44 protein-coding genes and 2 pseudogenes (1 of these 46 only partly in view) are annotated in these 57,671 nt (G+C 51.3%); 21 read left to right on the top strand and 25 right to left on the bottom strand.

What is annotated here, in order from left to right; translation table 11 throughout:
- Window positions 1–19: 19 nt before the first annotated feature.
- The 5 genes and pseudogenes from kdpF (at window position 20) to WH37_RS14125 (ending at window position 6,877) form a co-directional block, all read left to right on the top strand.
- Entirely contained in the window at window positions 20–97 is a 78-nt protein-coding gene (gene kdpF / locus WH37_RS37390) for a K(+)-transporting ATPase subunit F (protein WP_074904924.1), read from the top strand.
- Between the two features lie 40 nt (window positions 98–137).
- Window positions 138–1,720, top strand: a pseudogene (locus WH37_RS14140) (potassium-transporting ATPase subunit KdpA).
- A gap of 22 nt (window positions 1,721–1,742) precedes the next feature.
- Window positions 1,743–3,776 carry a potassium-transporting ATPase subunit KdpB gene (kdpB, locus tag WH37_RS14135; protein ID WP_046231242.1) on the top strand — a complete coding sequence of 678 codons (2,034 nt, stop codon included), beginning with the start codon at window positions 1,743–1,745 and terminating at the stop codon, window positions 3,774–3,776.
- A gap of 64 nt (window positions 3,777–3,840) precedes the next feature.
- Window positions 3,841–4,491 carry a potassium-transporting ATPase subunit KdpC gene (gene kdpC, locus WH37_RS14130; RefSeq protein ID WP_082110802.1) on the top strand — a complete coding sequence of 217 codons (651 nt, stop codon included), beginning with the start codon at window positions 3,841–3,843 and terminating at the stop codon, window positions 4,489–4,491.
- Window positions 4,492–4,510: 19 nt separating this feature from the next.
- Window positions 4,511–6,877, top strand: coding sequence for a histidine kinase (locus WH37_RS14125; RefSeq protein WP_046231241.1), 2,367 nt, complete (start codon window positions 4,511–4,513; stop codon window positions 6,875–6,877).
- Between the two features lie 94 nt (window positions 6,878–6,971).
- On the opposite strand, the gene WH37_RS14120 is transcribed toward WH37_RS14125, so the two are convergent.
- Window positions 6,972–7,643 (bottom strand): pectate lyase, encoded by a 672-nt coding sequence (locus WH37_RS14120; RefSeq protein ID WP_046231240.1) that lies wholly within the window; start codon window positions 7,641–7,643, stop codon window positions 6,972–6,974.
- Window positions 7,644–7,926: 283 nt separating this feature from the next.
- On the opposite strand from WH37_RS14120, the gene WH37_RS14115 reads away from it, so the two are divergent.
- Window positions 7,927–8,736: a formate/nitrite transporter family protein gene (locus WH37_RS14115; RefSeq protein WP_046231239.1), complete on the top strand. Its 810-nt coding sequence runs from the start codon at window positions 7,927–7,929 to the stop codon at window positions 8,734–8,736.
- A gap of 53 nt (window positions 8,737–8,789) precedes the next feature.
- On the top strand, window positions 8,790–9,713 hold the full coding sequence (locus WH37_RS14110; RefSeq protein ID WP_046231238.1) for an L-lactate dehydrogenase: 924 nt from the start codon (window positions 8,790–8,792) through the stop codon (window positions 9,711–9,713).
- Window positions 9,714–9,758: 45 nt separating this feature from the next.
- Here the strand turns inward: WH37_RS14110 and WH37_RS34655 are convergent.
- A pseudogene (locus WH37_RS34655) lies at window positions 9,759–10,629 on the bottom strand (DDE-type integrase/transposase/recombinase).
- A gap of 239 nt (window positions 10,630–10,868) precedes the next feature.
- On the opposite strand from WH37_RS34655, the gene WH37_RS14100 reads away from it, so the two are divergent.
- The gene (locus WH37_RS14100) at window positions 10,869–11,363 is read left to right on the top strand and encodes a hypothetical protein (RefSeq protein WP_046231236.1); all 495 of its coding nucleotides are present in this window, start codon (window positions 10,869–10,871) and stop codon (window positions 11,361–11,363) included.
- A gap of 95 nt (window positions 11,364–11,458) precedes the next feature.
- Window positions 11,459–12,127, top strand: a complete 669-nt coding sequence (locus WH37_RS14095; RefSeq protein ID WP_046231235.1) for a hypothetical protein — start codon at window positions 11,459–11,461, stop codon at window positions 12,125–12,127.
- Window positions 12,128–12,200: 73 nt separating this feature from the next.
- Here the strand turns inward: WH37_RS14095 and WH37_RS14090 are convergent, their stop codons facing one another.
- From WH37_RS14090 to ggt, 3 genes are all read right to left on the bottom strand, one after another.
- Window positions 12,201–13,079, bottom strand: coding sequence for a fumarylacetoacetate hydrolase family protein (locus WH37_RS14090; RefSeq protein WP_046231234.1), 879 nt, complete (start codon window positions 13,077–13,079; stop codon window positions 12,201–12,203).
- Window positions 13,080–14,426 (bottom strand): amidase family protein, encoded by a 1,347-nt coding sequence (locus WH37_RS14085; RefSeq protein ID WP_046231233.1) that lies wholly within the window; start codon window positions 14,424–14,426, stop codon window positions 13,080–13,082.
- 167 nt (window positions 14,427–14,593) lie between these two features.
- On the bottom strand, window positions 14,594–16,174 hold the full coding sequence (gene ggt / locus WH37_RS14080) for a gamma-glutamyltransferase (RefSeq protein WP_046231232.1): 1,581 nt from the start codon (window positions 16,172–16,174) through the stop codon (window positions 14,594–14,596).
- A gap of 227 nt (window positions 16,175–16,401) precedes the next feature.
- Here ggt and WH37_RS14075 point away from each other — a divergent pair, with 227 nt between their 5' ends.
- From WH37_RS14075 to WH37_RS14065, 3 genes are read left to right on the top strand one after another with little or no spacing between them, the layout of a single operon-like run.
- The gene (locus WH37_RS14075) at window positions 16,402–16,884 is read left to right on the top strand and encodes a chromate efflux transcriptional regulator ChrS (RefSeq protein ID WP_046231231.1); all 483 of its coding nucleotides are present in this window, start codon (window positions 16,402–16,404) and stop codon (window positions 16,882–16,884) included.
- Between the two features lie 2 nt (window positions 16,885–16,886).
- Complete coding sequence (locus WH37_RS14070) at window positions 16,887–17,507, top strand: chromate efflux transporter ChrB (RefSeq protein ID WP_046231230.1); 621 nt, start codon at window positions 16,887–16,889, stop codon at window positions 17,505–17,507.
- A 12-nt stretch (window positions 17,508–17,519) separates the two neighbouring features.
- Window positions 17,520–18,062, top strand: a complete 543-nt coding sequence (locus tag WH37_RS14065; RefSeq protein WP_046231229.1) for a chromate efflux transporter ChrA — start codon at window positions 17,520–17,522, stop codon at window positions 18,060–18,062.
- Window positions 18,063–18,167: 105 nt separating this feature from the next.
- Here WH37_RS14065 and WH37_RS14060 read toward each other — a convergent pair whose 3' ends face one another.
- The 9 genes from WH37_RS14060 to WH37_RS14020 form a co-directional block, all read right to left on the bottom strand.
- Entirely contained in the window at window positions 18,168–18,695 is a 528-nt protein-coding gene (locus WH37_RS14060) for a phage tail protein (protein ID WP_046231228.1), read from the bottom strand.
- 25 nt (window positions 18,696–18,720) lie between these two features.
- Window positions 18,721–19,224, bottom strand: a complete 504-nt coding sequence (locus tag WH37_RS14055) for a phage tail protein (RefSeq protein WP_046231227.1) — start codon at window positions 19,222–19,224, stop codon at window positions 18,721–18,723.
- 40 nt (window positions 19,225–19,264) lie between these two features.
- Complete coding sequence (locus WH37_RS14050) at window positions 19,265–19,789, bottom strand: phage tail protein (RefSeq protein WP_046231226.1); 525 nt, start codon at window positions 19,787–19,789, stop codon at window positions 19,265–19,267.
- Between the two features lie 49 nt (window positions 19,790–19,838).
- Window positions 19,839–24,965 carry an Ig-like domain-containing protein gene (locus tag WH37_RS33595; protein WP_052736978.1) on the bottom strand — a complete coding sequence of 1,709 codons (5,127 nt, stop codon included), beginning with the start codon at window positions 24,963–24,965 and terminating at the stop codon, window positions 19,839–19,841.
- A gap of 232 nt (window positions 24,966–25,197) precedes the next feature.
- The gene (locus WH37_RS14040) at window positions 25,198–28,374 is read right to left on the bottom strand and encodes an MMPL family transporter (RefSeq protein WP_046231225.1); all 3,177 of its coding nucleotides are present in this window, start codon (window positions 28,372–28,374) and stop codon (window positions 25,198–25,200) included.
- The gene (locus tag WH37_RS14035) at window positions 28,371–28,844 is read right to left on the bottom strand and encodes a MarR family winged helix-turn-helix transcriptional regulator (protein ID WP_046231224.1); all 474 of its coding nucleotides are present in this window, start codon (window positions 28,842–28,844) and stop codon (window positions 28,371–28,373) included. Before WH37_RS14035 ends, WH37_RS14040 begins: the two co-directional genes overlap by 4 nt.
- A 244-nt stretch (window positions 28,845–29,088) precedes the next feature.
- On the bottom strand, window positions 29,089–29,970 hold the full coding sequence (locus WH37_RS33590) for a hypothetical protein (protein WP_052736977.1): 882 nt from the start codon (window positions 29,968–29,970) through the stop codon (window positions 29,089–29,091).
- Between the two features lie 208 nt (window positions 29,971–30,178).
- Window positions 30,179–32,200: an ABC transporter ATP-binding protein gene (locus tag WH37_RS14025; RefSeq protein ID WP_046231223.1), complete on the bottom strand. Its 2,022-nt coding sequence runs from the start codon at window positions 32,198–32,200 to the stop codon at window positions 30,179–30,181.
- A gap of 45 nt (window positions 32,201–32,245) precedes the next feature.
- The gene (locus WH37_RS14020) at window positions 32,246–33,994 is read right to left on the bottom strand and encodes an ABC transporter ATP-binding protein (protein ID WP_046231391.1); all 1,749 of its coding nucleotides are present in this window, start codon (window positions 33,992–33,994) and stop codon (window positions 32,246–32,248) included.
- A 549-nt stretch (window positions 33,995–34,543) separates the two neighbouring features.
- Here WH37_RS14020 and WH37_RS33585 point away from each other — a divergent pair.
- Window positions 34,544–35,647 (top strand): GGDEF domain-containing protein, encoded by a 1,104-nt coding sequence (locus WH37_RS33585; protein WP_052736976.1) that lies wholly within the window; start codon window positions 34,544–34,546, stop codon window positions 35,645–35,647.
- Window positions 35,648–35,799: 152 nt separating this feature from the next.
- Here WH37_RS33585 and WH37_RS14010 read toward each other — a convergent pair whose 3' ends face one another.
- The 4 genes from WH37_RS14010 to yidC form a co-directional block, all read right to left on the bottom strand.
- A complete protein-coding gene (locus WH37_RS14010; protein ID WP_331458050.1) occupies window positions 35,800–36,036 on the bottom strand; it encodes a cold-shock protein in 237 nt (78 codons plus the stop codon).
- Window positions 36,037–36,374: 338 nt separating this feature from the next.
- Window positions 36,375–36,707 carry a hypothetical protein gene (locus WH37_RS14005; RefSeq protein WP_046231222.1) on the bottom strand — a complete coding sequence of 111 codons (333 nt, stop codon included), beginning with the start codon at window positions 36,705–36,707 and terminating at the stop codon, window positions 36,375–36,377.
- Window positions 36,708–36,740: 33 nt separating this feature from the next.
- The gene (locus tag WH37_RS14000) at window positions 36,741–37,439 is read right to left on the bottom strand and encodes a pirin family protein (protein WP_046231221.1); all 699 of its coding nucleotides are present in this window, start codon (window positions 37,437–37,439) and stop codon (window positions 36,741–36,743) included.
- A gap of 192 nt (window positions 37,440–37,631) precedes the next feature.
- Window positions 37,632–38,492, bottom strand: a complete 861-nt coding sequence (gene yidC, locus WH37_RS13995; protein ID WP_046231220.1) for a membrane protein insertase YidC — start codon at window positions 38,490–38,492, stop codon at window positions 37,632–37,634.
- Window positions 38,493–38,950: 458 nt separating this feature from the next.
- On the opposite strand from yidC, the gene WH37_RS13990 reads away from it, so the two are divergent.
- Window positions 38,951–39,697, top strand: coding sequence for a hypothetical protein (locus tag WH37_RS13990; protein ID WP_046231219.1), 747 nt, complete (start codon window positions 38,951–38,953; stop codon window positions 39,695–39,697).
- A gap of 148 nt (window positions 39,698–39,845) precedes the next feature.
- On the opposite strand, the gene WH37_RS13985 is transcribed toward WH37_RS13990, so the two are convergent.
- Both WH37_RS13985 and WH37_RS13980 read right to left on the bottom strand, forming a co-directional pair.
- Window positions 39,846–40,262 (bottom strand): glycosyltransferase, encoded by a 417-nt coding sequence (locus WH37_RS13985; RefSeq protein WP_046231218.1) that lies wholly within the window; start codon window positions 40,260–40,262, stop codon window positions 39,846–39,848.
- 133 nt (window positions 40,263–40,395) lie between these two features.
- Entirely contained in the window at window positions 40,396–41,043 is a 648-nt protein-coding gene (locus WH37_RS13980; RefSeq protein WP_046231217.1) for a hypothetical protein, read from the bottom strand.
- Window positions 41,044–41,257: 214 nt separating this feature from the next.
- On the opposite strand from WH37_RS13980, the gene WH37_RS13975 reads away from it, so the two are divergent.
- Window positions 41,258–42,232: an aldo/keto reductase gene (locus tag WH37_RS13975; RefSeq protein ID WP_046231216.1), complete on the top strand. Its 975-nt coding sequence runs from the start codon at window positions 41,258–41,260 to the stop codon at window positions 42,230–42,232.
- 141 nt (window positions 42,233–42,373) lie between these two features.
- Here the strand turns inward: WH37_RS13975 and WH37_RS13970 are convergent, their stop codons facing one another.
- Window positions 42,374–43,276 (bottom strand): LysR family transcriptional regulator, encoded by a 903-nt coding sequence (locus WH37_RS13970; protein ID WP_046231215.1) that lies wholly within the window; start codon window positions 43,274–43,276, stop codon window positions 42,374–42,376.
- 198 nt (window positions 43,277–43,474) lie between these two features.
- On the opposite strand from WH37_RS13970, the gene WH37_RS13965 reads away from it, so the two are divergent.
- Entirely contained in the window at window positions 43,475–44,575 is a 1,101-nt protein-coding gene (locus WH37_RS13965) for a YeiH family protein (RefSeq protein WP_052736975.1), read from the top strand.
- A gap of 605 nt (window positions 44,576–45,180) precedes the next feature.
- On the opposite strand, the gene WH37_RS13960 is transcribed toward WH37_RS13965, so the two are convergent.
- Window positions 45,181–47,157, bottom strand: coding sequence for a GTP-binding protein (locus WH37_RS13960; RefSeq protein WP_046231214.1), 1,977 nt, complete (start codon window positions 47,155–47,157; stop codon window positions 45,181–45,183).
- Between the two features lie 320 nt (window positions 47,158–47,477).
- On the opposite strand from WH37_RS13960, the gene WH37_RS13955 reads away from it, so the two are divergent.
- A complete protein-coding gene (locus WH37_RS13955) occupies window positions 47,478–48,920 on the top strand; it encodes an RICIN domain-containing protein (RefSeq protein ID WP_046231213.1) in 1,443 nt (480 codons plus the stop codon).
- 592 nt (window positions 48,921–49,512) lie between these two features.
- Here the strand turns inward: WH37_RS13955 and WH37_RS13950 are convergent.
- A complete protein-coding gene (locus WH37_RS13950; RefSeq protein ID WP_082110813.1) occupies window positions 49,513–51,696 on the bottom strand; it encodes a bifunctional 2',3'-cyclic-nucleotide 2'-phosphodiesterase/3'-nucleotidase in 2,184 nt (727 codons plus the stop codon).
- A 333-nt stretch (window positions 51,697–52,029) separates the two neighbouring features.
- A complete protein-coding gene (gene map / locus WH37_RS13945; protein ID WP_046231211.1) occupies window positions 52,030–52,776 on the bottom strand; it encodes a type I methionyl aminopeptidase in 747 nt (248 codons plus the stop codon).
- Window positions 52,777–53,103: 327 nt separating this feature from the next.
- Here map and WH37_RS13935 point away from each other — a divergent pair, with 327 nt between their 5' ends.
- From WH37_RS13935 to WH37_RS13925, 3 genes are all read left to right on the top strand, one after another.
- The gene (locus WH37_RS13935) at window positions 53,104–53,607 is read left to right on the top strand and encodes a hypothetical protein (protein WP_046231209.1); all 504 of its coding nucleotides are present in this window, start codon (window positions 53,104–53,106) and stop codon (window positions 53,605–53,607) included.
- 46 nt (window positions 53,608–53,653) lie between these two features.
- A complete protein-coding gene (locus WH37_RS13930; RefSeq protein ID WP_046231208.1) occupies window positions 53,654–53,833 on the top strand; it encodes a hypothetical protein in 180 nt (59 codons plus the stop codon).
- A gap of 123 nt (window positions 53,834–53,956) precedes the next feature.
- Window positions 53,957–56,242 (top strand): ATP-binding protein, encoded by a 2,286-nt coding sequence (locus WH37_RS13925; RefSeq protein WP_046231207.1) that lies wholly within the window; start codon window positions 53,957–53,959, stop codon window positions 56,240–56,242.
- A gap of 137 nt (window positions 56,243–56,379) precedes the next feature.
- Here the strand turns inward: WH37_RS13925 and WH37_RS13920 are convergent, their stop codons facing one another.
- On the bottom strand, window positions 56,380–56,943 hold the full coding sequence (locus WH37_RS13920; RefSeq protein WP_046231206.1) for a CatB-related O-acetyltransferase: 564 nt from the start codon (window positions 56,941–56,943) through the stop codon (window positions 56,380–56,382).
- A gap of 376 nt (window positions 56,944–57,319) precedes the next feature.
- Between WH37_RS13920 and WH37_RS13915 the strand changes: the two genes are divergently transcribed.
- Window positions 57,320–57,671, top strand: partial view of a lipoate--protein ligase family protein gene (locus WH37_RS13915; protein ID WP_046231205.1) — the 5' portion only. Its footprint extends 506 nt past the window's final position; 352 of the gene's 858 nt are visible here — the first part of the coding sequence; the start codon lies at window positions 57,320–57,322; the stop codon falls past the right edge of the window.

The following is a 57,671-nucleotide window of genomic DNA, read 5'->3' as shown; positions in this document are numbered from 1 at the left end:
GCGAAACGGAGGAACGGGGATGATTGTCATATTGCTCGTTACAGGAGTTTTGCTGGTGTATCTCGTCTACGCCTTGCTCCATCCGGAGAAATTTTAGCAAATAACGTTTCATCATTTATAGCAAGGGAGGAACAGCTGTGGACGTCCTGCAAATGGTGGTAGTCATCGGCATTATCATGCTGATTGCAAAACCGCTTGGGCATTATTTATATTTGGTGTTTTCCAACGAACCGAATCGTACCGACAAGCTGTTCGGACGAATCGAAACGGTCATTTATTCCTTAATCGGGCTCAAAAATCGGCAAGGCATGAGCTGGAAAAGATACGCGCTCAGCTTTATTACACTCAATTTCATACTCGTAGCTATCAGCTACGTGCTGCTGCGGCTGCAAAGCGGCCTGCCGCTTAACCCGAACGGAATCGGCGGCATGGAGCCAACGCTCGTCCTAAATACGGTCATCAGCTTTATGACCAATACGAATCTCCAGCATTACAGCGGCGAAACAGGGCTGACGTATTTTGCGCAAATGGCGGTCATTACGATGATGATGTTTACGTCCGCCGCCACCGGCTTTTCCGTTGCCGTCGCTTTCGTTCGCGGCATTACGAGCAAAGGCGGAGCGCTCGGCAACTTCTTCGAGGATTTCGTCAAAGCGCATACGCGGATTTTCTTCCCGCTGGCTATCGTCATTACACTGCTGCTTGTAGCACTGCAGGTGCCGCAAACGCTTAGTCCCACCTTGACCGTCACGACGCTTACGGGCGCGGTCCAACATATCGCCATCGGGCCAGTCGCGTCGCTGGAGTCGATTAAGCATCTCGGGACGAATGGCGGCGGGTTTTTCGGAGCCAACTCCGCCCATCCTTTCGAAAATCCCGGCCCGCTAACGAATGTCATTGAGATTTTGTCCATGTGGGCGCTGCCTGCCGCGCTGCCCTTCATGTACGGCCGGTTTGCAAAAAGCAGCAAGCAGGGCTGGGTTATTTTTTCGGCGATGATGGCGCTGTTTCTGATCTTTCTTACGATTTCCTATACGGCTGAAAAAAGCGGAAATCCGCTGATCGCCACGCTCGGCATCGACGCTTCGCAAGGCAGCATGGAGGGCAAGGAGGTTCGCTTCGGCATCGCCCAATCCGCGCTGTTCACGACGGTGACGACGGCGGCAAAGGCGTCGGCCTCGTCAATATGCTGATGTATGCGATGCTGACGGTATTCATCTGTGGGCTAATGGTCGGACGGACACCTGAGTTTCTCGGGCGAAAAATAGAGCCGCGCGAAATGAAGCTGATTGCCATCGCCATTCTCGTTCATCCGTTTATTATTCTCGCGCCAACGGCGGCGGCTTTTCTGACCGAGCTGGGGCAAGGCGCGATATCCAATTCGGGCTTTCATGGCATTACGCAGGTGCTGTATGAATATACGTCCTCGGCTGCCAACAACGGCTCCGGGTTTGAGGGCCTTGCCGATAATACGCCGTTCTGGAATATAACAACCGGACTCGTGATGTTTTTCGGCAGATATATGTCGATGATTGCGCTGCTTGCTGTAGCAGGATCACTCAGCCGCAAGCAGTGGGTACCAGAAACGATTGGAACGTTCCGAACGGACAATTCGCTGTTTGCGGTTATGCTAATGGGCGTCGTCATTTTGATCGGTGCGCTCACTTTTCTGCCTGTCATTGTCACAGGGCCAATTGCCGAGTTTTTAACGATCCGTTAGAGGGAAATGAGGGGTAAGCGTTATGAATGACCAACGTACTAAAAAATTATTCACCGGACCGCTCGTGACCGAGGCGTTAAAGATGAGCCTCCTCAAGCTGAATCCGGTCCATATGATAAAAAATCCGGTCATGTTCGTCGTTGAGATTGGAACGCTAATCGTTCTGCTTATGACCGTGTTTCCGGGTTACTTTGACTCGCAGGATCGCACCGGCTTTAACTTGGCCGTCTTTATTATTTTGCTGTTTACGGTGCTGTTCGCCAATTTTGCCGAAGCTTTAGCTGAGGGCCGCGGCAAAGCGCAGGCCGGCTCGCTGAAAAAAACAAAGCAGGAAATTATGGCGAATAAGCTGCTGGGCGACAGTATTCAAATCGTCCCTTCCACGGAGCTGCGCAAAGGGGATATCGTCATCGTCTCGCAAGGGGAAATGATTCCCGGCGACGGCGAGGTGATCGAAGGCCTCGCTTCCGTGGATGAATCGGCTATTACCGGCGAATCAGCCCCCGTCATCAAGGAGGCGGGCGGCGATTTCAACTCTGTGACGGGCGGAACGCGGGTGATCAGCGACCGCATCAAAATGCGGATCACGAGCGAGCCCGGCGAAACCTTCATCGACCGGATGATTGCTCTCGTCGAAGGAGCGAAGCGGCAAAAAACGCCGAATGAAATCGCCTTGAACACGCTGCTGATCAGTCTGACGATTATTTTCCTCATCGTCGTCGTCACGCTTGGCCCGATTGCCGCATATGTGGGCGTCAATTTGGAAATTCCCGTTCTCATCGCGCTGCTCGTCTGTCTCATTCCGACGACGATCGGCGGTCTGCTGTCCGCTATCGGCATTGCGGGCATGGACCGGGTCACCCAGTTCAATGTGCTGGCGATGTCAGGGAAGGCGGTCGAAGCAGCCGGCGACATCAATACGATGATTTTGGATAAAACCGGGACGATCACCTTCGGCAATCGGATGGCTAGCGAAATCAATCCGGTGGGCACTGCTGGAGCAGATGAGGCAGCGGCATGGGCCGCCATTTCTTCCATACATGATGAAACGCCAGAAGGCCGTTCGGTGCTGGAGTGGATGAAAAAGCATGATAAAGCCTATGATGCCTCGCTTGGCGAGGGCGGGCAATTCGTTCCCTTTCAAGCCGAGACGCGTATGAGCGGCATCGATTTGGCCGATGGACGGCTCGTGCGCAAAGGGGCTGTCGAAGCGATTCGCGGGTGGGTGCTCGCACAAGGAGGAGACATCCCCGCCGATCTGGCCCAGGAGACCGAGCGGATTGCCAAGGAAGGCGGCACACCGCTTGCCATCGCCGTCGATCAGCACATATTCGGTTTGATTTATTTGAAGGATACGGTCAAGCCGGGCATGAAGGAACGCTTCGACCAGCTTCGAGCGATGGGCATCAAAACGATTATGTGTACGGGCGACAATCCGTTTACGGCGGCAACCATCGCCAGAGAAGCGGGGGTCGACGATTTTATTGCCGAAAGCAAGCCGGAGGATAAAATCGCCGTCATCCGCCGCGAGCAGGCAGAAGGCAAGCTGGTCGCCATGACGGGGGACGGAACGAATGACGCGCCCGCACTCGCGCAGGCAGATGTCGGTCTAGCGATGAACAGCGGCACGACGGCTGCCAAGGAAGCAGCCAATATGGTCGATCTGGATTCCGACCCTTCCAAAATTATAGAGGTCGTATCGATCGGCAAGCAGCTGCTTATGACGCGCGGTGCGCTCACGACATTCAGCATTGCCAATGACGTAGCCAAATATTTCGCCATCATTCCAGCGATGTTTATGCTGGCGATTCCGCAAATGCAGGCGCTGAATGTGATGCAGCTTGGCTCGCCGCTGTCGGCGATTTTGTCCGCGCTCATCTTTAATGCGATCATTATTCCGCTGCTCATTCCGTTAGCGATGAAAGGCGTCACTTATCGTCCGCTCAGCGCAGCCCGCCTGCTCAGCCGCAATCTGCTTATTTACGGGCTCGGCGGCATGATTGCTCCGTTCATTGGCATCAAGCTTATCGACATGATGGTTCATATTTGGATTTAACGCCGTCCAAACTGGCTGCGGCATTTAATGAAACGAACTTCCACTGAAAGAAGGGAATTGTGCTATGTATGCTATTTTAAAAAGAAAACGTCCATCGCCATCTATACCGTCCACTCCATCTTCATCAGCGGCCCCCTCCTCATCTTCTGTAATCGGGGTGTCGCTGCGTGCCAGCCTGCTGTTCCTGCTCCTTTGCGGTGTCGTGTATCCGCTTGTGAGCACGGGCGCCGCGCAGCTGCTGTTCCCGGCTCAGGCGAATGGCAGCCTGCTCAAGGATAGCGCAGGCAACGTCGTTGGTTCGTCGCTGATCGGTCAGCCTTTCACCGATCAGCGCTATTTTCAGGGGCGGGTGTCGAGCATTGATTATAAAGCGGAAGCTTCCGGCTCTAATAACTATGCCCCTTCGAACCCGGAGCTGCTGGCCCGTATGAAAGCATCCATTGCCCAGTGGCAGCAGGATAACCCGGGCGTTCCGCTGGAGCAGCTGCCCGTAGCGTTAATAAGCAACTCCGGCTCCGGGCTTGACCCGGATATTACGCCGCAGTCGGCGCTCGTGCAGGTGCCAAGAATCAGCAAGCTGACGGGCCTGCCCACTGCCGAGCTGGAAGCGCTCGTTAAGAAGCATACGAAAGGTCGCGAGCTCGGCCTCTTCGGTGATAAACGCGTCAATGTGCTGGAGCTGAATCTGGCTTTATCCACACGAATCGCCAAATAAAAGAGAAGGCGGGAGCAGGATGCCACCGTATCAACGCAAGACGCCGGAGGAGATATTGGCTTCTATCTCCCGGCTGCATAAGGGACGCCTAAAAATCATCATCGGCTCGGTCGCAGGCTCCGGAAAAACGTATCATTTGCTGCAGGAAGGCCAGCTGCTGAAGCAGCAGGGCATTGATGTCGTCATTTGCGCATTAACGTCGGCAACGCGTACAGATAGGAATCTACCGGAGCTAGTGTCTGAGCTGGAGCATGTCCCCAGCATTCGGTGGCAGCGCGATGACAAGGAGCAGCAGGATTTGCCGCTGGAGACGCTGCTCGCCCGCAATCCGGAAGTCGTGCTCGTGGACGGCCTTGCCCATCGCAACCGTATGTGCGCCCGCTTCAAGACGCGGCTGGAGGACATTCAATATTTGCTGGAGCATGGCATCAGCATCATTACGACGATTAACGTCTACGAGCTTGAGGGCGAGGACGGGGTTATTTTCAAAATGACGGGCATTCGCGCGGAGGAAACGGTCCCGGCGGATACGCTGGAATGGGCCGATGAGGTTCGCCTCATTGATGTATCTCCTGAGACGATGCTAAGCCGGATGGAAGAGGGACTGCTCGGCAGTTCTCTCCATCCGGCTATGCGGCTGCGCGGCAATTTGGCTGTCCTGCGCGAAGTCGCTCTCTGCCTAATGGCGGAGGGTGTTCATGAAACGCTGGAAAAGCACCGCGAAGCGCTGGGCTTAAGCGGCCCGTCAGGAGCAGCCGAACGAATTGTCGTTTCCACGCAATATCACTTCAATGGCTCCCTATATGTGCGCCGAGGCCAGCAAATTGCCAAGAGGCTGCATGGCGAGCTCGCTGTCGTCACCTTTCTGCTGCCGGGCCGCAGCCTGCCCCAGGAGCAGCAAACGATTAAACGCTCGATGCAAAAGCTGGTGGCGAAAGTCGGCGGCGAATTTGAGGAGCTCTCGCTAGCGCATGCGCGCAAGCTGCCTGCCGCACTTGTCGAATATGCAACGCGGCATCATGCGACGCGGATCGTGATGGGCCATTCCAAGAAAAAAGCATGGCAGGAGCGCTGGCAAGGCTCCATCGTTAACCAAGTGCTCCGCAAAATACGGAACATCGACGTTTTTGTGATGACGGATCGGGCGGAGCATGAGGGAGAGCGCATTTTGCCTGTTAAAAGCCGTCTGGGCGGTCAGGAGGCTCTTTTTCATCGGCTTAACTCCCGTGAAATGGAGGAACAGGCGCAGCGCATGCGCCGGGGCACGTTCAAAATTTATATCGGAGCCGCTCCCGGCGTCGGAAAAACGTACAAAATGCTCCAGGAAGGCAACATTCTTCAGCGTAAAGGTGTAGATGTCGTCATTGGCTGGCTGGAAACGCATGGACGCAAGGAAACGGCGGAGCAGGTCGGCGACTTGACGATTGTGCCCCGAGCAGCTATTCCCTATGGGGCTGTACAGCTTGAGGAAATGGACACAGCGGCTCTTATTGCGCGCCGCCCCGAGGTCGTGCTGGTCGATGAGCTTGCCCATACGAATGTGCCGGGCAGCTCGCTCAAGAAAAGGTACGAGGATATTTTGCTGCTGCTGGAAAACGGAATTTCCGTCATTTCCACCGTAAACGTACAGCATGTGGAAAGCTTGAATGATGCGGTTGAGCAGCTGACAGGTGTACGGGTGAGAGAAACGGTGCCGGACGCGATTTTACAAATGGCGAGTGGAATTGAGCTCATTGACGTTACGCCCCAGATGCTGGCGCAGCGCATGCGCGACGGTAAAATATATAAGCTGGAAAAGGTAGAGCAGGCGCTGGGCTCTTTTTTCAAAATCGGCAATTTGATTGCCTTGCGGGAGCTGGCACTGCGCGAAATTGCGGATGATGTCGATGAACGGCTGGAGTCGTGGAAACGCGGGCCCTCCCTTCGGGGACCTTGGCGCAAGCGCGAGGTGATTTTTGTATGCGTCGATTTGGGTGATCAGGCGGAGCGGCTTATTCGCCGCGGCTTTCGCATCGCTCACCGCTTGAAGGCAGAATGGCATGTCCATTATGTGCATAGCAGTAAAACCCAGCAAACCGAGGCGCAGCAAAAACGGCTCCATGCGCTGCGGCAGCTATGCGAGCGGCTTGGCGGTCAGCTGGCGGTTAGTGTTGCGGACAAACGCAAAGAGATTAGCGGGATTTTGCTGCAAAAGATGAATGCCCTGCAAGCTACCCAGCTCATTATTGGACAATCGCGCAGGCCGCCGTGGCAAATGCTCGTCCGCAAAACCATTGTGCATGATTTGCTGCGCTCCGCCAGGCATTTGGATATGCTAATCGTCGCAAAATGGGAAACAGAACCCGTACCGCCTATTCTCGGCACGAGCCCTGTTGAAGATGTATAAACAGGCTTACTTACGGGGGGCGGTTATCCTTTCAAACGGCAGACATGGCGACTCAAGCGTAAACGCATCGCCATGCCTCGTTTAGAAGAATTTCCTAATAAGCCGTGTTTCCAGATTGGCTGGTTTTGCCGGAAGCAAAACCTTTGAACAGCGTTGGCACATTGGAATAGCGCGTATTGGTGATTTTCGCTGTAGACGAGGAAGCATCCGTACGCAAGATAGAATCTTTTACTTTGGAAATATCGCTGCCAGTAACGGTCATATGAACGGTAAACGTGGAGCCTCCCAATTGGCGAACCAACTTCCCGATATCATTAGCTTTGAAGTTTTTAATATTGATTGTGCCGGCGGCATTCATTTGGAACACTTTATCATAAGCTTTGTATGCGCCACCGCCAGTAATATTAACCGTACCGGAGCTTTTCAATGTAAGAGCATCCTCGCCTACATCCTGCCAAGTCACATTCTCAATGTTGCAGTTGCCATAGCAGTGTACGCCGTCGGCAGCGGGAGCGCCGATAATGACATTTTTCAGCGTCGCGCCTGCTTCCAGACGGAATAAGGGCTTTTGTCCCTCCTCCTGGCTGCCGTCACCGAGCGTATTCGGGTTCGCTACAAAAACTTTGCCTTTACCGTCGTAGGTTGTATTTTTCGGAACAGGAATGGTGGCGTTTACAACTTCCGCCGCAAATACAGGGGCCGGCTGCACACCAGCAATTGCAATAATAAGAGCCAAAGATAATAGAGCACCAATCCATTTTTTCATCGAATAAACCCTCCTTTGATTCCATTTTATTTGGCAAGGTGAAGCCTCATCCTTAAATGCCTCTACTTTTATGCAAATAGATGTGCACCTCCGTTTGCATCTACAAGAAGACTACCTAATTTTTGCCATTACAGGAATAATCATTAGCTCAGTAGTTGTCCAACCCGCTCAAAATCCCTTATTCTGTAACAATTTACCCCTTTCCCTGTGAGGAATGTCACAATCGACCGTGCACCTCCTGTGTTATTCTAACCTCAGTAAGCAGCAAGAGGAGTGAATGCTCATGGAAACAGAAGCGCTACGCAAAGTCGAGCAGCTCGCACACAAGAAGCATATGATTTTTCAACAAAGCCGCATCCGTTATATTGCCAGGTCCATGCTCGCCAGCATGTTCATCGGCTTTGGCGTTATTGTCGCCTTCAAGACGGGCAACTTTTTTTACGCCGAGCATTCTCCACTCGCTTATCCGATGGCCGCCCTCACGTTCGGAGCTGCTATTATTCTCATCGCATACGGCGGCGGCGACTTGTTTACCGGCAATACGTTTTATTATTCGTTTACCGCACTCCGGCGCAAGCTCAAATGGACCGACGCTATCAAAATGTGGCTGACCAGCTACGCTGGCAACCTGCTCGGCGCAGCCGTGTTCGCACTGCTCATTATGACAACCGGACTATTCGACAGCGAGAAGGTCAATACGTTCTTGCTCAGCGTCGTCGAAGCGAAAATGCATACGTCGTCGATGGAGCTGTTTTTCCGGGCGATTTTATGTAACTGGCTTGTCTGTCTCGCCTTTTTCATTCCGATGGGCATGAAGCATGACGGGGCAAAAATGTTTTCGATGATGCTGTTCGTCTTCTGCTTCTTTATTTCGGGCTACGAGCATAGCATTGCCAACATGTGCACCTTCGCTATCGCGCTAGTCGTCGACCATCCAGACACGATTACTTACGGCGGCGTCATTCACAATCTTGTGCCTGTCACACTCGGCAATCTGATTGGCGGCGGCGTATTAATGGCATATATGTATTATTTCGTGAACAAGCCTTATTTCGACAAAGGGGATCACACGCAAGAGCAAGTACAGGAGTAAATGCAGGAGCAAAACCGAAAGCAACTACATCACTAGACAGGGAGAGATCGGATATGAAAAAATCAAGAATTGTTGTCATTGGCGCTGGGGCAGTAGGCTCGACAACCGCTTATACGCTTCTGCTTCGCAATCGCATGGATGAGCTGGTGCTCATTGATGCCAATGAGAAAAAAGCGATCGGCGATGCGCTCGACATGAACCACGGCATGCCGTTCCTTGGCGGCACGAAGGTATGGGCAGGCACTTACGAGGACTGCAAAGGCGCGGACATTATTATTATTACTGCCGGTGTAGCACAGCGTCCGGGCGAAGAGCGCATTCAGCTGCTGAAGCGCAACGTGGCGATTTTTGACCAAATCATTGATGAAGTCTTGAAATATAATGACGACGGCATTCTGCTGATTGCCTCGAACCCGGTGGACGTCATGAGCTACTTCTCCCTGCGAAAATCGCGCTGGCCCGTTAACCGCGTCATCGGTTCAGGCACGCTGCTCGACAGTGCACGCTTCCGCTATCTGATTGGCGAAGAGCTGAACATTGATCCGCGCAGCGTCCACGCCCCGATTATCGGGGAGCATGGCGATTCCGAGCTGCCGGTATGGAGCCTGTCGAACGTCGCGGGTACGGAGCTCGGGCTGAACGACGAGCAGAAGGAACGGATTTTCACCGGCACACGCGACGCCGCCTACCAAATCATCGAGGCAAAAGGCGCGACGTATTACGCCATCGCTTTGGCGCTCGACCGCATCTGCACCGCCATTCTGCAGGATGAAGGCGCCGTGCTGAACGTGTCGACACTGCTCGACAACTACCTCGGAGTGTCCGATGTGTACATCGGCGTACCATGCGTCGTTGACCGCGGCGGCATCCGCAACGTTCTGGAGCTGACGCTGTCCGATGAGGAAACGGCGCTGTTCCAGAAGTCGGCGAACAAGCTGAAAGGCTTGATCGAGTCGATTCGGGATGAGATGGAATAAGTTTTGACATGGGTCGCAAATATGGAAAAGAGATAAAACACCTAACTAAGCAGCCAGTTGCCGATACTGAATCGGTAACTGGCTTTTCGTTTCGTTTGAATGCGGGTATGGTTAGAATAGTGGATGTAATCCAAGACTGTCTGCATCACGATTGCCGTCGTGGTACGGGTTAAACGGTCGAGATAGAACGTTTCGCACTTGAGAGAGGCGTGAAACGATTCAATGGGGGCATTATCAGCGGGCGTACCTTTACGGGACATGCTCTTAGTAATGCCTTTGCTTTTGACGGTCTGTTGGTACATCTCAGACGTATAAACCGAACCTTGATCACTATACTATGCAGCACACAATCCTGCTCAACCACTGGGAGCTGGCTCAGCGTGTCGAGCACACAAGCCGTATCCTGTGTATCACCTAAGGTAAAAGCAATAATTTCCCCTTTAAATAAATCCTGAATGCTTGAAAGATACAACATTTTGGGTACAATCGGCAAGTAAGTAATATCGGTTACCCCTTTTTCCTACGACAATAGGTGGCCCTGGAGATCTGGAATAGCGAGCACATCGTTTGAATGCTCATTTGTTGCTCGGATGATTACATATAGGCTACAACGACTTCTTGAATCACTTCTTTTCCTGTTCGGTGTACTTTTTTAAAAGAACAAGCTGTTGCTTCCCGCTTATAATCGAGCTAATTCTATTCGGTATTCTGGACCTTTTTTATAGGTATATTGCTTTCCTACGGGTTGTTCCAGCCGCTTTAATTTCCCCTTGCGATACTACTTCATCCATGTGTTCACCTGTGTTCGGTTGCGAATGTTCGGCTCGCCCATGATCTCTTTTACAGGAACGCCTGCTAACCTCATTTCAATGGCTTTCATCTTCACATCTACGGCATAACTCACTCGTACCCCCATGCAAAAACACCTCCAAGTTGTACGATTATTTTACAATAGTCGCATTTTCAACTTAAAGGTGTTTTATTTTGTCTCACGTTTTGGGGTCAGTTCCGAACCCGTTGATTCAAAGACTAACATTTTAGTTCTAAAGTCCATTTCCATTCAAAACATTTTATGTTAAATTTTATATGTAATAGGACTTGAATAAAAATTATTAGGAGGCGATACCAATTAAGAATTTAATCCTCAAGTTCTCTATGTTTTTTTTTATTGCACTGGTATTAATGCCGTCCGCCACTTTTGCTGATTCAAATAAAAATTCGGAAGATCAGGATCATTGGGTATCTGAGGTAGTGAGAATACCAATCACACTTAATCCTGTGGCTAAAGATGGCCAATTTATTACGGCTGCTGCTGCCCAATCTATAAGTGGATACGCTGATTTTTGGATTGAAAAAGAAGGTCGTTTTGTTTTCTCTAATTGGGTAGTTACAATGGACTCACCTGGGACATATATTACATCTGTTAACTTAAGTGTATATTACAGTGGAAATGCATTTAATAATGGGGATCACTGGGAAGCTTTTGTTTATCCCCTTGGAGGACCCAGAGTATCTGCGGCAAATCAAGGGTTAAATATTTATTCTCAACCTGGAACTTACTCGGCAACTTTATCAGGTTCTGTATGGACTACAAAGGGGCAAGCTTTTGTCATTAGCCCAAATAAAACAATTCACTTTAGTTTATTGTAGATTTTCATAATAAAATCTGCTCTATTCAGTATAAAATCCTATATTTATATAGGATTTTATACGTTTTATACATGAAATTAATGAGGAGGTATAAAATGGAATTGTTTGATGAGATACACTCAGCCTCTGTTCATTTTTCTTCTGGCAAACCTTTATTGCGACCAAAAATGGAGAGAATCTCAAACAAAATTCGAGCCACGGATGTATCTTTATTAGGTCTGTTTATTATTTCCCCATCCGTAATGAAAGATAGGAAAACGGTCGTTTCAATCCCACTACAATATGATTCAGAGTACGAAGAAATATTAAACTATGAGATTATTCCACATTTTGAAAACACTCTTTTAGCAAAATATCCCGATTTTCAAGAATACGTTTTAATGAATCTTAGAGAGAGTTCTGGAATCCTGTTTAGGAAAATGGCAGGAAATCATGAAATAATCACATCAGTAGGAACCCTATATGAAACTGACTCTAAACAAACGGCTATTGAAAATCACCACGCGTTTAATGTCAAAGAGTATCTTGTAAAACTCGACTTCATTCATCCTATTTTCTCCGATGAGTTCAATAAAATATGGACTTTCCTATCAAAAACTTACCTTTTATATCAAGAAGCCTACGTTTTACTTCCTGATAATTGGGCCTTTAACGAACTATTCAAGGAACGTTTGCTGATTAAGCAGCTTGCATCAGTATGTAAAGAAATGAGAGTCACAGTTAATACAGATAACAACCAGATTGCCTCCATCTCTGTTTGTTAATCCATCATTGCGTTCTGTGTTATAAAAAAACATGTAAAAACACTCTCATTATCTCCACCTTATCCCATTTTCATCAAGCCAAGTGCGCAGCCGCCTGAACCGGATGCAGCAGCGGCTCAAAACCGGGAATTCGCGCTTCAATGACATCGCCATCGCGAATGACGACTGCGCCAGGCGTCCCCGTCAAAATCACATCGCCGGGAAGCAGCGTCATCACCTGCGAATGGAAGGCGACGAGGTACGCCGGCTGATAAATCATATTAGCCAGCACATTGCGATGGGCAAGCTCGCCATTATGCCATGTTTCCACGGCCAGCTGGGACAAATCCTCGATTTCATCACGCGTAATCAGCTCCGAGCCGAAGCCAAAAAAGGTATCAAAGCTTTTGGCCCGCGTCAGAAAACGCTGATGCTTGGCATGAATATCCGCAGCCGTTACGTCGACTGATACGGCAAAACCCGCTACGCAGCCCAGCGCCTCGGCTTCGGTTATATTTTTGCACGTACGCCCGATAATGATTGCCAGCTCAGCTTCCGCCGTCACATGCTCCGTCTGCTGGGCAGGCAGCTCAATCGCCGTATTCGGGCCGATAAGCGACGTATCTGGCTTCATAAAACTGACCGGATCAGCTTCAGCGAATAACGCCTCCCGCTCCTCCGCTTGCTTCACATAATTCATGCCAATACCCCAAATTTTGCGGGGATGGCGGTATAATGGCGCGGCTGCTATTGCTTCGCTCGGCACTGACTCCAGCTGCGCAAGCTTATCGCTGCCTCCTTCGTTATACCATGCCGTCAACGTTTCCAGCTGCCCTTCTTGCAGCAGATCAAACACGTTGATGGGCCAGTGCGTATGCTCCAACTGATTAATCGTATGGAGCCGTACATAGCGATCGTCAATTTTGATGCACGCTTGCTCGTCACCCTCGTAATGGATCATTACCAGCTTCATCTATCCAGCAGCCTCCCCTTCTTTTCCGCAGCCTGGCTGCCAGCTTCGTTCCCATAACTTCGCATGCTGCTCTATCCATCGCAGCAGCTTCAAATCCTGCCCTGCCCCTGCAATAATGGATAAACCGATTGGCGCGCCATCCACCTCACCAACTGGAAGCGTTACCTGCGGCAAACCCGATAAGCCCGCTATACAGCAAAGCTGCATCGTTAGGGCACGCTGCTTGTCTGCCGCTTCTCCGCTAATGTCGCGGTCAGGTGCCGTTCCGGGAATGGTTGGGATGACGAGCAGGCCATCCGTTCCGAGCAGCCTGCGCAGCTTGGCACGAATGCTGTGCCGTTCCTCGGCCTTTTCCTCGCCGTCTTCCTTGCGCAAGGTGCTCGACCAGTGAAACCGTTCTGCTATCCCCGGGCCAAAAGCAGGCTGCTCGCGCTTTATCCACTCGCCATGCGTCTGCCAAATTTCCAGCCCTTGAATGGTGCGAAACGCTTCAAGCCACTGTTCCAGCCCTTCAGGGGCAAGCGTCAGCTGCTCGATATTTGCCATAGTTGGCTCCAGTTCAGCAACGAGCTGTCTCAGTTGGAGTTCGCTAGCAGATTCTGCCTTGCTCCATGCATCTTCTGCGATGAGCAAGCGGCTGAACGGCGTTACGTCCGCCGCCGTCCCTGCGTTCTCGTTCTCGCTCTCGCTCGTCGCTCCAAATGCCCGTACACTTGCCCCTACGGCATCCGGCTCGGCAGCAATTGCATTGCCTTCCACTCCGGCTGCCGCCCCAGCAGCAAGCAGCAGCTCGCCAACCTTCAGCAGCAGCGCGCTGTCCCGCGCCATCCAGCCTACCGTATCAAAGCTCGGAGCCAGGGGAATGACGCCATCCATCGCAACTGCGCCATGCGTCGGCCTAAAGCCATATACGCCGCAGTAAGCAGCGGGCACGCGAACCGAACCGCCCGTATCCGTCCCGAGCGCAAAATCCACCGCTCCCGCTGCAACGGCTACGGCGGAACCGCTGGACGAGCCGCCTGGTATGCGGTCTGGCGCGAGCGGATTAATCGGCGTGCCATAATGGGCGTTTTGCCCATTGATGCTGTACATCAGCTCATCGGTATGCGCTGCTCCGGTCAATGACGCTCCAGCTGCAAGCAGCCTTTCAATCGATGAGGCGGTATGCTCCGCCGCTTCGTGCGTATGCAGCCAGTCGGGATTGCCCGCGCTGCTGGCATGCCCTTTTATCGCGAACACATCCTTAACCGCAAAGCGGAGACTGTCTAGCTTGCCCGTATTCGTTGCTGGAAGCGTAAGCTCCGGCTTTATAAAAGCATGGAACGTATCGTTTATTTTATCCTGCATGATAGCTGCCTCTCCTGTCCCGCCGTTGTTCTAGCGATACGGCCAATTTCTGTATCATTAACTACAACCAACTCCGTAATCGTGGCTGCAAAGCGGGCAGCCCCTTACAGCCCGATCTGCTTCACGCTTTGCCGCACATTTTGCCGCATGCTTCCGAGTCGTTCCGACTACCAGCCGATTGCCGCTCCATCGCTTCGCGGATCAGCTCCGCCGCTAATGACGCCATCCAGACTAATCATAATCGCATGGGCATGGCCCATAATGCCGTCAAACGCCTTCATGCGGCGAACATCATGTCCGGCTTGCTCAAGCTGCTCCATAACCTCGCCCGCTATGCGGCTCTCTACTTTCAGCTCCTGCGTTTGCGCACCCCACGTGCGTCCCCAAACCCAGCGCGGCTCATTCACCGCCTGCTGCGGATTCATGCCAAAATCAATCATTCGCGTAAGGATTGCCACTTGTGTCTGCGGTTGACCTTCCCCGCCCTGTGTGCCGAACAGATGGCTTGGCTTGCCATTCAGGCACGCCATAGCAGGCATCAGCGTATGGAAAGTCCGCTTGCGCGGCTCCAAACGATTCACGTGCTGAGGCTCAAGCGAGAAAAAGGACCCCCTGTTTTGCAGCAAAATGCCCGTATCCCCGGCTACAACGCCCGAGCCAAACTCAAAATACAAGCTCTGAATGAAGGAAACTGCGTTGCCCTCCTCATCCACGACCGCCGCATAGGCCGTATCATTGCCAACAGGCTTCGTATCTATGGAGCAGGCCCCATCCAGTTTAATAGAAGCTGCAAGCTCCGCCGCATAGGCAGGACTCAGCAGGCGCTCAAGCGGAATTTCCGCAAAAGCAGGGTCCGTCAAATATAAATTGCGGTCACGGAAGCCCAGCTTGAGCGCCTCAATCATGAGGTGATAATACGTGTACGAGCCATGCCCGTAACTTTTCAAATCATAGTTCTCCAACATTTGCAGCGCCATCAGCGCTACAAAGCCTTGCGAGTTCGGCGGCACCTGATACACCTCATGCCCCCGATAGGAGCCTTTAAGCGGCGCAACCCATTCGCCCGAATGCTCGGAAAAATCCTCCTTGGTCAGCAGCCCGCCGCTGCCTTCCAAATAACGGACGATTCGCTCCGCAATATCGCCTTTATAAAAAGCATCGCGCCCCTGCTCCGCGATAGCGCGAAGACTCGCTGCGAGGTCGCGCTGCACAAAGCGCTCCCCCGCCTTAACTGCGCGCCCATGCGGCAAGTATACCGCCGCTGTTGCTGAAATCTGTGCCAGCATGTCCGCATGCTGCACCGTATTTTCATATTGATCCGGCGACATTGGAAAGCCGTCTTCCGCATATCCGATGGCAATGTCCAGCACCTGTGCAAAAGGCAGACGCCCATATTGGCTGTGCACGGCATGCCAACCGTCAACCATGCCCGGAACCGTAATGGCGCTACGGGGCCCGCGTACCGGAATCGCAGCTTCGCCAGCATAAGCTTCACGCGTTGCAAGGCTGCCTGATCGCCCGCTAGCATTATAGGCTCTCACCTGCTGCTCCTTATGCGCGTAAGTCAGCCAAAACGAGTCTCCGCCCAGTCCTGTCATATGCGGATAGACGACAGCTAGACAAGCGCTGACCGCAATCGCTGCATCAAAGGCATTGCCGCCCTGTTCTAGTATTCGTGCCCCTGCTGCCGAAGCAAGATGATGCGGGCTTACAACCATGGCCTTCGTGCCGGTTATCGGCTTGTTCATGCTATCTCATCCTTTTTGAGTCAAGTTATCTGACATACTCTATTGAGTATTAAAGTAACATGGCGGCTCGGCTAGTGGCAACTAGAAAATTCTTTTCGCCCAAGATTAGCAAATTTTATATTGATAAGGAACGAAATTGGTTATATATTTATTCATATCGTAATCGAATCAAACTTATCACATACGTTTTGACATTTCCGCTCAATAGAGCAAAAGGAGCTTTTCACATGCAATCCAAAATGCCGCCCGCCCAAGCGGAGCATGCCATTGACGATATTGACCGTAAAATTATCGCCGCCCTGCATATTAACGGGAGAATATCTTACACCGACTTAGCCAAGGATATCGGCCTATCCCGCGTAGCGGTGCAAGCAAGAATTAACGCCCTGCTGGAGCATGGCGTTATTGAACGCTTCACAGCCGTCATCAATCCGGAGAAGATTGGCGTAACGGTATCGGCTTTTTTCAATGTCGAGGTGGAGCCTAAATTTCTGCACGAGGTTGCGGATCGGTTGTCCGAGGAGCCTGTTGTCACCAGCCTGTATCACATGACAGGTCCTAGTAAGCTGCATATGCACGGCTTATTCACCAGCAATCAGGAGATGGAGCTATTTTTGAAAGAAAAGCTGTATCCTCTGCCCGGTATCATGAGCGTCGATTGCCAGGTTTTAATCAATCGTTACAAAAGTCGAATGGGAATGAGGCTGTAAAAATGGAGACGACAACAAGCACCAAGGCATATGGACAACTAACCTGGGCGATGTTTAAAACCGGCATTTTTGGTTTCGGCGGCGGCCCTTCCGTCATCCCTCTCATTCGACATGAGGCTGTGACCCGCTATGATTGGATTAATGATGAGGAATTTGGCGAAATTTTGGCGCTGGCCAATGCTTTGCCAGGACCGATTGCAACCAAAATGGCCGCTTATCTCGGCTATCGGCTGCAAGGCTGGCTGGGTGCGCTAGCCGCTGTATTGGCTCATATTTTGCCGTCGGCTATCGCGATGATTGCCTTGCTTTCCGCCGTACAAATTCTTAGCGGCTCCGCTGTTGTGCAGGGCATGATCGCCGCGGTCATTCCCGTTATTGCGGTCATGCTTGGGGTTATGGCGTATGAGTTCGGCAACCGCGCGGTGAAGGGGCTTGGCTGGGTAGCTGGTCTCATCAGCTGTGCGCTCGCTTTTCTGCTGCTGCAGATCGTGGATATTCAGGATGCGGTCGTTATTGCCGCCTTCCTTCTCTATGGGGCGATGCATTTCAAGGCTGCCGCATGGGTGAAGAAGTGGAGAAACAATCGGCGCGATAAAGGCAACAATACGAGCGCGAGCGCATAAGGAGCAGACAATATGGATTGGTTGGATTTAATTATTGGATTTTTTCTCGCAAATATTTTAGGCTATGGCGGCGGCCCTGCCTCCATTCCGCTGATGTATCATGAGATCGTGGACCGTTACCACTGGTCAACCGATGCTGAATTTTCAAACATACTCGCGCTTGGCAATGCCCTTCCCGGGCCGATTGCTACCAAAATTGCCGCATTCGTCGGATATGACGTATACGGCATTCCGGGCTTGGCGATCGCGCTTGCAGCAACGATTGTCCCTTCTGCTGTTGCACTGATTTTTCTGCTTAAGCTGCTGCAAAAGCATCGCCAGTCTCCCATCGTCAAAGGCATGACGCTGCTCGTGCAGCCAGTCGTCGCCATTATGATGCTGCTGCTCACTTGGCAAATGGCAAGCACGGCTGTGCATTCCGCTGGCCTCTGGCAGACACTCGCTATCGCTGCCGTTGCCTACTGGGCGATGGAGCGCAAGAAGATCCATCCGGCGATCGTCATCTGCGTCGCCTTCGCTTACGGCGGCATTGTGCTGTCGCAGACGATGGCATAAGGGAAGCAGCTTGCGTCCTTGTGCCATTTATCATAAAAAGAAGCGGTCTGCACATTCGCCAACGCGTCTGTGCAGACCGCTTCTTTTCCATCCTATTCTCCTTTACTACTGGGTTTTAACCGGATACACGCCATCGTCTAGGCAGATAATATAATTGATCGCCAAGTATGGCTGCATATTATTGTGTGCTTGAGACCCTCCGCTTGCAGTTATAGCATTCGCATGCATACTCGCATTCGGTTGTTCTTCATTATACACACTAACTGTAGTACCGCGCGGTGTAGTGGCCCAAATATTATTGAACGTATCAGTCGTATTTCCCGTTGTCTGAGCGTTCAGCTGATGTGTATGATTCGGCATTTTAAAGGTGGTAATCGTTTCTGTAATGCTGCCGCCCTTTTCATAGCACTGCCTCGGAGTCAGACCTACTCCGCTGCCTTGATGTATCGGCACAAGGCCCCGCAAATCAGGCAATGTAAAATACGTTCTATAGTCCGTGCCAAAAGTTTTTCCTATTATCGAGTATAATGCCTGATTGTTCGGAATAGAAACCTGCTGTCCATGACAAAAGGCCCAGCCCCGCGGAGCGTAGTTTCCTGTAAATAAACGAATTTCTCCAATAAAAGCGTCCATGTCAAGCCTCGCTTTCTGATTCTAATTAATTTTTCTGTGGATAAGCCCCTGTCATTGCAATGCAAAAATTTGCGACGGCGTAGGGCTGCATATTGGAATGGGCCTGTCCCGAGCCCGTTATCCCGATTGCCTGAGGCGACATGTACCCGTTCGCCGTGTTGCTGTAGGCCTTTGCGCTGCTTTCACTCCATACATTGGAGGCAGCCACGCCTTTTGTACCTGTGGCTGAGCTGGCAGACAGCGAATGCGTGTGCTGGGGAATTTCATTTATCGTCAAGGCATGCGTTTCCGTCCCGCCGTTCGAATATACAGGGAATACTCCGTCTGTTGTTGGATTTATGGCAGCCCTTCCCTGCAGATTTGGCAGTTGGAAGGTGGTTTGGCCATCCCCACCGAATTTATTGCCAATAATCGAGAATAAAGCTTGGTTCTCACTCACTTTAAGTATTTGTCCATTGCATTGGGCCCAGCCTACGGGAGCGTAGTCGATTGCAAACAAACGTATTTCGCCAAGAAACCATTCTTCCATAAACGCCTTCCTCCTCTTGATTAGCTATTGTCTTATATGCTTAATACTGCCTCATCGGATAGGTGCCTCGCGTACAAATAATATAAGTTAGTGCCATGGAAGGCATCATATTGTTATGTGCCTGATTGCCGCCTTCCGTGGACAAAGCAGCTTGGTTCATCGCGGCGTTAGGCGCTGTTGTTCCTTCAAAATATTGCTTGACCGTGCTCGCCGCCCAAAAATGGCCTGTCGGCGACGCCTCATCGCCCGCGGACTGCTGGGCTGCCGCCAGATGCGTATGGGCCGGCAGCTGTGCCTGCGTCAACTGAACCGTCTCCATACCGCCTTTATCTTTCAGGGAAAATTTGCTGCCCGTTGAGCTGGTACCCATATGAATGGGAACGCGGCCCCGATAATCCGGTAGGGCGAACGTCGTTCGCCCGTCCCCTCCGTAGGTTGCCCCGAGAAGGCTGTACAGCGCCTCATTATTCGCAACCGGCAGCACTTGCCCGTTGCATAGTTCCCAGCCCTCCGGCGCGTACGTGCCGACAAACAGCCTGATTTCGCCCAAATATGAATCTGCCATTTCAATCTCCTCCTTTGATTTTTTATTCTGTCTCCTATTGCTTTACAGCCTACCCGTTGATTAAATCAGCCTGCAGCAGCAGCCTGCGAATGAGTGCAGCAGCCTCCGCTCGTGTAATGTCGTCCTGCGGATGCAGCTGTCCGGAATTCCCCGTCACAATTTGAAGCTCAACCGCAGCGGCCATAGCGTCTTTCGCCCAACTGCTGATTTCATTCTGGTCCGCGAAAGCAGACAGCTTATCCAAAGATCCCGAAGCGCTCAGCTTCGTGTAAGCTACAGCTCTTGCGATAATCGCAATTGCTTCCTCGCGGGTAATTGTCTTTAGGGCGCCAAATGTGCCGTCAGCATAACCGGTAATAAGACCATAAGCCGCTGCGGTTTCCACATAACCGGCATACCAGCTTCCGGCCTGTACATCTGAAAACTTACTTTGCCCTTGTAGAGCCGCTGGACGCAAGCCTAAACCACGTACGATAATTGCCGCAAACTCAGCGCGGGTAATTGATGCGTCTGGAGAAAAGGCCGTCTCGCTTGTCCCTTGTACAACCATGCGGGAAGCCAGATCGTTCACCTCATTGCGGCTCCAATGCTGCTCTAGATCCTGCATCTCTCGCGGGTGCCAAATGATGGAGTACGTACTGTTCGTCAGGCTATTAATCACTGCGTAATACTTCCCGTTCAGCGTCGTAATGTTTGTAGGCACATGATATAGCTGTCCATCGGAATGCAGCACGACCCCTGTCGTAATACGATTCGCATTGGCGCCTTCCGGCATTGGAATCGTCATTTGCACATAACCGTTGAAGAAAGAGACAGCCGTCTGCTTACCGCCGTACGAAGCTGTAATATGGAATTCCAGCGGCGAAGCGGCAATTTCCATCCCCTGTCCGGATGCCGCAGCGTATACCTGATCGGATTCCGCTTTTGCCGATTTTGCTATCGTGATGCTGAAAATAATATCTTTCAAGCTGTTCTGCGCTCCTAGCTCCTTGGCAATCGCATCAACAGGGATAAGCGATGCCGGGAATGCATAGGAGGCCGAGGCCGTTTGAATTTCAAGGGTCGCCGTTTTATCTGTCATCACCTTGAGCAGTTGACCATTCAGCAAGCTGTTTACGCTATCCGCCGCTTCTGTATACGGAATCGTCACTTCACGATTGGATTCGGACTCCAGCTTTTGAATGATTTTGTCGTTCTCAAGCGTCACCGTCGCATAACGCAGCTGTTTGCTGGTGAACGTCTGCACCGTAGCCGTCTGCTCCTGCTTCACTCCGTCTACATATACTGAAATTCCGGTTCCCGCTGCCACTGTCCCCGTTTGAACGGAAGTGCCTGTTGAAGGCGTTGAACCTGAGCTTTGCTGGGCGCGGGTCACCTTCACCAGATAAGTACGGCTCGGCTTTGTTGAGTCAGCCGCCGTAACCGTGACCGGAATCTCATTCAGTCCGACGTTTAACTCCACCGTAACCGGACTATCGGCCGATTGGCCGTTTATCGTCACCGTCGCAAGCGGATCAAAGGCTTCAGCTGTAATCGTCGTTGCCTCAACTGCGTTAGCTACATTTTGCTCGTAGCTCAGTGTATCTTTATGGAAAGCAGGGGACAAACTGCCTGTGCTCGTCGAAAGCGCCCCTAATTCGCTAATTCCATAAGGTGTAATATTTACTGTAATAACGGCTGGATCGGAATCCTCCTGTCCATCCGAGGCTACATATGTGAAGCTGTCTGTCCCTAGCTGGCCTGGACTCGGCACATAAATAAACTCATCGCCGTTTATGATCGTCACGCTGGAGGACTTCATACCGGTTGTGAGCAGCCGGAATGTCAATGAATCTCCGTCCACGTCAGTTGCATGCAGCTTTTGGGTCAAGGATGTAAGACTTTCTACATCGTAGCTCGCATTCTCAGCTACCGGCCGGTCATTAACCGGCGTCACCGTCACTTGTACCGTAACCGGATCAGACTCATCCACTCCGTCAAAAGCTCTTATAGTGAAACTATCGTTCCCGTTAAAATCCTGATTCGGCGTGTAGGTTAGCTGATTACCATTGGTAATCACCGCTTGAGCGTGCTCCGCCTGAGCATCGACCAGGAAGGTCAGCGCATCCTGATCCTCATCTGTACCCGACAGCGTCAAGCTCAACACATCATCCTCATCGATTTGCTGAGGAGCAATTGCCGTTGCAACAGGCTTGGTGTTCCCTACGGCCACCGTAAAGCTCGTTGTGCCTTCCGCCAGACTGCTGTCCAATACCTTAACTGTAATGGTAGCTGAGCCTTGCATTCCCTGAGCCGGCTCCACGGTAACCGTGCGCTGCGTGCCGTTGCCCGCCAGTGTAATTCCGCTGAGCGGAACAAGAGCGGTATTGCTCGATTCAGCAGTTACTGTAAAATCGCTCGGCTCTGCATCAGGATCCGTAATGGTAAAGCTTAACGCCTGGGTGGCCGAATTTCTGCTTATGCTTTGATTGGAAATAGCACTTACCGTCGGGGTGTCGTTCACCGATGTCACAACCAAGGACGTCTGACTGTCCACAACAGGTACAGCTATCCCATCATCCACCGTCACCGTTAATACAACGGTCTCCGTCGTTCCCGGAGCAACCCGGTTCGCCTTCGGCGCAAATACCAATTGGCGAATCGCGGTCGTCAGATCATCGGCCGTTCCGCTTGCCTCGTATTGACTGCCAACCAGACTGAAGCCGGATGCCTGAAGGGAGGCAGTGGTAAATTCGCCTTTTGCCGCAGTAGCCAGTGAGATTCCGACCGTCAGCGTCTGACCAGGATCCGCATCCTCTATCGATACGCCAGTAAAGGGCTGCACCGTCTCCGTATCCAATAACTCAAATGGAGTCGCGGTAATGCCCGTTAATTCAGGAGCGTCATTTACCGGGGTGATCGTAACCGATATCGTACTAACCACCGTGCCTCCGTTGCCGTCGCTTACTTCAATTTTGAATACATCCTGACCACAATAATTGGCGTCTGGAGCATACTCCCACGCTCCGGTCAATGAATTAACCGTTGCTATTCCATGGGCAGCCTGCTGCGAAATGGAATAAGTCAGCGTATCGCCATCCACATCATTTGCCGTCACTTGACCGGTAATCGACGTATCCTCGGCAGTCGTTACGGAATCATCCGCAGCTGTCGGTGGATCATTCACCGGCCTTACGGTTACGGTAATCGTGCTGGTCGCCGTTCCTCCATTGCCGTCGCTAACCTCGATTTTGAATACGTCTTGGCCGTGATAATTCGCATTTGGAGCATACTCCCATGCCCCGGTCGACGCATTAACCGTTGCCGTTCCGTTCGCTGCCTGCTGCGACACCGAATACGTCAGCGTGTCGCCATCCGCATCCGTTGCCGCTACCTGGCCGGTCGTACTTGTGTCCTCGTCGGTCGTTGCCGTATCGTCCGATGTTGTCGGAGCTACATTTATGTTCACAACCGTTACACTTATCGTACTCGTTGCTGTGCCTCCGTTGCCGTCGCTAACCTCGATTTCGAATACGTCCTGACCATAATAACCATCCATCGGGTTATATTCCCATGCTCCGGTCGCCGGATCGACCGCTGCCGAACCATGAGCTGCTTGCTGCGAAATGGAATACGTCAGCGTATCACCCTCCACATCGCTTGCCGTGACCTGACCCGTCGTCTTCTCATTTTTATTGGTCGTCGCGGTGTTATCGCTCGTAACAGGCGGATCATTCACCGGCGTCACGGTTACAGTAATAGTGCTGGTCGCCGTGCCTCCATTGCCGTCACTAACCTCGATCTTGAATACGTCTTGACCGTGGTAATTCGCATTCGGAGCATACTCCCATTCCCCCGTTGACGCATTGACCGTTGCCGTTCCGTTCGTTGCCTGCTGCGACACCGAATACGTCAAAGTGTCGCCATCCATATCCGTTGCCGTTACCTGACCGATCGTACTTGTATCCTCGCCGGTCGTTGCCGTATCGTCCGATGTTGTCGGAGCTACATTAACGTTCACAATCGTTACACTTATTGTGCTCGTTGCTATGCCGCCGTTGCCATCACTAACCTCAATCTCAAATACGTCCTGACCGTAATAGCCATCCATCGGGCTATATTCCCATGCTCCGGTCACCGGATCGACCGCTGCCCCACCATAATTCCCCTGCTGCGAAATGGAATAGGTTAGCGTATCACCGTCTACATCGCTTGCTGTCACCTGACCCGTCGTCTTCTCATTTTTATTCGTTGTCGCGGTGTCGTCGCTCGTAACAGGCGGATCATTCACCGGGTTGACGGTAATCGTAACCGTACTGGTCGCCGTCCCCCCATTGCCGTCGCTAACCAAGACCTTAAATACGTCTTGACCGTGATAATTGGCATTCGGGCTATACTCCCATGCCCCCGTTGACGCATCGACCGTTGCCGTCCCATTCGCTGCCTGCTGCGACACCGAATAGGTCAGCATGTCGCCATCGTTATCGGAGCCAGCAATGTTGCCAGTCACGAATTCGTCCTCATCTACCGATTCTGTATAGTCTGGCACGGTCGGAGCCTGATTCACAACGGTTTGTTCATATTCAATATAAGGCTCCGTATCGAACCGATACCGTTGAACGTTGCTTCCATCCAGACTTTCTGTACCTGTGAGAAAGAATGTTAGCATTCCGTTCGAAGCGTTATTGAAATAAGTCGTAACATCGAAGGAAAGCAGCTTTCCGGCCACAATTCCACTCGTCACACTATCCAATAGTTCGTACTTGCTGGGTGTATTAAGCACATCACTCATGCTAGGCCAGCCTGTATGCGCGTTTTCCACACTGGTTGGAAGGGGCATCGTCTTGTATGCCCATACTTTGGCGATAGGCGTTCCACGAACAGCCAGTTCTTCCGGTCCTCCACCATAGTCATTGCCTACCTTAATTCGCAAGTAAACCTTGTAACCGGCAGGAGCGCTCGCCGTTTTGTTGAATCGTACAAAAGCGTGATACTCCCTCGTGACTTGATCCTGATATCCAATGTAATAAGGAGCCCCGGTATATGCACCATATGTAAAATCGTGTCCGGTTATTTGGGCAAGTGCCGGACCCGGCAAGGTGGCTGCATGCACCGTTCCAGCTCCGATGAAGCCGCCGAATATAAAATGAATCGCGATTATGCCCGCTAATAAGCCTATGAATCCCTTCTTTCTCACGCTTTCCTCTCCTTTGCTCATCCATCTGTAATTCTATTCACCCTGATTATACCAATTTTCTCTGAACGCATTCTGAACCCGACCGCACTCCAATACTCTGCACAACCAAGAAAAGCCCTCTTATCGAATGGATAAGAGGGCTTTTTCACAGCAATTTTATTATTCTGTAAATCGCTTTGCAGTTGCTTTAATGAGAGCTGCCTGCCTTCATTAAGAGACGGCTAGCTGCCTATCAGGAGTGATGAGAAATATCCTTAGTTGGTGAATAGCGAACCTCTTGCTCGCTCTCATTCATAAACGGCCAGTAGTTCGCTTTGCCGAACATGCGCACCATGACTGGAATGAACAGCGGCAGCATAATGAGCGCGTACATGAACAATCCGCACAATACGAGCGTCGCGATTTGCAGCAAAGACATAACGCCTGAAGGCAGCATTGCCGCAAAGGTACCGCCAAGAATAATGGCAGCCGACATAATGACGCCGCCCATGCTCTTCATCGCTTTCAAAATTGCCTGTGTCGGCGAAAGATCACGATATTCCCGGAAACGATCCATTAAGAAGATGCTATAATCGATGCCCAGCGCGACCAGCATAACAAAACCGAAGAACGGAACCGCCCAGCTGATGCCCGAATTGCCGAGCAAGCGAACGAAAATCACTTCTGTTATCGCCATTGACGTGTAGAAGGTCAACAGGAGCGATGCCATCAAATAAAGCGGCATAACGATGGAGCGGAACAAGATGATAAGAATAATCGTAATGCCGATCAGCATCAGCATCATCGTACGAGAGTAGTCCTCGTTCGAAATATTGTTCAAATCATGGTTGGAACTGGTCACTCCACCCACTGCATAATCGGCCTGCGCATAAGCTGTGCCTTGAAGCGCACGGCCAACTGCGGCTTTCAAATCTTCGATTTTCGCCATTGTCGCCATATCATACGGGTTGCCGCTGAAAATGACATCGAATTTAGCGCTCATCCGATCTTCGGACATATAAACATCAAGAGCCTGCTGGAATTCTGGTTTCTCAATCGCTTCCTCTGGAATAAACCAGCCCGTCATTTGTTTGTTTGGCGAGGAACCAAGCTCGCTCAAATAATTTTTCGCTGACCCAAGCCCGTCGCTAACCTGCGTGATGCCATCCACGCTTTGGTCAAGTCCATCCGTCAGCTCACTAAGCTGGCCGTTCAAATCGGCGAAGCCTGCTTGCAAATCGGATTGCCCGCTTGCCAACTGGTCAGCACCCTTCGTTATGTCAGGAACCTTCGTCACAATTTGGCCTTGACCGGCCGCGGCCTGCGCGATGCCCTGCTGAAGCTGGGAAATGCCTTGTGCCAGCTTCTCCAAACCTTTCGCAAGCTCGCCTTGGCCAGCTGAAGCTTGGGAAAGTCCCGCATTCGCCTGCTTCAGCCCATCAGTAATGCCGCCCAGCTGTCCATTAATTTGCGTCAACTGCTCACTGAGCACTGTCGCTGACTGCTCCATTTGGGAGGCTGCGCCTAATACCTGTGCATAGTCAGCATCGCCTGCCAGCTCAGGGTACTTCTCGCCTAAGCCGCTGATGCCTTTGTGAAGATCTGCGAGTCCGCCTGCCAACTGCTGCTGCCCAGCCGCAATGCCGCCGTAGGCTTGTGATAGCTGACCGACGCCCGCTTCCAGCTTTTCATAGTTAGTCAAAAGCTCTTTGCTGGCCGCTGCCAATTGATCGGCGCTCGTTTTCGCCTGCTTCAGCCCTTCGGCAAGCTCACCTGCTCCAGCGGAGCCATCATTCAGCCCTTGCTGAATGCGTTTCAAGCCATCTCCAAGCTGAACAATGCCGCTTTTCAAATCCTTCGTTCCCGCAGCGAGCTTGCCTGCGCCTTCCGCTGCTTCATTAAGTTTTGGCTCGTTTTCGCTCAGCTTGGTGCTGGCTTCAGAAAGGCCGCTGCTTATTTTCCCAAGGCCATCCTCGCCTTTATCGAGGCCATCCTTCAGTGTGCCCACTTGATCAGATACCATTAAATCGTCAAGCTCTTCGCCTGTTGGCCGGGTCGCACTGCGAACGAGCGCTACACCTTCAACCTTCGAAAGCTCACGGGTAATTTGCTCAATGGTCGCCAGTCCATCCGTTGTATCCATCGGTACAGCTGTTTTCACAACAACTGTCGAAGGCAGCGATTCACCAGGCCCGAAGCTTTCCGAAATGAGGTTAAAAGCTTTCACCGAATCGTATTTGTCGCCAATTTCATCAAGCGAATTAAAGGAAACATTGCCTTTGTACGCCACCAGAAAAGGAACGGTCAGCACCATTACGACAACCAGCGCCCAAAGCGGCTTGCGCAGCGAGAAGCTGCCAACAGCTCCCCAGAGCCCGCTTTCCTTATGCTCAAGCGAGCCTTTCGAAGGCCAGAACAGCTTGGCGCCAAGCACCGACATAAAAAACGGAACGATCGTAAACAAGGCAAGCAGCAAAATCGCGATGCCAATCGCTACCGCAACCGCCGAGCGATACAGCACGAAGGTCGAAAAACCGATAGAGGCAAAACCAACAAATACCGCAAGACCAGAAAACAATACCGTTTTGCCCGCCGTCTTATAGGTTGCCAAAATCGATTCCTGAATATCTCCGCCCCGATGCGCCAGCTCTTCCTTAAAGCGGCTGATCAGCAAAATGCAATAATCCGTACCGATCCCGAATAAGACAGCGACTAGGAAAATTTGCGTAAAGTTCGAAAGTGGAAAATCAAAATATTCCACAAGAAATGCGACGATGGATTGAGACAGCAAATAAGTAAAGCCCACCGTCAGCAAAGGCACAATCGGCGCCACGGCCGAACGGAACACCAGGAATAATATAATCAAAATAAAGCCAACGGTAATAAACTCCGTCTTCTTCAAGCCCTCTTGTGCGCTCGACGCGACATCGTCACCGATAATCCAGCCGCCCGTGTAGTAGTGCGTTACTGGAACATCCGTAACGGCGCTGTACAGTCCGTCTCGTATCCCGGCCAAATCACCACTGGAAATATCCACCTTCACAAGCACCAGCAGTGTCTTGCCATCCTCGGACAGCATTTGCTTTTTAAGTTCTTCGGTATCAAAATGTGTCGTAACCGAGGTGATATGATACTGTTCCTTCCCAGCCTTCAGCTTCTCCACGCCTTGCTTGGCCGCCGCCAAGTCCGCATCGGATAAGCCCTCTGGATCATGGAAGACAAGCACGGTCGAAGAGCCATTACCCGCTTCTTTGCCGCCAATCTCCTCGATCATTTTCTCAGCAATCGTGGAAGAGTACCCTTGCGGGACAGACACTTGCCCCTTTTCACGAACGAGCCCTTCCATATTCGGCGCGCTCACCATTAATCCGACCGTGACAAGCAGCCATACGAGCATGAGTACCCATCTTAGCTTTATTACCGTCTTCATTGCTCTGTTTCTCCTCCTTCTATCCCGTACGTGCCAGACATAACTTTAGCCAGCTTCTCATAGGTAGTAATAAACTGCAGTGCTTCCTGCTCATCAAAATGCTGAATATGCAGAGCCAGCATCTCTTGAATTTTTATTTCGGATTGATCCGTCAATTGCTCGCCCGCAGGCGAAAGCTTCAAATAAGTAACCCTTCTGTCCTTCGAGTCCTGCTGCCGTTCAATGAGCTGTTTATCGAATAAACGTGTCGTTAGTGCCGTAATGGAGCTTCGTCCTACGCAAAACGTATCCGCAAGCTCGGAAGAGTTCGTCTTTCCCTGCTTCCGCAAATAACGAAGCACCGAATATTGCTCGACCGTAAGCCCCTCCGGCATCGCTTCCCGGAACAAGCTGTTTATTTGACGATTGACGGCAAAATAGGTCGCCTCATACCGCGCAATAATGTCCAGCAACAGTTTTTGATCTACCATCCCGCTTCCTCCTTTCCATTTATGCTTTCTCTCTAAAATGTTCGATGATGAAATAGTTCACTGATAGAACTATATCAAAATCAGCCTTACAACGTCAAGCGGCTATTTTCAAAAGAGGTATAGGGACTCGTCGCGTTTAAAGCAAACAAAAAAAGCCGCGAGGCGGCCAAAAATGACCGTCTCGCAGCTTCTTCCATCTTACATTTATGTTTTTCCACACCTTATGCTTTCCTATACCGTCAGCTTAAGCAGTTTGATCAGCAGCTGCATCCGTCGACTCAACTGCTGTATCACGCTTCCCATGCTTGCCCTGACGTCCCGTGCCATCACCTTCCGGCTTTGTGAACTCGCCATTAACAAACTGGGTGACACGCTCCGTCAGCTTAGCGATTTTCGCATCATATTGCTCCTGCGTCAGCTTCCCATCTGTAAGTGCTTGATCCAGTCTGGCTTTTTCCTCGCTGACTTTTTGGTCAATCACCTTCTGCACATCGACGCCTTTTTCAGCCGCGATGTCAGCGAGCGATTTTCCAGCCTTTAGTTCAGTTTTCAGCTCATCGGCTGTCACGCCAAGAACAGTAGCCGTTTCCTCGCTTGCGTAGCCACCGCCTTTTCCAAATCCGCCTTTGCCGCCGCCACGTTGGCCGCCTTCACCGCCAAGGCCAGCTTGGCCTTTTGAATCCAATATTTTATCAGCAATTGCCGAGCTATCCCATTGCTTGTCTGCGTTTATCCCATCCAACGTTTTGTCTGGATTCTCACTTTGAAGCTTTTCTTTGCGCTCAGCAGCAGCCGCATCAATCCATTCCACCAGCTTGGCCTTCAGCGTCTCGCGGTCTACGCCCTGAGCGGAAGCGACCTCAGCAAGCGTTTGCGTTTTGAGCTGCGTGTCCAGCGTCGCTTCATCAAGCTTCAAATATTCAGCAAGCTGCGTTTTCCACTGTCCAAAGCCGAAAGATCCGCCCCTGTGCTTGCCTGCCTCACGCGTTGTTCCGCTTCCATCCGTGCTGCTTTGCGTGCTTGTATCCGTTGAAGCTGCATGGATAGCCGGTATGGCCAGCGCACCTCCGCCTACCACCAGCGATAATGCAATTGCGCTTGCGACGATCGTTTTCGTACCCTTCATGACTGTATTCCACCTTTCAGTTGAATTTGCCTTACATTTCCTATCATAGGCATAAATTCTTAGCACAGTTATAAGCCCAGCTGAATGTTACCTGAAAATCGTGAGGATTTATTCAGAAAGCAGCAAAAAAAGACGGAGCCTCATCAGCTCCGTCCTGCATCCTATACGATCATATTTCCCGTTCTTTCTGAAAATAAAGCTTTCAGCCCTACGCCGTTACAGGCACTCCCAGCTGCAATTGATACATCGCGAAGTATTTGCCGCTATGCTCCATCAGCTGATCATGGTTGCCCCGCTCAACGATCTCGCCATGATCCAGCACCAGAATTTGATCGGCCTGGCGAATCGTCGACAGGCGATGGGCAATAACGAACGTTGTGCGCCCTTTTTTGAGCACATCAAGCGCCTCCTGAATAATCGCTTCCGTCTCCGTATCGATGCTCGCGGTCGCTTCATCCAAAATCAGAATCGCCGGGTCATACGCGAGCGCCCGGGCAAAAGAAATCAGCTGGCGCTGGCCCGCGGACAGCGTGCTGCCCTTCTCGATAACCGGCGCATCGATGCCGCCGGGAAACTGCATGAACATATCGTAGGCGCCTACATCGCGCAGCGCCTGCTCTACCCGCTCCCGGCTAATTTCCGGGTTGCCTAGGCTGACGTTCGACGCGATCGTGCCAGTGAACAGGAACGGGTCCTGCAGCACGATGCCCATATGCTGGCGCAGCTGCTGCTTCGGAATATCCCTTACATCGCGCCCATCAATCAAGATGCTGCCTTGTTTTAAGTCATAGAACCGGAACAGCAGGTTGAGAATGGAGCTTTTGCCGGAGCCGGTGTGACCCACGAGCGCTACCGTCTCGCCCTGGCGAGCGACGAAGGAAATCTTTTTGAGCACATAATCTTCTTTTTTATAGGCGAAGGTGACGTCCTTGAACTGCACTTCGCCCTTGTAGCGCTCGATTTTGCCCGTGTCAACGTCAATGCCTTCTTCATCCATCAGCTTGAAGACACGTTCTGCCGATACGCGTGCCGTCTCCAGATTGGAAAGCTGGTTCACCACGCCAACAATCGGCTGGAACATCCGGTTCATGAGATCAATAAAAGCATACAGCGTACCGACGAGCAGCACTGTGCCGAACCAATTGCCCCAGAACATCCAAATGACAATAAGAAAGATAATGTTGCGGATGACCTGGACCATATTATGCGAGGTGATGGAATTTAAATGAAGCAGCTTGTTTTGATATTTAAAATAATGATCATTCAGCTCATCAAATTCCTCCATCGTCTCTTTCTGGCGACGGAAAGCTTGAATGATCGGCATCCCTTGAATGGCCTCATTGATCATGCCGTTAATTTCGCTCAGCTTTGCTCGAATAACCTTGTTGTAATGCGCCGCGAAACGACGATACACCTTGATCCACACGAGAAGCAGCGGTACAAGCGGCAGCGCGAACAGCGCCAAACGCCAATCGAGCAAGAACAATGCCACGTAGATCGCCGACATATAAATGATGGCAGAGAAAAAGTTCGCTAATACCGAAACATACAGCTCCCTAACCGCTTCGGTGTCATTCGTTATGCGCGAAACGACCTGCCCCGCAGCCAGTGTATCGTAATAGTTGACGGGCAGCCGCTGCGTATGCTCGAATACATCATTGCGCATGCGGCGGACGATGCTGTTCGCTGACGTTTGCAGCAGCAGCCTTTGGCCATAAGTCAAAAATCCGCCAATAAGCAGCAGCACGCAATAAAGGGCCGCTAGCTTTATAAGTTCTGGCGTTTCCGGCTTGTAGAAGGCGAACAGCTCTTTTGCGGACAATGCGGTTACAGGAATAGTAACCACTTCTCCTGTCGCTTTGCTCGTAAGAGTCATTTGCTCCCCATCTACCGTGCGCTTTCCATCCTCGAAGGGCAGCTGCCCTTCAAGCCAATAAAACGTTCTCCCCGACTGCAGTACTCTCACACTGTCACCCTTTGGCTCTCCAGCCGACAGACGATCCTCGCGTTTGTACCATTTTCCATTATGCTCAACCGCGAAGCTGTCCTGCTTCGCCGTCTCATACCATGTCTTCTCAATGCCAAGTATGTTCTGGTCGATCATGCGCTTGGCAATGAACGGTCCCGCGAGCTCTGCGGTTACCGCTAACAGCAGCAGCACAAGAGCTCCAATAATCGGCTTCTTATATAGCATGGCGTATTGAAACAATCGTTTACCTGTTAAGCCCATTGTCCCTAGCGCCCCCCATTTCCTTCACTTTTCGTACGTTGTTTATTAGGACTCAATAATCGACTCCAGCTGCTGGCGATCATATTGCTCCTTGTACCAGCCGCCCGCTTGCAGCAGCTCCTCATGCGTGCCTTCCTGCACGATGCGGCCCTCATCCAACACGATAATCCAGTCCGCATGCTGAATGGCAGATAGGCGATGCGTCGTAATGAGCGTCGTTTTGCCCGCACGCTCTGTGCGGATGCCCTCAATAATTTCCGCCTCCGTCTTGCCGTCTACAGCAGACAGCGCATCATCCAGCATTAAAATCTCCGGATCGGCGATGAGCGCACGCGCAATACTCACACGCTGCTTCTGTCCGCCTGAAAGGGCAACCCCCTTCTCACCGACCATCGTTTCCAAGCCATCAGGCAAAAACTGAATATCTTTGGCAAAGGAAGCGCGCTCCAGCGCACGCTGCAAATCCGCTTCGCTCGCCTCGCCCTTCTTCCCGAACCAAATATTATGGCGAATCGAACGGGAGAACAGCACGGGCTGCTGCGGCACATAGCCGATCCAGCCGAGCAGGCGCTGAATTTCCAGCTTGTCGATGGGCACATTCGAGACAGAAATATCTCCGTTTCCAATTGGATATTCGCGCAGCAGCTGTTTGAGCAACGTCGTCTTGCCGCTGCCTGTGCGGCCAACGATGCCTAACGTCTGGCCTTTGCGGATCGAGAACGAAACATTGACCAAATTATCGACCTTCGACGAAGGATAACGGAACGTCACCTTGCGGAATGAAATCGTCTCAGGCTCTTCCACTGCGACTAACTCTGCAGCATCCTTTACATCGGGTTTGTAGTTTAGTGATTCGTTAACCCGATCAAGCGAAGCATTGCCCCGCTGCATGACGTTGATCAATTCTCCGATCGCAAGCATCGGCCAGATGAGCATGCCCAAGTAAATATTGAACGAAACCAGCTCGCCCAGCGTAATTTCACTTTGGAACACCATGTAGCCGCCATAGCATAAACCGATCAAATAACTAAGACCGATGAGAATTTTCATCGTCGGCTCAAACAGCGCATCGATGCGGGCAACCTCAATATTTTTCTCATACACTTCGTCCGTCTTGCGGCTGAACTGCTGCTGGCTCGCTTCCTCCTGTACGAAGGCGCGAATGACGCGCACGCCGGACACCGCCTCCAGCACCTGGTCATTCAGCTCACCGAAGGAATCCTGCGCCTCCATGAAGCGGCGGTGGATTTTGCCGCCGAAATAGCTCATAGCCAGCGCCATAAGCGGCAGTGGCAGCAGCGCAGCCAGCGTCAGCTTGAAGCTGATCGTAGCGATCATCACAGCGAGAATCGTCACCATAAAGAAGGTCGAGTCAATCAGCGTCAATATGCCAAAGCCCGCTGTGTTCGACACGGCCTTCAAGTCGTTCGTTGCCCGAGCCATCAAATCGCCTGTACGATTGCGCTCAAAGAAGGTCGGCGACATTTTCATAAAATGCTTCATCAGTTGGGAACGCATAATGCGCTCCAGAAGGAAGGAGCCGCCGAACAATTGATAAAACCAAACATAGGACATGGCATAGCCTACAATTGTAATGGCAATCCAGCCGCCAATAATGAAATAAAACTCCTTGTCAGCAAGTGATCCTTGCGAAATGCCATCGATGGCATACCCCGTCATCCAAGGCGGAATAATATCCAGTACGCCAACCAAAATCAGCAGCACTCCCGCTATCGCGTAGCGCTTCCAATCCATTTTGAAAAACCATCCAAGCTTCTTAAGTACGATAAACATAGCGCTGCTTTGATACCTCCCCATATCCATCCAAACGTTTATTTTTCCCACAAAAAAAGGAAACGCATCGGTTACACGATACGCTTCCTTCGCATGCATCATCGACCTCTAGCGGGTCGAAGGCATTGAAAAAGGCGCACGGCTGCATCGAACGCAACCATACGCCTTTGATTTATGGGAAAGCTCCCTTATTCATCAAAGAGAATTAACGCACGGATGGATTACGCTCATTAAATTCATATTTACAAAATCAAATTTCTTGCCTAGATGTACTGTAAATTTACGCATGAGACATAATCCTCCTTTCCATTTGTTTAATCTTCTGCCACTTTACCATCGCTAGTAAATGCTGTCAATACCTTATCTTGAAAATAGTTATGCCCATTTTGCGGGTTTTCAAGGTTCATTTTACCTCAATAAACAATTATGTACAGCAAACCTCTAAATTTCGCATGAATAAGTGTCGAATTTGCAGGATAGCAGGAATGGTCTGTCGAAGCTATTCAGCTAGCCATCTAACGGAGGCACCATTTTGGAAAAGAGGCAGATATGTTCAGTCTATCTTCAGCACCCCGCCATGATTCATCAAGCTGGTATCGCATCATTCTCAATGTGTATTGGGTGTTATGTATACTAGCGCTTACCTGTCAATATACGATATTTGCTTTCCAAAACACTTCACCGGATGATACCTTTTTCTCTAACCGACTGTTTACTTATGACATTCTAGTTCAAAACATATTTGTGCTTGTCGTAATGGTATCCCTTGAAGTAATTATCCGCTATGCGAGCCGCTTTATCGAGAAAGCGCTCATTACCGGCGCTCATCTCATTACGATGAGCTTCTTATTTTTTTTAAACACCCAGCTGTTGACGGCACCCGCCTTGCTGCTGCTTCCAATGCTGATTACGATTTTATTTTTGCGGCCATATTATTTATTTGTTTCGCTGCTCGTCTCGATGCTTTACCTGTTTTATATTTATTTTTCTAATTATTATGATGAAGAATTTACTACACTCGATGCCTTCTTCTTTGCAGGCATTCTAATTGCAACAGCGATGGTAGGATTCGCAATTATTCATCGGGCGAGAGGCTTGCTTGTCACGCTCAACCGTACGCTTAAATCCGAGCAAGAGCTGCTGATCAAAAATATCGTGATGGATCGGATGTCGAAAATCGACCCGCTTACCGATCTTTATAACCATAAAACGTTTCACGAATATGTAGAAAAGCTCATTGAGTACCAAGAGGCTAACCCGTTCAACTTCCAGCTAGCGATTATAGATATCGACAACTTCAAGCATGTCAACGATACCTATGGGCATTGGGTTGGCGATATTACGTTGAAGCAGATGGCAGCGACGCTGCTGAAGCACTTGAAAACCGATGATTTTGCTGCCCGTTATGGCGGGGAGGAATTTATACTCATCCTCCATGAAGAAAGCCTGGAGAAGGCGCTTGCGCTCGTTGAGGAAATTCGCGTATCCATCTCTCAGACCAAAATCACCGAAATGGACAATCTTGCCGTCACCGTCAGTATCGGCCTGCACGAGCATCTCCCTGGTGAATCCAAGGAGGACAGCTTCCAGGAAGCGGATCAAGCCCTATACGAGTCCAAAAATAGCGGCAAAAATAAAACGACTATCCGATAACTTGCTCGGATAGTCGTTTTTGTGCGGGCCGATAGCTAGCGCACGCTGTAGTAGGTTTCAATGCTAGGACAGCAGCGGGCGTATCTAGCCGGTTTGCTCAAACAAAGGGCGCCCAATTGGGCGCCCTTGTTTGAATCCACCATTTATTCGGCTTACTCGCTTACTGGAATGCTGTTTTTCGCTCGATTTATATCATTGGAGTTGACGAGCTGTGGCAGCATCTTCTCCGATTCTTCCATAGGAGAATTACATTGCAGGCAAGTGGGCGACTGCTCGAATGAAAAGTTTGCACGCATCCAGCCATTGCAAACATCACTTGTACAAGCCCATATTTTCGTGCTCACCTCAGGGACTTCCTCTTGAAACTTTTTCCGACTATAGATCGTCAACGCCTCCTTTAATTGGACATGCTACTGCCATGATAATCCTGTTCCTGCTCCTAGCGTTTGATAATTCGCCCAATTCCATACATAGGAATTGGGCGCAATTTATTACCAGCCGCCCCGAGCCCAAGCAATAAATGTTGTACATCTGATCGGTACGCCTGAATAAGTCAAGCCAAGGCACCCTGTCCTTCATTCGCATAAAGGATGTATATGCAGCAGCAGGCGATTTTATTAAAATATAAGAAAGTACAAGTTTTCTCTTTATACTTAGCTTATATTTCACCGCGAAACGTTAGCATTACCGCCAGAGGACGGCAAAGCCGTTTACGCTTGGCCCCGCTTTACAGCTTGTAGCCGTAATTATGTGGAATATATTCAATCATCGCTTTCGCCTTGAACGCAAGCTTGCGTTCATCAGCTTGAAAGCTGACGGATTGTTCCTGTACGTAGAACCAAATTTTGACCGTTGGCTTATCCTCATGCTCTTGGAAAAGAAAGACGTTCAGCTCTTCCTTCCACGCAAGCAGGTTACCCAAATCAAGCTCCGGCGGCGTCGTGACCGTGAACGCCCACAAATCAGCAGCCTGCCCAATGTGATAATGAACGCCATGCTTGCTGGAATCTACAAAGGTTCTTCCTCCAACCGCATGCTTGATTAATAACGTTTCCTTCATCGCTTTCTCCTCCTCGCGTAGAAAAATCCGTCCTTAAGGCATATCAATAAGCATGACGAATGTATCTTCCTTCGCTTTAATCAGAATTTCCGGTTCAAATTCCGCACGAAGGCTGTCCTTCGCCATCATATCAAGGTTGTTGACGTCGGCAGCGCCCTCGATCAGCATCAGAAACACACGCCGACCCGCCTTTTGGCTGTAATACAAACGTTTCCCTGCCTCAACGCGGCCCAAATGAATCGACATGTCCTGATGAATCATCGCTGTGCCATTCGCCCCGTCCGGCGTGACAATCGGCAGAAAAGCATTGACCAGCTTCTCCTGATCGTACCGATGCACTTCATAGGAAGGCGTCAATCCACGCTCGCGCGGCATAAACCACAGCTGCAGAAAATGCCCCTCTTCAGTTTCTGAATCATTGTATTCTGCATGAACAATGCCGGAGCCCGCTGTCATCCGCTGGATTTCCCCGGCAGAGGTAACTTCCATATTACCCAAATTATCCTCATGCTTGAGGCGGCCTTTCAACACAATGGTCACAATTTCCATGTCGCTATGAGGATGCGCTCCGAAGCCGCGGCCCGGCGCAATCTCATCTTCGTTGCATACACGCATGACGCCGAACTGAGCGTTATCCGGATCATAATAATCACCGAATGAGAAGCTGCGTGAGCCCCTCAACCATCCAATATCAAAAAAGTTCCGCTCGTTCGCAGGATAACGCTTAATCATCGTGCAAGGCCTCCTTTATCCATTCCATTGTCCGCATGCCAAACCAAACCTTACACTTATTGTATCATAATAAAGTGCTTTATAGGATTTTCGGCTTATAAACTTCTGCTCGCCGCTTTCTTTGACCCGAAAAAATAAAAACAAACGCCCCGAGGGTTGAGGGCCCTCTGGAGCGTCTATTAGATGTGCAGGTTACGATTTTGCTGGCAGCTTCTTGCCTTTATGTTTCACTGGTGCCGGTTTTTCGGCTTCAACTTCCGAAGCGATTGGCAAGGTCGGCATTGGGTAAAGCCGCTTGGAAAGCATGGTCTGTAAAATCATAAATACGCCGCCAACAACCCAATACAAAGGTACAGCAGCAGGCGCGGTGAATGAGAAAATGCCCATCATGATCGGTGAAATGTAACCGAACAGCGCCATCTGTTTTTGCTGGGCAGGGTCCATGCCGATTTGAGACACGCGGAACTGCACATAATAGATAGCAGCGGCGAGAAACGGCAGGATGTGATCCGGTGTACCCAGCTGGAACCAGAGAAAGGAATGCTGCGCCAGCTCTGGCGTCATTTTGATTGCATAATACAGTCCTGACAAAATCGGCAGTTGAATGAGCATCGGCAGGCAGCCAATGGCTAGCGGATTAAACTTGTGCTCGCCATACAGCGCTAACGTTTCCTTTTGCATATTCGACTGCGCTTCAGGCGATTTGTCATTTTTGTATTTTTCCTTGATTTGGTTAAGCTGCGGCTGCATGACGCTCATCTTTTGCTTCATCACCTGCTGGCTCTTGGATTGACGAAGCATGAGCGGAAGCAGGGCCAGACGGATGAGCAAGGTGATTGCAATAATCGCCATTCCAAAACTGTCGTTAAAAAACTGCGCAATGTGTTGAATTAAATAAGAGATGGGGAAAACGACGTAATGGTTGAAAAATCCTGGTGTCGCTGAGTCAATCGTTCCATTCGGCGCACCACAGCCGCTAATGATGAGCAGCAGCCCGATAATAAGGATAAAGCGGTATTTTTTAAGCATTTCCATTGTATATTTAGATAACATATATATCCTCCTCGTTTGTTTGGATGTTGCTTCACAAACGAGGAGCTGCAATCTGTGGGATCACCATCAGGCGCTTCTTTTCTTTTTACTTTTCGTACAAGCCAGAGTGCAACGGTATGAGCCCGCTGAACAGTTGGCAAAATACGTTCAGGCGCTGGCGCATGGACCTTGTCCTTCGACCAGCGGGACGGCTCGCTTGCAGCATGAAAAGTGAAATACGCTGCATAAGCGAACGTGCAGATAATGCTTACAGAGAAAAAATACGGTATAATATCATGCAGCTCGAGCAGCTTCTTCACCTCCAGACTCAAATCGGTTACTCTTGTAGTATAAAGCAACCATTCCTGATATTCCCTCGTCTAAAGTCTAGGTACTACCTGCACCAGAGACTGTTATAGCGAGGAGCTCGCAGGCGATAAAATAGATCTAGTCATTATTATACTGGGAGGTAAGCTATTTTGTATATCACCTTGGTTCATCTTACGCTTGGTTGTTTATTCCTAGCGCTGCTGTTGTCTTGGATTGCCGGCAATAAGGCCTCCTCCCTGCTCTACAGCAAATCCGAGCAGCAGCTGCACCAGCGTGCCAAACACTTGATAATTTGGACAATTGTACTGTCCATCCCAGCAGCAGCGGCATTGGGCGGAGTCGTCACCATGGCCGTCAAGCTCCCTCCGGATTACGATCTGGGCATGCTCATCTGTGTACCGATCCTGACGCTATCGCTTGCGCTGCTGTGGGCCAGAAGCATTCCAAAGCTGCTCAGAATGCGCAAAAACACAGGACGGAAGTCCAGCGAGCCACTGCCTGTACGCATGCTATATCGCGCTTCAGAGCCCGCGTTCATTCTGCCTTACCAACTGCTGTCACTATGTATGCTAACGATCTTTTACCTGACCTTATCGGTCGCAGTATCACTGCATTCGATGCCTTTGACTCTTCCGCTCTCGATGCTTGGCTTCGCCGCCGCCATCCTCTGGATAATTCATGGCGAGCGCAGCAGCCGAGTGACCTTGCCGAAAGCAAAGCTCAATCGCCGTCCAAGCGAGCGAATGGTACGCAGACTGGCTATTGCCATTGCTATTGTGCTGCTTGCAGGAACTCCTTATTACAATGCGTTTGACAAAATCGATTTGCCGGAAGCGCTCATCATGACAAACAACGCTGACAACATGCACTCATTCGGTTTTTACATTGAACAATAACAGAGCCACAGCTGCCTTCCTTCTTGGGGCACTTTGGGACAAACCTGCGCATATGCATAAATGGCATCGCCCCAGTTAAAAATAACCCTCGCCTAATAAGGCGGGGGTTATTTTTTGCGAATGAAAAACCATTTAGCTGCTCTATTTATTAGCATGCGGCACTCTCCGGCGCAAAATCCCACAGCGGGGAATGGGTGAAACCTTCCTTAGCCCGTACAACATAAAACGGAGAAGCACCCTGCAATCCCGCACTAACACTGCGGAAGCGGTCAGATACCTCCATGACGATCTTCTGCTCGCCTGAGGCATGCTCGGCTCCTGCGGCAATCGCCGCCTCATAACCGAAGCTGCTGGCGAAGTGGATCGCACGTACCCGAATATCAGCTGCACAAAAGACTCGGAGCATATCTGCTGAGCGGTCCGTGCTGTTATCATTTACAAAAATCAGTTCGTAATTCTCGCCAATTGGCGGAATAATTCGTTTTAGCCGCTTGTAGGTGTCGTAAAGCATTTGCTCATCATTATACACAGGAATAACTACGGAATAAGTGACTGGCTCACGCATAACAGGTCCCCTCCCGGCTTCGAATGCTGCCTTAACAGCTTGTACTTCTACTATACATGATTTTTCTTAAGATTCCCTTAATTCTAACTGATCATTTTTCATAAATTTATGATGAATTTTGTCAGTTTGTTCCTTATTCCCCCAAAGCAAACCATGTTTCCACCGGCTTGAAATACAAATGACCATCGGGCCATGGCTGAAAATGCAAATCCATGCGCGATTCACTCCAGTCTGTAGGCGTTCCGCTCGTCATTAGCTTGCGCGGCAATATCGGCTCCTCAACAACGGTCGGAAACTCCTGATAGCCGAACAGCAAATTTTCGTGCATCGCGATGATTTCATATTTGGGACCATGAAACGCGTGCTCCTCTTGCAGCTGGTAGTGGTAATAAATGTAGCTCGCCGCCATCTCGGGCTTCAAATGGGCCACGCGCCCGACGCGCCGCTCCACCGCTGCCTTACGCCGCCAATGCTCCGGACTTGCTGGCGCATTGAAATGAAAAACATCAATCATCGGAATCCATAAACGCTTCTCGGCCTGTCCGGGCCATGGCTCCAAATAACTGGACAAATCGCGCATGAGCTCCTCGGGCGCTGGTGGTTCATCCATCATGCTTTCTACGTATAAAAAAAGATTCCGCTCCCATTTAAACAAGGCCGCTGTCATGAATTTGCCTTCCTCAATCCAAGGAAGCAGTTTCTCTCTTAAGCGCTCTACAGAAGCGAGCGCTTTCATTTCTTCATCTGCAAGCAGCTGAGCCCGCGCTATCATTCTTTGCATCGTCGTCCCCCGCAATCTTATGCTATAGTAAAATGTGCCAAGCGTAAACGGCGTTGCTCTCGTTTAGAGGCAGCATCCGTTCCGCGGTGAAATAGAAGCTTATTTATCAAAAACTTATAAATTCTGTTATTTCTACACGGTCGCCTGTTAGCGGCGGCCAAGCATGCTTATGCCCAACGGCGCCAATTAAACGTTGAACGGAGTGACTCAGCTTATGAAGTATAAACGTCTCGGCAATAGTGGACTGAAAGTATCCTCTCTCGGCCTTGGAACCAATTCCTTCGGCTCGCGGGCGGATAAGCAAAGCTCTATCTCTATTATACATGCTGCGCTTGGCAGCGGAATAAACTTTCTTGATACTGCCAATATTTACTCGGGCACCGCGTCGGAGACCATCATCGGCGAAGCGCTTAAAGGACGTAGGCATGAGGCTGTAGTCGCTACCAAAGCCGGTCTACCGCGCGGCAAAGGCGCGAACGAGCGCGGCTCTTCCCGCTATCATTTACAGCTTGAGCTGGAGCAAAGCTTGCAGAGGCTGCAAACGGATTATGTGGATTTATATCAAATCCACACCTTTGATCCGGAGACGCCGCTGGAAGAAACGCTGCGGGCGCTCGATGATATGGTGCGCGCCGGCAAAGTCCGCTACATCGGCGCATCGAACTATGCAGCCTGGGAGCTGATGAAGGCGCTCGGCATCAGCGACCGCCTTGGCCTGAATCGCTATGTGTCGATTCAGACCAGCTATTCGCTCGCCGACCGGACCCCGGAGCGCGACATTACCCCGCTATGCCTCGACCAAGGCGTCGGCATTATCCCTTATTTTCCGCTGGCAGGCGGTCTGCTGACCGGAAAATACAGCGAGCAGCAGAGCGCACCGCAAGGGTCGCGGCTGGACAAAAACCCGGAATTCGCCCGCTTCTTCACGGGCGAGGGCTTCACGCTCAGCCGCCAGGTGGGCGAGCTTGCGGCTGAGGCTGGCTGCACGCCAGCTGTGCTTGCCCTGCACTGGCTCATGCAGCGGCCAGCCGTGGCGAGCGTCATCGTCGGCGCGACGAGCGCAGCGCAACTGGAGGCCAATCTGGCCTCAGCCAGCCTTCAGCCTGAGCCGGCCGTCATGGAGCGGCTGGATGAAATCAGCCTGCGATTTAAGCATGGCGAGCCATTCGCGCTTTACAGGCTGAGTTAGCCGATAAGCTTGGAGGAACGGAACACGCCATAGAGTGCGTCTGAGGCAGCGCAGCCAGTTATGGGCCGAATGACAGGAGCTATTTTTCATAAGAAGATGTAGCTCTGTCTGTAGCTCTATCGCTACTGTATCGGGAAAACCCTAAGTCGGCTGCTGCGGCATGCCTTCACGGGTGCGCACCATTTCAATAAACAGCTCCGCCGCTTTCGTATGAAAGGTATCGCGCAGCGTAATAATCGAAAAATCACGTTCGACAGGCTGCCCAGCGATGGTCAGCCTGTTCAGCGTTCCGAGCGAAATTTCTTTGCGTACTGCCCACTCTGACAGCAAGGAAATGCCGAGACCCGCCTCAACGGACTCCTTAATAATTTGCGTACTGCCAAACGCCATGCGATTCAGCGGCCGAATACCGTATTGCTCAAACATTTTTTCCGTTGCCGTCCGCGTTCCCGAGCCTTCCTCTCGCACAATCCAATGCTCGCCTAGCAGCTCTTCAGCCTCTATGTCCTGCCGCTTCGCATACGGATGCCCGGCACCAACAACGACATACATTAAATCTTTGGCAAAAGGCTCGCATTTCAGCTTGTCCTGCTCTGGCAGCGCGCCCTCTACGATTCCAATATCCAGCTGGCGGGCTGCAACGAGCGCCGCAATGTCCTTCGTGTTGCCGATTGTGATCGTTGGCGTAATAAGCGGGTAGCGCGCCCGTAAACAGGCAATCGTATGCGGCAGCACATATTCGCCAAAGGTGAAGCTTGCGCCAATCGATAGCGTGCCGCTTGCGGTATGAAGCAGGTCGTCGAGCAGGCGTTGCATTTTGGTGTGCAATCCGCTCATTTCCTTCGCATGGCGGTACACGATGTCACCCGCTTTATTCAACCGGACATACTTGCTGCTGCGATCCAGCAGCTTGGTGCCCAAAGCCGCCTCCAGCGACTGAATATGCTGACTGACTGCCGGCTGCGTCATATGCAGCGCTTCCGCAGCGCGCGTGAAGCTTTGTTCCTCGGCAACAGCTATAAAAACGAGCAGGGATTGATCCATCGTTTAAATGCGCTCCTCTCATTACTTGATGCCTATCGACGAAAATGTCATAAGTATTTGGTTATGATTATAATCATAACCATTTATTTTTCTTATCGTAAGCCATCCCTTATGCTTAATTAATAAATCAGGCAGGAAGCGCGCCGCCATTACTGAAGGCAGCAGAGGGCTTTCCGCTCACAGAATGAGGTGACAGCTATGAAAGCAGAAATAAACCCGATGATGATTAGGCGCCCCACCTCCGAAGAGACGAAGCCGCAGGGATGGTTAAGCCGGCATGCCCAGGGACATGTTGCGGCTTGGCTGGGCGGGGTTGCGCTGACAGCCGCTTTTGCCTCCGCTGCTTATGCACTCGCAATGCTTCCTGGCTTCAGCCGCGTAGGGCCTATGGCGATTGCCTTAATTGCCGCTGTGCTTTTTCGCCAATTCGCTGGATATCCAGCTTTTCTCCGCCCTGGCATTCAATTTTCCTCCAAGCAGCTGCTGCGGCTTGCGATTATATTGTTCGGACTCAAGCTGAATAAGATGGTTTTGCTGGAGCAAGGGGCCGGCTTGCTGCTGCAAGCCGCCGCAACCATCCTCTTCTCCGCCCTCTTCACCCTGCTGCTCGCCCGCAAGCTCAAAGCCGATATGCCGCTGTCGCTATTGCTGTGCATCGGCACAGGCATATGCGGCGCAGCAGCCATTGCTGCTGTATCGCCGATTCTCAAAGCTCGCGGCGAGGATACCGCCGCAAGCGTCGGACTCGTTGCGCTGGTCGGTACGATTGCCGCGCTCGCTTACACCGCCCTCCTGCCGCTGCTGCCGCTAACTGCGGCGCAATATGGCATTTGGACAGGCATCAGCCTGCATGAAATTGCCCATGTGGCGCTTGCCGCCGAGCCTGCCGGACAAGATGCTGTCGCCCTTGCGCTGCTAGCGAAGCTGAGCCGCGTATTCTTGCTCGTACCCGTCAGCTTCATACTGATGGCGATCATGAACCGTCGCCGCCACCGCGAGATGGCGGCGAATGCTCAGGAGATGAAGGCTAGGCCTGAATTTCCATGGTTTTTGCTCGGCTTCATCGCCCTCAGCTTGTTCGGGAGCATGACTGCTGGAACTACGCTTGCGCCGTCCGCTGACGCCTTAAGCAACATTTCCACGCTTACTACCATCCTGTTGACGATGGCAATGGTCGGGCTGGGTCTGAACGTTAACTTGAGAGAGCTGCGCTCCCGCGCGCTTCGCCCGCTACTCGCCATGACAATAACGTCGGTTCTGCTGTCATTATTATCTTTGCTATTCATTATGTGGCGCTAGGGTGTGTACGCAAACCAGAGTCGGCCTGCTGCGCCTTGCTTTGCGCTTTTTCGGGGGCCAATCTCATCTGACGCTTCAAGGCTTGGGAATCACAGCCTGCGATTGTTGCTGAGACCTCGTTGCTTGGGACGCTCCCTCCTTGTTTGGAGGACTGAGGTTCCGCTATTCTGGCTTTTGATCCGATTTCAGGGCGTAAGCGGACAGGAAATCCGTTATCGCCCTCATCCTCCCGTCAAAATGGCCATTTGCAGCGCATTAGCGGCTCCTGAGTCCGCAGCCTGCGCCTTAACCCGTGATGCTGTTGAAATAGCGGCTGCTCTGTCCACCAAGTCGATCTTTGTATAGGGAGTAAACCACTGAAACGAAGAACATGAGGCTGCCTTTCGTTAAGTATGTTCACATTCATGAGGTGTGATATTCCAGATAGTAGAGGGAATACGTTTGACGCTGTCTTCTTTCAGGATCTGGCTCGCTTACGTTTGCATACACGCGCTAGAGTTGAACAAAAAATCCTCACTCCTTCTATACATAAGGGGTGAGGATTTTTTCGGCTATCCTTTTTTTTCGGCTTCGAAGAGGCTTTAACCTGATCAGCTCTAGCGTATTTAGTTTTGCAGCGCCTTGCGCACGCTCAAAATATATTTCGACTGATCCAATGGATTGACACCGCGCCGCTGGCGCTCGGCTTTCACATCAGGCGGACAAGGCTCGTAGCCAGCGAAAAAGGTGGCGATTGTTCCGCGTCCTTTCGTCAGCGAGCTGAGCTCCACCGCGTATTCCAGCGAGGTCGCTGCGGGGATGCGCCCTTCAATAATCATTCTGTCGCCATGCAGCACAGGCGCTCCGAATGTGCCGCGCATCAGCGACAGGTCGTTCATCACCCGGCCTCCCGCTTCCTCGGGCACGACGATACGGAACTGGAGAATCGGCTCCAGCAGTCGGGTGCCCACAGACGCGAGCCCATTCATAATACCCATTGGCGTCGCCACCGCAAAATCCAGCGGATGCGTATGCCACACATGATGCTGCCCTTCAATGAGCGTCACTTTAAGGTCAACGACCTCCCAGCCGTACAGCCCTTGCTCCAGCGCCTCCGGCACGCGCCGCGCCACCTCGCTCTGGTATTGCGGCAATAAATCCTCGGATCTCACCACCGAGGCATATTGCAGCCCGCTTCCCCGCTCGCCCGGCTCCATGCGAAACCGTAATACCGCCCAGCAAGGCTTGGGCATTAAATAGGAAATATATCCTTCGCCGGCTTCCTCAAGCGTCTCCTTATAAATAACCGACGGCTGTCCGAAGCGCACCGACAGCCCATATCGCTGCTCAATAACGCTCGTCAATATTTCCAGCTGTATCGGGCCCATTACCTTCACATGCAGCTCCCGTTCATCCTGCAGCCACTGCACATTCAGCAGCGGGTCCTCATCGGACAGCTCCGTAAGCGCCTGTACCATTGCCGGATAATGCTGGGCGTCGCCCCAATGGGCTTGAACGGTCAGCAGCGGCACAGCGAGCCTTGCCTCCTCGGGAACGGCATCCGGGCTGCCTATAATATCGCCGATCCGTACATGAGACATACCGCATACGGCTGCAATGCCCCCAGCCGCAAGCTCTCCGGCATCCTCGGAGCGGAAGCCGTCCATTTTGCGAATTTGCGTCACCTTCTCATCCATTTGCTGTGTGAAATTGCGAACCACATCACGATTGCGGATTTTCCCTTGATACAGCCGGATGTAAGCCATCCTGCCCATCACCTTGTCACGCTCAATCTTAAACACAATACCCGAAGGCGGCGCCTCCGCCTCGCCGCCCGGCGCGGGTAAATATTCGACCATGGCGCCCAGCAGCGCTTGCACGCCAATGCCTTTGCTCGATGCGCCATACAGCACCGGATACACCTCCGCGCGGCGCGCCTTCGCGGCGGCTTCCGCCCGCCACTCCGCCAGCGGCACTTCCTCGCCGCTGACATACCGCTCTAGCAGGCGCTCGTCCTGCTCCGCCATCGCCTCAAGCAGCGCCGTGCGCGCATCGGCATCCGCGTCCTCCGCCCACAAATCCTCCGATCCAGCGAACTGCTGCTCGCTGCCAAGCGGACGCTGCACCGCGAGCAAATCCGCCGTCAAATAGCTGCGGATATCGGCAAGCACCGCTTCGTAATCGGCGCCGACGCGGTCCATTTTATTGATATAAATCAGCGTTGGGATACGCAGCTTCCGCAGGGCATTCCAAATCAGCTCCGTCTGCGCCTGCACGCCCTCCACTGCGGACACGATCAGGACAGCGCCATCCATCACCCGCAGCGCGCGCTCCACCTCCGAGAGAAAATCGACATGCCCTGGCGTATCGACCAGCTGCACATGCGTACCCTGCCACTCCAATGCGGTCATTGCCGCCCGTACCGAAATGCCCCTTGCCCGCTCAACCTCCATGGAATCCGTTATCGTCGTTCCTGTATCGACACTGCCGAGCGTTCGCGTACGCCCGCTGACATAAAGCATATGCTCGGTCGTCGTCGTTTTGCCTGCATCGACATGTGCGAAAATCCCGACATTGCGCCAATTCGCGCGGCTGTTCCCCATCCTTCTGCTCCCCTGCCGCCTCAATAATCGCCGTACCGCATGGCGGCTTTATTTTGCTTTTAGCGTACCGCGATAGCGGTTTCACGTCAAATGCCGCGATGCCCCTCCATGCGCCGCTCACCCACCAAAATAAGTAAAAATAATAGGATGCTTTTCCCTCTCTATCGTTGTACAATCTTATTTGCAAACGCTTACTTTTCTGCTATTCGCCTATCCACATGACCCGAGCAAAGCCTAGGCCGGGCGCCGAGCAGCCATGCGGTCCACGCTTACGCCGATGCTTGCGATTGCCTCATCAAATTCCAAGGAGGTTTTTTATGATGAAAAGCAAGTCCCGGCTTTTGCTCGCGTATGTGCTCACCGTTGCTTTGGCTCTCAGTCTGATGGCCGTCCCTGCGACCGCTGCTCCTGTCACGTTCGACAATGGCGTTCAGTTCAAAGACACCGCCGGCAACCCGATTCAAGCTCATGGGGGCGGCATTCTCAAGTCAGGCAGCTATTATTACTGGTTTGGCGAAAATCGCGATGGCGTCAATTACGTTTCCGTCTATCGCTCAGCGGATCTGAAAAACTGGGAGCTTCGTGCAAATGTCCTCAGCAAAACCTCGTCGCCCGAGCTGGCAACAGCCAACATCGAGCGCCCCAAAGTCATTTACAACGCTGCTACGAATAAATACGTGATGTGGATGCACAAGGAGAACGGCGTCGACTATGGCGATGCGCAGGTCGCGGTCGCTTCTGCCACCAACATTGAAGGCCCCTATACCTATCATGGCAGCTTCCGTCCGCTGGGCTACGATTCCCGTGATATGACGGTCTACAACGACAATGGCACCGCCTATCTCATCTCCGCTACCCGCGTCAACGCCGATTTAAATATTTATCGCCTGACCTCCGACTTCCTTGGCGTCGATACGCTCGTCTCCACACTGTGGGTCGGCCAATACCGGGAAGCGCCTGCGATGTTCAAGCGGGGCAGCACCTACTTCCTCGTCACCTCTGGGGCGACAGGCTGGGCGCCGAACCAGGCAAAATATGCGACAGCCAGCAGCATTTCCGGTACATGGAGCGGCCTGACGAACGTCGGCAATGGCAATACTTACAACTCGCAATCCACCTATGTGCTGCCTATTGAAGGCTCTTCCACCACCTCGTTTCTGTACATGGGCGACCGCTGGGCCGGCGCTTGGGGCGGAGCGGTCAACACCTCAGAGTATGTGTGGCTGCCGATAACCTTCCCTTCGTCTACCACCATGACACTGGACTGGGCCGATCAGCTAACGATTGATGCAGCCACAGGTGCTATAACCGGTACAGTAGCGCCGCCAGTCAACACAACGTCCTGGTATAAAATCACTAACCGCGCCAGCAGCAAACTCCTTGGCGTCACCAGCGGCGGTACGGCGGACGGCGTGCAAATCGAGCAATACACCGATGGCAGCTGGACAAGCCAGCATTGGCAGTTCACCGACGTAGGCGGACGCTACTATACGATCAAAAACCGCAACAGCGGCAAAGTCATGGACATCACCAGCAGCTCGGTCGCAGACGGCGCCACTGTCATTCAATATACGAGCAACGGCGGGCTCAATCAGCAGTTCCGCATTCTCAGCGCCGGAAGCGGTTATTTCAAAATCATGAACGTCAAAAGCCGCAAAGTGCTTTATATTACCGGCGGTTCTTCTGACAACGGCGCGGACGCTATTCAGTGGACGGACGACGGTAGCACCAATAAGCATTTTTCATTCACAACGACGAGCTAGTCCAGCCCCACGAGCATAGCCACTCCACAAAAACAGATGGCCTAGAGCTAGCTAGGCCATCTGTTTTCAGTGCGCCTCCGAGCGCTATATTCTTCCTTGTGGTGGCAGCGTTTTATTTTCTTGCGAGGTATCGCGGAAATCAAAAACCTCATTTTTCGAAATATCTAACGTTTCTCTGCAAATTTTAACGATATGTAATGCCGTAAAACCCCAGTTCACACGGACTCGATTCTCTCTCTGTCCTTGGAGGACTGACATTCCGCTATTTTAGCATTTCGGGCGATTTTAGCATGTGAGCGGACAGGAAATCCGCTATTCCCTTGATCATGGCGTTAAAACAGGGATTTGAGAACCAATAGCGGCCCCTGAGTCCGCAAACACCTCCAAACACCGTAGTTTAGACAAAATAACGTCATCTGTGTCCTCCAGGCCAGACTCCGCCTTTATCAGACTCCCCCTGTACAATTAAAAAACACCCTTCGAGCATTCATCCAAACAGCCGTGGAAACGCGGGGGCTGCAAGGACGAATTTCGAAAGGGTGTTGCTTTTCCTCAAAAGGCTAGCCTACTAGCATGCAAGGCTCAGCTCTACCTATTTCGCTGCCGGAATCAAAATCTTCTGGCCAATGGACAGGCGATTCGGGTTCGCCAGCTTATTATAGGTCGCAAGCTTTTGCCATGTTGTGCCGTGATTTAATGCGATGCGGTACAGCGTGTCGCCGCTTTTCACGATATACACCGTATCCTGCGTCGTACCGGTGGCCGGCTTGGCAGGCTTCGACGGTGTAGCTGGCGTTGTCGGCTTCGTTGGGCCCGGCTCAGTTGGCTTCGTAGGCGTTGTTGGTGTCGTCGGAGTCGTTGGCACAGTCGCACCAGCTGACAAATTAATTTTGAACTCCGCGTAGCCGTCATCGGTTTGGCCTACATACGACAGCGCATCAAGCGAATCCGCGAGCGTCTTGGCAGCAGGCGACGTTTTGAACGAAACGTTGACGTCTGCTTTGACCGCTGCGAGCGACCAGTTGCCATCAGCGGCAGGGTCAATCGTCTTGAACGAGCGAATATAATCAATGACAACTTGACGGTTCTCGTCTGGCGAAGCCAAAATAATCCGCTTGCCATCCGGATTCGCAAACTTGCTCGACGAGGCGCGGTAGTTATTCGACGCTACGACGAATTTTTGCTTCGGATCAATCGCTTTGCCATCAAATTGCAGGTTTACGATACGGCTTGATTTTTCATTAACGGTCGTGCCTTTGGCATCGTATTTGGCTGGCTGTGTCACATCGATTTGATATGTTACGCCGTCAATGACGTCAAAGTTGTAGGTCGGGAAATCCAGGTTGACCAGTTCCTGCTTCGCTGTCGATTTGGTATCGATTTGGTTGAATTGTCCAGCGGACCATTCCAACCATTCCTTCAGCTCGGCGCCTGTTACTAATACAGCGTTAACGGTATTGGAGTACAGGTACAGGTCAGCCACATTTTTGATCGCAATATCGCCAGCCGCAATATCCGTGTAGTAGTTCGGGCCTTGGCGTCCGCCTGCCTTGAACGGAGCACCTGCGGACAATACCGGAATGCCCTCGTATTCCGTGCCTTGCATTTGCTTTTCTACGTACCATTTTTGCGCATTCGTTACAATCTGAATCGAAGGATCATCCTGTACGAGCGCAAACCAGCTATTGATAGGCGCTGTTGTTTTGCCAACCGGGCCGCGAATATAGTCCAGCGTATGCTCATGGTCTTCTTCTACAGCGTCCAGCACCTCTTGATCCGCTTCTACAAGCGGCTGCTTGTTCACCGCATCAAAGATCGGCTTAACCTCAACCTTCGAGTCCACAACCGACCATTTGCCGTCTGCAAGCTTCAGATCGAGGTCAATAATACCGAGATTATTGCCCCAGAAGCCCGGCTCGACCGAAGGCACGCCGTTAATCGTACCCTTGTCCAAATCAACGCCCGGCTTGCCCTCGAACGACTTGTCCGGGAACACTTTGTGGGCATGGCCGAACAAAATCGCATTAATATCCTTGACCTTGCTGAGGTACAGCACCGAGTTTTCCATATTTTCAGCCTGCGGAATATCCTCAAAGCCGGAATGCGGAATCGCTACAATAATGTCGGCGCCCTTCGCCTTCATCTCAGGAACGAACTTCTCCGCCGTTTTAATAATGTCCTTGGCAATGACCTTGCCTTCGAGATTCGCCTTGTCCCACTGCATCACCTGCGGCGGTACGAAGCCGATGACGCCAACCTTGAGCTTATGCGTGGCGCCGCTCTCATCCTTCACTTCCTTATCCAATATCAAATAAGGCGTGAACATATTTTTATCATTCGACTCGTCTTTATCTTTGTCATCGACATAAATGTTCGCATTGACGTAAGGGAAATCAGCTCCTGCGAGCGAGTTGCTCAAAAAGTCCAGCCCATAGTTGAACTCATGGTTGCCCAAATTTCCCGCATCGTAATCAAGCAAATTCATCGCTTTGTAAACCGGATGCGTCTCCCCTTGCTTCAAGGGATCAATAACTGCCGTGTAGTCGCCAAGCGGGTTTCCTTGAATCAAATCGCCATTGTCAAAAAGCAGGCTGTTCGTTGCTGCTTCGCGCGCCTGCTTGATGAGCGTCGCTGTTTTGGCAAAGCCATACTCATCGGTCGGCTTGTCCGCAAAATAATCATAGTTCACCATGTTTACATGCAAATCGGTCGTTTCCATAATACGCAGCTTCACTGTACTGCTGTTCTCAGATGCCGCTGTTGCAGTAAAGGGCATTGCAACCAAGCCAACAGTAACCGCAATAGATAAAGCACTTCTCCATACGACTGACGATCTCAACAAATGAATACCCTCCCCAAAATGACTAAAATCATGTAATGATCGCGTTATGTAAGTCGAGCTTTTGGACGATCATTCCCATCATTCCATTTATTTTAGATGAATTATCCAATTTTGTCATGCCAAGCGTAAACGGCTGTCGCCGTCCTCTGGCGGCAAAGCTACCGTTTCGAGGGTGAAATATAAGAATGTATAAGGGTGAAACTTATACATTCTTATATTTAAAAAAAGAGGGATTTCTCCCTCCTTGCATTACATGTGTGTAAAGTTTTATTGTTGGGTCAAAATAAGCGGGCCATCCTTCGTAATCGCAATCGTATGCTCATACTGGGCAGACAGCCTTCCGTCCCGCGTACGCGCCGTCCATCCATCAGAATCCAGCTTGCTGAAATACGTGCCTGCATTCAGCATCGGCTCAATCGTAAACACCATGCCCTCTTTAATTCTAGGTCCTTTATCCGGCGGGCCATAGTGAGGCACCTGCGGGTCTTCATGCATGTCCTTCCCAATACCATGGCCGATAAAATCACGCACGACCGAGAAGCCTTCCGCCTCCGCATACGTCTGGATCGCGTGAGATACATCGCCAATCCGCTTGCCGATTAGCGCTTGCTCTATGCCGAGATACAGCGATTTTTCCGTTACCGCCAGCAAATGCTTCGCTTCATCGGTTACTTCCCCAACCGCATAGGACCATGCCGAATCGGCAAGCCAGCCATTCAGGTTGACGACCATGTCGATGGTAACGATATCGCCTTCTTTGAGCTTTTCCTTCTTCGGAAAGCCGTGGCAAATAATATCATTCGTGGAGGCACAGGTCGCATATTGATAGCCGTTATAGCCTTTTTGCTCCGGCGTGGCACCATTTTGCTTCATAAATTTTTCCGCAAACTGGTCGATTTCATGCGTCGTGATGCCAGGCTGGATGAGTTTTGCAATTTGCCTGTGGCATTCCGCCAATATTTTACCCGCCTCATGCATGCGGTTGATTTCCGCTTCGGTCTTAATAATGATCATTTCCGTTCCTTCTTTCCATCAAATTAACCCGGCTTCGTCCCTAGACTTCGCCAGAAGCTCCACTAGAAGCCACATGCCTATGCCCATCGTAGCATATTATGATAAATATGCGAACATAGACTGGGCCATGACGCGACTTTTTCGCTCATCCTTGTTAGTAAGTTTGGTGAAAAAGGGTCGACACGATTACTTTTTCACCGACTTCCTAGACTTTAGTCTAGTTCGCTACTTTACCTCTAGCATGACGACATGCTTTGGAGGCCTGTGTTATGCTAAGGATGCTAAGCAAAAGATACGGATAAATCATTAAAAGGAGAGATAACAACGATGTTCAAGCGATCCATTATCGGCCCCGCCCTTATGCTGATTGGTGTATTTCTTTATTTCAACCAAGGCCAGTCATTTGGAGCGGGCGCCATCTTCGCCAATTTTTGGGCCAGCATGTTCGTCATCCCGCTGGGACTGCTTTTCCACTGGCTGTATTTCGGCGTGACAGGTGGCAAAGGGGTCGGCCTGCTTATTCCGGGAGGCATTTTGTTCACAGCTGGACTCGTCTGCCAGCTCGCTACTTTGTTCTCGGCGTGGCATATCCTTTGGCCGGGCTTTATTTTGGCGGTAGCCGTCGGTTTATTCGAATTTTACTGGTTCGGCAACCGCAACAAATGGCTGCTCATTCCGATTAATATTTTAGCCGTGCTGTCGCTGCTGTTCTTCGGCGTCTTCTCGCTGAGCGCCTTCTCCGGACAACTTGCCACCATGCAGCCGCTGTTCGCTATTGCCCTTATTATCGTAGGAGCTTTCGCCATGCTGTCGCGCAAGAAAGAGCAATAATAGCTTATGCCAGAGCCTCCGGCTCCGCATGAAGGGATGGCCCTTCATGCGGAGCCGGATTTTTTTATGCCTGCTGCTCTACCATGCTCATCCGGGCACGGCAATCCGCCAAGAATACTTGCGGCTGGTCGATAAAGATATGAACCTCACGAACGCTGCGCTGGCGGGCAAACAGGCCCCCTCCTCCCTTCTATCCCTCTTTGACATCAATATAGAGCATTTATAACTATTTTCCAAATTTATTTTAAGCAGTAAAATAGTCTCTATCTCCTCTCACAAACAAGGAATTTGCCTTAAAGATGTCAAATAATACAGAAGCATCCGCGACCATGGCCAGGAGGAATAGGATTTGTCGATCAGAGCGAAGCTCGTTTGCCTCATATCGGTTACCGTTACCGTGATTTTGCTACTCAATATTACGATCTACTACATTTCGTCCAAGGATGAGCTGCAACGGAATGCTGAGCAGCAAATGCGCTTTATTGGCAATCAGATAGCCGTCTCCATCGCCTCGGCCGAGCAGAACAGCCAGTTGACAGAGGACGCGCTGGGTGAGCGGCTGCGAGCCGTCGCTATTGCCATACAAAACAAGCTCGATCCCGATATTAAAAATGTCCGCAACAGCGAGCTCTTCCAGCTGAGCAAGGAGCTTGGCGTTGATCACATTACGCTGTGGATCAAGACGGATAACGATATTTTATCAGTACGCTCGACGAACCCGGATGAGCTGTATATGAGTCCGAAAAGCTGGAACTACTGGTATACCGCCTTTACCCAGCTATTTGAGAAGCATAATGTAACGATTCCCGAAGGACAGAAGCTGGACAATTTTTGGGCGGGACCGACCAACTTCGGTACTTCTGACCCCGAAAAAGTGTTTAAATGGGGCAACTATTATGACGGCACGACCAACTACATGATCAACCCTTATATTCATGCGCAAACTTTTTTGGATAGCAAAAAGAAATATGGTGCGGATGCCATCGTTACGCAGATTTTACGTGATAAAAATAATATTCTCGAAGTGACCGGCTTCGACCCTGCCTACTTCGGCAAGGCGCCTGCTGTCAGCATTAAAAATGGGACCGTCGTCTATAATCTCGATGTTCGCAACATTATTTTTGGCCAATATTATTACAAGGATTCGGTTAATGATCACCTGAATACACAGAAAGCGATTGAAAATAACGAAGTCGTTACCATTGAAAGCAAGCTGAACGGCAAGCATGTCATCAAGAGCTTTATTCCCGTTCAGGGGCCCAAGCCGTACGTTATTAGCATTACCTTCAACAACTCGGCCCTGCAGCAAACGCTGCTTCGCCAGGTTTTGACGCAAGGTGCAATATCACTTGGCCTGATTTTGGCGACGGTGCTGTGCAGCTACTTCATTTCCGGCTTCATGGTGCGCTCGCTTAATCAAATCGTCAGCAAGGTCAATGAAATTTCCAATGGCAACTTCGGCGCCCGCATTTCATTAAAAAGCAATGATGAATTCGGCGTATTGGCTAATCGCGTGAATGCCATGGGGCAAAATCTTCATACGTATATGAACCGACTGACCGAATCAGCAGAAGAGCTGCGGCAGACGAAGCAGTATTTGGAATCATTCGTCAATCATACATCCGATGCGATTCATGTCTCCAACTTGCACGGCTCTGTCATTCAGATGAATAAAGCGTTTGAGAAAATGTACGGCTGGACGGAGGAGGATCTGCTCGGTCAACCGCTGAACAATACGCCGCCCGAGCTTGCGATGGAGGGCACCTTTATGCTGGAGTTTATCCAGCAGGGCGGCTCCGTCGCCGATTACGATACGATACGTTATGACAAAAGCGGCAGGCTGCTCGATGTGAGCATCACCGTCTCCTCGATCCGCGACGAGCAGGAGCAGATTATTGCGATTGCGACGATTTCGCGGAACATTACAGCGCGCAAGCAGACGGAAGAGGTGCTGCGCCGCTCGGAGAAGCTGTCCGTCGTCGGGCAGCTGGCGGCTGGCGTTGCCCATGAGGTACGCAATCCGCTAACGACGCTGCGCGGGTTCGTACAGCTGATGAAGAAAAATGGCCAGCTGGCGCCCGCCTACATCGATGTTATGCTGTCTGAGCTGGACCGGATTAATTTTATCGTCAGCGAGTTTCTTGTGTTTGCGAAGCCGCAGGCGAGCCGCTTCCAGCGCGCCAATATTCATGAAATTATGCGGGGCATCATTATGCTGCTCGATTCCGAGGCGAATATTAGCAATGTCCAGTTCACAACCCGTTTTGATAATGAAATACCCGAAATGAAGTGCGAGGTCAATCAATTAAAGCAAGTATTCGTCAATATTATAAAAAATGGGATCGAAGCGATGCCGGAAGGCGGCGAGCTCGACATCGACCTGTCCTATACGCCTTCTACTGGCATTATAATCCGTATTACCGACCATGGCTTCGGCATTTCCGAGGACAATCTCTCAAGGCTCGGCGAGCCGTTTTTCACAACGAAGGAGGAGGGCAACGGGCTTGGCCTGATGGTGTGCTACCAAATTATTGCCAATCATCGCGGCACGATGTCATTCCAAAGCAAGAAAGGCATTGGCACGCAGGTCGAAATTCGGCTGCCCGTCATACAGGATGTGCCGCCAACCGGATAACCGGCGGCGACTCACAAATGCAGGGAGAAGCAAGTGCAAGCTGCTGCATATGTACAACCTGCAAAAAAAAGACGCGGCAGCCTTTTCGCGCTAGCTATCGCGTCTTTTTTGCATTTTTCTTCCATACTTCCATTTCCTTAGTAGCCCTGCGATTCGCAGTAATCCAGAAAGGCTTTCATATTGTGTGACGCGATGAGCGGCACCACCTTCTCAATACGCTTCGGCGGCCAATCCCACCATTTGATGCGCAGCAGCTTGGCAATGGCCTGGTCGCTAAAGCGATACCGGATGAGGTTTGCTGGATTGCCGCCCACGATCGCATAAGGCGGAACATCCCTCGTTACCGTCGCATTCATGCCGATGACCGCGCCATCGCCAATCGTAATGCCGGACATAATCGTCGCATGTATGCCGATCCAAACGTCGTTGCCGATAACGACATCACCATTCGTTTGCGGCTGACCGGTAATGTGCAAATGCTTCGTTAGAAATGAAGTAAAAGGATAAGTCGATACCCAATCCGTACGGTGGTTCCCTCCGAGCATGACCGAAACGCCTCCGGCAATGCAGCAAAATTTGCCGACTGTCAGCTTCGTTCCCTCCCCCCAGGAGAAAACATGCGGTTCACCGACGGTGTATTCGCCAATTTGCGTATGCCCATCCTTTTGCTTTGCAGGGAATACCGTTCGCAGCAAGTTCATGTCCACTCGATCACTCCTTCCATACCATGCAGCGAGCTGAATATATAGAACAGCACAAGGTGAAACGGCTGTCGCCATCCTTTGGCGGCACGGCGCGTTTCATTCCGAGAAATATAGAGAAAGGATAGCGTTAGGATATCCTTTCCTATATTTCAAGCGTAAACGGCTGAAGCCGTCCTCTGGCGGCAAAGCTACCGTTTCGAGGGTGAAATATAAGCCGATTATAAAGGTGAAACTTATAAAGTCTTATATTTTAAAATAATATATTCAATAGCTTGCCTTTTCGCTTCCGCTCCTCTACAGGGCTAAGCTGGACTTCTATGCCCACGGCTTAGTATGATGGAGAAACAGGAAGTTTAGAGAGGAGCAGCTTACGATGACGATCCAGCCAGCTAGTCCGGTTCCCGGACTGCAAAATCTGCTGCTGCTTGACCGGATGAACGATTATTCGCAGACAGATCCGCTTTATCCGTTCGCTTTGGATGAGCTGCTGTGCCGCAGCACAGGACAGGGCGGTCCAGCGATATGCCATATTTGGCGCCACGAGCGCGCCTTTATACTCGGCCTGCGCGACAGCCGGCTGCCGCTGGCGGGCGACGCCTCCCGCTGGCTTGAATCGCTCGGCTACAAGGCGGCGGTGCGCAACTCCGGCGGCGCGGCGGTGCCGCTTGATCCGGGTGTCGTCAACATTTCGCTCATTTTGCCTAAGGCGAATACGCTCGATTTTC

The organism is Paenibacillus algorifonticola (assembly GCF_000971975.1).
GTDB classification, from domain to species: Bacteria; Bacillota; Bacilli; order Paenibacillales; family Paenibacillaceae; genus Pristimantibacillus; species Pristimantibacillus algorifonticola.
The sequence above is the reverse complement of the archived record's forward strand: the minus strand, read 5'-3'. Positions and strand labels throughout refer to the sequence as shown.

Coding starts and splice junctions, on each gene's coding strand:
- kdpF (WP_074904924.1), top strand. CDS start 20: ATGATTGTCATATTGCTCGTTACAGGAGTTTTGCTGGTGTATCTCGTC.
- kdpB (WP_046231242.1), top strand. CDS start 1,743: ATGAATGACCAACGTACTAAAAAATTATTCACCGGACCGCTCGTGACC.
- kdpC (WP_082110802.1), top strand. CDS start 3,841: ATGTATGCTATTTTAAAAAGAAAACGTCCATCGCCATCTATACCGTCC.
- WH37_RS14125 (WP_046231241.1), top strand. CDS start 4,511: ATGCCACCGTATCAACGCAAGACGCCGGAGGAGATATTGGCTTCTATC.
- WH37_RS14120 (WP_046231240.1), bottom strand. CDS start 7,643: ATGAAAAAATGGATTGGTGCTCTATTATCTTTGGCTCTTATTATTGCA.
- WH37_RS14115 (WP_046231239.1), top strand. CDS start 7,927: ATGGAAACAGAAGCGCTACGCAAAGTCGAGCAGCTCGCACACAAGAAG.
- WH37_RS14110 (WP_046231238.1), top strand. CDS start 8,790: ATGAAAAAATCAAGAATTGTTGTCATTGGCGCTGGGGCAGTAGGCTCG.
- WH37_RS14100 (WP_046231236.1), top strand. CDS start 10,869: ATGTTTTTTTTTATTGCACTGGTATTAATGCCGTCCGCCACTTTTGCT.
- WH37_RS14095 (WP_046231235.1), top strand. CDS start 11,459: ATGGAATTGTTTGATGAGATACACTCAGCCTCTGTTCATTTTTCTTCT.
- WH37_RS14090 (WP_046231234.1), bottom strand. CDS start 13,079: ATGAAGCTGGTAATGATCCATTACGAGGGTGACGAGCAAGCGTGCATC.
- WH37_RS14085 (WP_046231233.1), bottom strand. CDS start 14,426: ATGCAGGATAAAATAAACGATACGTTCCATGCTTTTATAAAGCCGGAG.
- ggt (WP_046231232.1), bottom strand. CDS start 16,174: ATGAACAAGCCGATAACCGGCACGAAGGCCATGGTTGTAAGCCCGCAT.
- WH37_RS14075 (WP_046231231.1), top strand. CDS start 16,402: ATGCAATCCAAAATGCCGCCCGCCCAAGCGGAGCATGCCATTGACGAT.
- WH37_RS14070 (WP_046231230.1), top strand. CDS start 16,887: ATGGAGACGACAACAAGCACCAAGGCATATGGACAACTAACCTGGGCG.
- WH37_RS14065 (WP_046231229.1), top strand. CDS start 17,520: ATGGATTGGTTGGATTTAATTATTGGATTTTTTCTCGCAAATATTTTA.
- WH37_RS14060 (WP_046231228.1), bottom strand. CDS start 18,695: ATGGACGCTTTTATTGGAGAAATTCGTTTATTTACAGGAAACTACGCT.
- WH37_RS14055 (WP_046231227.1), bottom strand. CDS start 19,224: ATGGAAGAATGGTTTCTTGGCGAAATACGTTTGTTTGCAATCGACTAC.
- WH37_RS14050 (WP_046231226.1), bottom strand. CDS start 19,789: ATGGCAGATTCATATTTGGGCGAAATCAGGCTGTTTGTCGGCACGTAC.
- WH37_RS14040 (WP_046231225.1), bottom strand. CDS start 28,374: ATGAAGACGGTAATAAAGCTAAGATGGGTACTCATGCTCGTATGGCTG.
- WH37_RS14035 (WP_046231224.1), bottom strand. CDS start 28,844: ATGGTAGATCAAAAACTGTTGCTGGACATTATTGCGCGGTATGAGGCG.
- WH37_RS33590 (WP_052736977.1), bottom strand. CDS start 29,970: ATGAAGGGTACGAAAACGATCGTCGCAAGCGCAATTGCATTATCGCTG.
- WH37_RS14025 (WP_046231223.1), bottom strand. CDS start 32,200: ATGGGCTTAACAGGTAAACGATTGTTTCAATACGCCATGCTATATAAG.
- WH37_RS14020 (WP_046231391.1), bottom strand. CDS start 33,994: ATGTTTATCGTACTTAAGAAGCTTGGATGGTTTTTCAAAATGGATTGG.
- WH37_RS33585 (WP_052736976.1), top strand. CDS start 34,544: ATGTTCAGTCTATCTTCAGCACCCCGCCATGATTCATCAAGCTGGTAT.
- WH37_RS14005 (WP_046231222.1), bottom strand. CDS start 36,707: ATGAAGGAAACGTTATTAATCAAGCATGCGGTTGGAGGAAGAACCTTT.
- WH37_RS14000 (WP_046231221.1), bottom strand. CDS start 37,439: ATGATTAAGCGTTATCCTGCGAACGAGCGGAACTTTTTTGATATTGGA.
- yidC (WP_046231220.1), bottom strand. CDS start 38,492: ATGTTATCTAAATATACAATGGAAATGCTTAAAAAATACCGCTTTATC.
- WH37_RS13985 (WP_046231218.1), bottom strand. CDS start 40,262: ATGCGTGAGCCAGTCACTTATTCCGTAGTTATTCCTGTGTATAATGAT.
- WH37_RS13980 (WP_046231217.1), bottom strand. CDS start 41,043: ATGCAAAGAATGATAGCGCGGGCTCAGCTGCTTGCAGATGAAGAAATG.
- WH37_RS13975 (WP_046231216.1), top strand. CDS start 41,258: ATGAAGTATAAACGTCTCGGCAATAGTGGACTGAAAGTATCCTCTCTC.
- WH37_RS13970 (WP_046231215.1), bottom strand. CDS start 43,276: ATGGATCAATCCCTGCTCGTTTTTATAGCTGTTGCCGAGGAACAAAGC.
- WH37_RS13965 (WP_052736975.1), top strand. CDS start 43,475: ATGAAAGCAGAAATAAACCCGATGATGATTAGGCGCCCCACCTCCGAA.
- WH37_RS13960 (WP_046231214.1), bottom strand. CDS start 47,157: ATGGGGAACAGCCGCGCGAATTGGCGCAATGTCGGGATTTTCGCACAT.
- WH37_RS13955 (WP_046231213.1), top strand. CDS start 47,478: ATGAAAAGCAAGTCCCGGCTTTTGCTCGCGTATGTGCTCACCGTTGCT.
- WH37_RS13950 (WP_082110813.1), bottom strand. CDS start 51,696: ATGCCCTTTACTGCAACAGCGGCATCTGAGAACAGCAGTACAGTGAAG.
- map (WP_046231211.1), bottom strand. CDS start 52,776: ATGATCATTATTAAGACCGAAGCGGAAATCAACCGCATGCATGAGGCG.
- WH37_RS13935 (WP_046231209.1), top strand. CDS start 53,104: ATGTTCAAGCGATCCATTATCGGCCCCGCCCTTATGCTGATTGGTGTA.
- WH37_RS13930 (WP_046231208.1), top strand. CDS start 53,654: ATGCGGAGCCGGATTTTTTTATGCCTGCTGCTCTACCATGCTCATCCG.
- WH37_RS13920 (WP_046231206.1), bottom strand. CDS start 56,943: ATGAACTTGCTGCGAACGGTATTCCCTGCAAAGCAAAAGGATGGGCAT.